At 70.7% G+C, this 56,196-nt stretch carries 51 protein-coding genes, 5 tRNA genes and 2 pseudogenes (2 of these 58 only partly in view); 20 read left to right on the top strand and 38 right to left on the bottom strand.

The features are described 5' to 3' along the window. Positions 1–1,323 carry the 5' portion of a DAK2 domain-containing protein gene (locus tag IF67_RS0104405; RefSeq protein ID WP_037838775.1) on the bottom strand. 339 nt of this gene lie to the left of the window's left edge, so 1,323 of the gene's 1,662 nt are visible here — the first part of the coding sequence; it begins with the start codon at positions 1,321–1,323; its stop codon lies beyond the left edge, outside the window. 214 nt (positions 1,324–1,537) lie between these two features. On the opposite strand from IF67_RS0104405, the gene rpmB reads away from it, so the two are divergent. Next, positions 1,538–1,723 (top strand): 50S ribosomal protein L28, encoded by a 186-nt coding sequence (gene rpmB / locus IF67_RS0104400; protein ID WP_018087178.1) that lies wholly within the window; start codon positions 1,538–1,540, stop codon positions 1,721–1,723. A 127-nt stretch (positions 1,724–1,850) separates the two neighbouring features. Here the strand turns inward: rpmB and thiD are convergent, their stop codons facing one another. Both thiD and IF67_RS0104390 read right to left on the bottom strand, forming a co-directional pair. Then, positions 1,851–2,666 (bottom strand): bifunctional hydroxymethylpyrimidine kinase/phosphomethylpyrimidine kinase, encoded by an 816-nt coding sequence (gene thiD, locus IF67_RS0104395; protein WP_030982263.1) that lies wholly within the window; start codon positions 2,664–2,666, stop codon positions 1,851–1,853. A gap of 91 nt (positions 2,667–2,757) precedes the next feature. After that, a complete protein-coding gene (locus IF67_RS0104390; protein ID WP_030982262.1) occupies positions 2,758–3,726 on the bottom strand; it encodes a thiamine-phosphate kinase in 969 nt (322 codons plus the stop codon). A gap of 158 nt (positions 3,727–3,884) precedes the next feature. On the opposite strand from IF67_RS0104390, the gene IF67_RS0104385 reads away from it, so the two are divergent. Continuing rightward, complete coding sequence (locus IF67_RS0104385) at positions 3,885–4,118, top strand: Lrp/AsnC ligand binding domain-containing protein (RefSeq protein ID WP_030982260.1); 234 nt, start codon at positions 3,885–3,887, stop codon at positions 4,116–4,118. Between the two features lie 21 nt (positions 4,119–4,139). Continuing rightward, the gene (locus IF67_RS0104380; RefSeq protein WP_037838658.1) at positions 4,140–4,619 is read left to right on the top strand and encodes a DUF3515 domain-containing protein; all 480 of its coding nucleotides are present in this window, start codon (positions 4,140–4,142) and stop codon (positions 4,617–4,619) included. Between the two features lie 59 nt (positions 4,620–4,678). Here the strand turns inward: IF67_RS0104380 and IF67_RS0104375 are convergent, their stop codons facing one another. The 3 genes from IF67_RS0104375 to IF67_RS0104365 all read right to left on the bottom strand — a co-directional run bounded on the left by IF67_RS0104375 (position 4,679) and on the right by IF67_RS0104365 (position 7,724). After that, positions 4,679–5,815 (bottom strand): D-alanine--D-alanine ligase family protein, encoded by a 1,137-nt coding sequence (locus IF67_RS0104375; RefSeq protein WP_030982255.1) that lies wholly within the window; start codon positions 5,813–5,815, stop codon positions 4,679–4,681. Positions 5,816–5,883: 68 nt separating this feature from the next. Beyond that, entirely contained in the window at positions 5,884–6,885 is a 1,002-nt protein-coding gene (locus tag IF67_RS0104370) for an NAD(P)H-dependent glycerol-3-phosphate dehydrogenase (protein WP_030982253.1), read from the bottom strand. Further along, positions 6,882–7,724 (bottom strand): lysophospholipid acyltransferase family protein, encoded by an 843-nt coding sequence (locus IF67_RS0104365; RefSeq protein ID WP_030982251.1) that lies wholly within the window; start codon positions 7,722–7,724, stop codon positions 6,882–6,884. Before IF67_RS0104365 ends, IF67_RS0104370 begins: the two co-directional genes overlap by 4 nt. A gap of 140 nt (positions 7,725–7,864) precedes the next feature. Between IF67_RS0104365 and cofC the strand changes: the two genes are divergently transcribed. Beyond that, the gene (cofC, locus tag IF67_RS0104360; RefSeq protein WP_030982250.1) at positions 7,865–8,590 is read left to right on the top strand and encodes a 2-phospho-L-lactate guanylyltransferase; all 726 of its coding nucleotides are present in this window, start codon (positions 7,865–7,867) and stop codon (positions 8,588–8,590) included. On the opposite strand, the gene IF67_RS0104355 is transcribed toward cofC, so the two are convergent. The 5 genes from IF67_RS0104355 to leuC all read right to left on the bottom strand — a co-directional run bounded on the left by IF67_RS0104355 (position 8,571) and on the right by leuC (position 12,048). Continuing rightward, positions 8,571–8,774: a hypothetical protein gene (locus IF67_RS0104355; RefSeq protein ID WP_030087845.1), complete on the bottom strand. Its 204-nt coding sequence runs from the start codon at positions 8,772–8,774 to the stop codon at positions 8,571–8,573. The two genes, cofC and IF67_RS0104355, sit on opposite strands and share 20 nt — an antisense overlap. 89 nt (positions 8,775–8,863) lie before the next feature. Further along, positions 8,864–9,511: an HU family DNA-binding protein gene (locus tag IF67_RS0104350; protein WP_030982247.1), complete on the bottom strand. Its 648-nt coding sequence runs from the start codon at positions 9,509–9,511 to the stop codon at positions 8,864–8,866. A 125-nt stretch (positions 9,512–9,636) separates the two neighbouring features. Then, the gene (locus IF67_RS0104345; RefSeq protein ID WP_030982245.1) at positions 9,637–9,882 is read right to left on the bottom strand and encodes a hypothetical protein; all 246 of its coding nucleotides are present in this window, start codon (positions 9,880–9,882) and stop codon (positions 9,637–9,639) included. A gap of 136 nt (positions 9,883–10,018) precedes the next feature. Beyond that, positions 10,019–10,612, bottom strand: a complete 594-nt coding sequence (leuD, locus tag IF67_RS0104340) for a 3-isopropylmalate dehydratase small subunit (RefSeq protein ID WP_030982243.1) — start codon at positions 10,610–10,612, stop codon at positions 10,019–10,021. 5 nt (positions 10,613–10,617) lie between these two features. Beyond that, positions 10,618–12,048, bottom strand: coding sequence for a 3-isopropylmalate dehydratase large subunit (gene leuC, locus IF67_RS0104335; RefSeq protein WP_030982241.1), 1,431 nt, complete (start codon positions 12,046–12,048; stop codon positions 10,618–10,620). Between the two features lie 174 nt (positions 12,049–12,222). On the opposite strand from leuC, the gene ndgR reads away from it, so the two are divergent. Next, a complete protein-coding gene (gene ndgR / locus IF67_RS0104330; protein WP_030982239.1) occupies positions 12,223–12,939 on the top strand; it encodes an IclR family transcriptional regulator NdgR in 717 nt (238 codons plus the stop codon). Positions 12,940–13,003: 64 nt separating this feature from the next. On the opposite strand, the gene IF67_RS0104325 is transcribed toward ndgR, so the two are convergent. Beyond that, the gene (locus IF67_RS0104325; RefSeq protein ID WP_030982238.1) at positions 13,004–13,486 is read right to left on the bottom strand and encodes a DUF4188 domain-containing protein; all 483 of its coding nucleotides are present in this window, start codon (positions 13,484–13,486) and stop codon (positions 13,004–13,006) included. A gap of 79 nt (positions 13,487–13,565) precedes the next feature. On the opposite strand from IF67_RS0104325, the gene IF67_RS0104320 reads away from it, so the two are divergent. Next, on the top strand, positions 13,566–14,213 hold the full coding sequence (locus IF67_RS0104320; RefSeq protein WP_030982236.1) for a MerR family transcriptional regulator: 648 nt from the start codon (positions 13,566–13,568) through the stop codon (positions 14,211–14,213). Positions 14,214–14,257: 44 nt separating this feature from the next. On the opposite strand, the gene IF67_RS0104315 is transcribed toward IF67_RS0104320, so the two are convergent. The 9 genes from IF67_RS0104315 to IF67_RS0104275 form a co-directional block, all read right to left on the bottom strand. Then, positions 14,258–14,330, bottom strand: a tRNA-Glu gene (locus IF67_RS0104315). Positions 14,331–14,370: 40 nt separating this feature from the next. Then, a tRNA-Gln gene (locus IF67_RS0104310) sits at positions 14,371–14,442 on the bottom strand. 16 nt (positions 14,443–14,458) lie between these two features. Continuing rightward, positions 14,459–14,531 (bottom strand) — tRNA-Glu (locus IF67_RS0104305). A gap of 89 nt (positions 14,532–14,620) precedes the next feature. Beyond that, a tRNA-Glu gene (locus IF67_RS0104300) sits at positions 14,621–14,693 on the bottom strand. A gap of 57 nt (positions 14,694–14,750) precedes the next feature. Next, positions 14,751–14,822 (bottom strand) — tRNA-Gln (locus IF67_RS0104295). An 87-nt stretch (positions 14,823–14,909) separates the two neighbouring features. Then, positions 14,910–15,650 carry an HAD family hydrolase gene (locus IF67_RS0104290; RefSeq protein WP_030982235.1) on the bottom strand — a complete coding sequence of 247 codons (741 nt, stop codon included), beginning with the start codon at positions 15,648–15,650 and terminating at the stop codon, positions 14,910–14,912. Between the two features lie 83 nt (positions 15,651–15,733). Further along, positions 15,734–17,215, bottom strand: coding sequence for a glutamate--tRNA ligase (gltX, locus tag IF67_RS0104285; protein WP_030982233.1), 1,482 nt, complete (start codon positions 17,213–17,215; stop codon positions 15,734–15,736). Next, positions 17,208–17,981, bottom strand: a complete 774-nt coding sequence (locus IF67_RS0104280) for a fumarylacetoacetate hydrolase family protein (protein ID WP_030982232.1) — start codon at positions 17,979–17,981, stop codon at positions 17,208–17,210. Before IF67_RS0104280 ends, gltX begins: the two co-directional genes overlap by 8 nt. Before the next feature lie 82 nt (positions 17,982–18,063). Then, complete coding sequence (locus IF67_RS0104275; protein WP_030982230.1) at positions 18,064–18,255, bottom strand: hypothetical protein; 192 nt, start codon at positions 18,253–18,255, stop codon at positions 18,064–18,066. A gap of 591 nt (positions 18,256–18,846) precedes the next feature. Here IF67_RS0104275 and IF67_RS0104270 point away from each other — a divergent pair. From IF67_RS0104270 to IF67_RS0104235, 8 genes and pseudogenes are all read left to right on the top strand, one after another. Further along, a complete protein-coding gene (locus IF67_RS0104270) occupies positions 18,847–22,632 on the top strand; it encodes a nitrate- and nitrite sensing domain-containing protein (RefSeq protein WP_030982228.1) in 3,786 nt (1,261 codons plus the stop codon). Positions 22,633–22,641: 9 nt separating this feature from the next. Then, complete coding sequence (locus tag IF67_RS0104265; RefSeq protein ID WP_018087200.1) at positions 22,642–23,055, top strand: roadblock/LC7 domain-containing protein; 414 nt, start codon at positions 22,642–22,644, stop codon at positions 23,053–23,055. Positions 23,056–23,158: 103 nt separating this feature from the next. Then, complete coding sequence (locus tag IF67_RS0104260) at positions 23,159–23,569, top strand: DUF742 domain-containing protein (RefSeq protein ID WP_030087818.1); 411 nt, start codon at positions 23,159–23,161, stop codon at positions 23,567–23,569. Beyond that, on the top strand, positions 23,550–24,047 hold the full coding sequence (locus tag IF67_RS0104255) for a GTP-binding protein (protein WP_078889247.1): 498 nt from the start codon (positions 23,550–23,552) through the stop codon (positions 24,045–24,047). The genes IF67_RS0104260 and IF67_RS0104255 overlap by 20 nt, the downstream gene beginning before the upstream one ends. Before the next feature lie 400 nt (positions 24,048–24,447). Further along, positions 24,448–27,528: a nitrate- and nitrite sensing domain-containing protein gene (locus IF67_RS0104250; protein ID WP_030982224.1), complete on the top strand. Its 3,081-nt coding sequence runs from the start codon at positions 24,448–24,450 to the stop codon at positions 27,526–27,528. A 10-nt stretch (positions 27,529–27,538) separates the two neighbouring features. Further along, entirely contained in the window at positions 27,539–27,952 is a 414-nt protein-coding gene (locus IF67_RS0104245; RefSeq protein ID WP_018087204.1) for a roadblock/LC7 domain-containing protein, read from the top strand. Between the two features lie 84 nt (positions 27,953–28,036). Next, positions 28,037–28,627 carry a DUF742 domain-containing protein gene (locus IF67_RS0104240; RefSeq protein ID WP_030982222.1) on the top strand — a complete coding sequence of 197 codons (591 nt, stop codon included), beginning with the start codon at positions 28,037–28,039 and terminating at the stop codon, positions 28,625–28,627. After that, a pseudogene (locus tag IF67_RS0104235) lies at positions 28,608–29,031 on the top strand (GTP-binding protein). The gene IF67_RS0104240 and the pseudogene IF67_RS0104235 overlap by 20 nt, the downstream one beginning before the upstream one ends. Before the next feature lie 108 nt (positions 29,032–29,139). Here the strand turns inward: IF67_RS0104235 and IF67_RS0104230 are convergent. Continuing rightward, positions 29,140–29,586 (bottom strand): annotated as a pseudogene (locus tag IF67_RS0104230) (DAK2 domain-containing protein); the annotation flags it as partial. A gap of 12 nt (positions 29,587–29,598) precedes the next feature. Between IF67_RS0104230 and IF67_RS0104225 the strand changes: the two are divergent. Further along, positions 29,599–30,213, top strand: coding sequence for an MFS transporter (locus IF67_RS0104225; protein WP_324608865.1), 615 nt, complete (start codon positions 29,599–29,601; stop codon positions 30,211–30,213). Between the two features lie 49 nt (positions 30,214–30,262). On the opposite strand, the gene IF67_RS0104220 is transcribed toward IF67_RS0104225, so the two are convergent. From IF67_RS0104220 to IF67_RS0104205, 4 genes are all read right to left on the bottom strand, one after another. Next, on the bottom strand, positions 30,263–30,916 hold the full coding sequence (locus tag IF67_RS0104220; RefSeq protein ID WP_030982215.1) for a DUF4360 domain-containing protein: 654 nt from the start codon (positions 30,914–30,916) through the stop codon (positions 30,263–30,265). A gap of 339 nt (positions 30,917–31,255) precedes the next feature. Beyond that, complete coding sequence (locus IF67_RS0104215; protein WP_030982214.1) at positions 31,256–31,462, bottom strand: acyl-CoA carboxylase epsilon subunit; 207 nt, start codon at positions 31,460–31,462, stop codon at positions 31,256–31,258. A gap of 55 nt (positions 31,463–31,517) precedes the next feature. Further along, positions 31,518–33,101: an acyl-CoA carboxylase subunit beta gene (locus tag IF67_RS0104210; RefSeq protein WP_030982213.1), complete on the bottom strand. Its 1,584-nt coding sequence runs from the start codon at positions 33,099–33,101 to the stop codon at positions 31,518–31,520. A gap of 215 nt (positions 33,102–33,316) precedes the next feature. Next, the gene (locus tag IF67_RS0104205; RefSeq protein WP_030982212.1) at positions 33,317–35,770 is read right to left on the bottom strand and encodes a polysaccharide lyase 8 family protein; all 2,454 of its coding nucleotides are present in this window, start codon (positions 35,768–35,770) and stop codon (positions 33,317–33,319) included. A 242-nt stretch (positions 35,771–36,012) separates the two neighbouring features. On the opposite strand from IF67_RS0104205, the gene IF67_RS0104200 reads away from it, so the two are divergent. Continuing rightward, positions 36,013–36,651: a YceI family protein gene (locus tag IF67_RS0104200; protein WP_030982211.1), complete on the top strand. Its 639-nt coding sequence runs from the start codon at positions 36,013–36,015 to the stop codon at positions 36,649–36,651. Positions 36,652–36,740: 89 nt separating this feature from the next. On the opposite strand, the gene cimA is transcribed toward IF67_RS0104200, so the two are convergent. From cimA to IF67_RS0104185, 3 genes are all read right to left on the bottom strand, one after another. Then, positions 36,741–38,381 carry a citramalate synthase gene (gene cimA, locus IF67_RS0104195; protein WP_030982210.1) on the bottom strand — a complete coding sequence of 547 codons (1,641 nt, stop codon included), beginning with the start codon at positions 38,379–38,381 and terminating at the stop codon, positions 36,741–36,743. Between the two features lie 282 nt (positions 38,382–38,663). Next, entirely contained in the window at positions 38,664–40,061 is a 1,398-nt protein-coding gene (locus IF67_RS0104190) for a S28 family serine protease (protein WP_030982208.1), read from the bottom strand. 99 nt (positions 40,062–40,160) lie between these two features. Then, positions 40,161–41,492, bottom strand: a complete 1,332-nt coding sequence (locus tag IF67_RS0104185) for an MFS transporter (RefSeq protein ID WP_030982207.1) — start codon at positions 41,490–41,492, stop codon at positions 40,161–40,163. Positions 41,493–41,685: 193 nt separating this feature from the next. Here IF67_RS0104185 and IF67_RS0104180 point away from each other — a divergent pair, with 193 nt between their 5' ends. Further along, complete coding sequence (locus IF67_RS0104180) at positions 41,686–42,009, top strand: hypothetical protein (protein ID WP_063754292.1); 324 nt, start codon at positions 41,686–41,688, stop codon at positions 42,007–42,009. A gap of 63 nt (positions 42,010–42,072) precedes the next feature. On the opposite strand, the gene IF67_RS0104175 is transcribed toward IF67_RS0104180, so the two are convergent. The 4 genes from IF67_RS0104175 to ureA form a co-directional block, all read right to left on the bottom strand. Then, entirely contained in the window at positions 42,073–42,690 is a 618-nt protein-coding gene (locus IF67_RS0104175) for a TetR/AcrR family transcriptional regulator (RefSeq protein ID WP_030982203.1), read from the bottom strand. Between the two features lie 35 nt (positions 42,691–42,725). After that, positions 42,726–43,766, bottom strand: coding sequence for an agmatine deiminase family protein (locus tag IF67_RS0104170; protein ID WP_030982201.1), 1,041 nt, complete (start codon positions 43,764–43,766; stop codon positions 42,726–42,728). A gap of 91 nt (positions 43,767–43,857) precedes the next feature. Next, positions 43,858–45,552: an urease subunit alpha gene (locus IF67_RS0104165; RefSeq protein WP_030982200.1), complete on the bottom strand. Its 1,695-nt coding sequence runs from the start codon at positions 45,550–45,552 to the stop codon at positions 43,858–43,860. Continuing rightward, positions 45,549–46,253: an urease subunit gamma gene (gene ureA, locus IF67_RS0104160; protein WP_030982199.1), complete on the bottom strand. Its 705-nt coding sequence runs from the start codon at positions 46,251–46,253 to the stop codon at positions 45,549–45,551. Before ureA ends, IF67_RS0104165 begins: the two co-directional genes overlap by 4 nt. Positions 46,254–46,507: 254 nt before the next feature. Here ureA and IF67_RS0104155 point away from each other — a divergent pair, with 254 nt between their 5' ends. Beyond that, positions 46,508–47,962 carry a cytosine permease gene (locus tag IF67_RS0104155; protein WP_030982197.1) on the top strand — a complete coding sequence of 485 codons (1,455 nt, stop codon included), beginning with the start codon at positions 46,508–46,510 and terminating at the stop codon, positions 47,960–47,962. Positions 47,963–48,036: 74 nt separating this feature from the next. Here the strand turns inward: IF67_RS0104155 and IF67_RS0104150 are convergent, their stop codons facing one another. Both IF67_RS0104150 and IF67_RS0104145 read right to left on the bottom strand, forming a co-directional pair. Continuing rightward, positions 48,037–49,125 (bottom strand): branched-chain amino acid aminotransferase, encoded by a 1,089-nt coding sequence (locus IF67_RS0104150; protein ID WP_030982194.1) that lies wholly within the window; start codon positions 49,123–49,125, stop codon positions 48,037–48,039. Positions 49,126–49,499: 374 nt separating this feature from the next. Further along, positions 49,500–50,540, bottom strand: coding sequence for a 3-isopropylmalate dehydrogenase (locus IF67_RS0104145; RefSeq protein ID WP_030982192.1), 1,041 nt, complete (start codon positions 50,538–50,540; stop codon positions 49,500–49,502). 129 nt (positions 50,541–50,669) lie between these two features. Here IF67_RS0104145 and IF67_RS0104140 point away from each other — a divergent pair, with 129 nt between their 5' ends. Further along, a complete protein-coding gene (locus IF67_RS0104140; RefSeq protein ID WP_051817522.1) occupies positions 50,670–52,277 on the top strand; it encodes a purple acid phosphatase family protein in 1,608 nt (535 codons plus the stop codon). Between the two features lie 160 nt (positions 52,278–52,437). On the opposite strand, the gene IF67_RS45675 is transcribed toward IF67_RS0104140, so the two are convergent. The 3 genes from IF67_RS45675 to IF67_RS0104125 form a co-directional block, all read right to left on the bottom strand. Further along, positions 52,438–52,569 carry a hypothetical protein gene (locus tag IF67_RS45675; RefSeq protein ID WP_088800221.1) on the bottom strand — a complete coding sequence of 44 codons (132 nt, stop codon included), beginning with the start codon at positions 52,567–52,569 and terminating at the stop codon, positions 52,438–52,440. A gap of 410 nt (positions 52,570–52,979) precedes the next feature. Further along, positions 52,980–54,611, bottom strand: coding sequence for an L-glutamate gamma-semialdehyde dehydrogenase (gene pruA, locus IF67_RS0104130; RefSeq protein WP_030982188.1), 1,632 nt, complete (start codon positions 54,609–54,611; stop codon positions 52,980–52,982). Positions 54,612–54,859: 248 nt separating this feature from the next. Then, positions 54,860–55,786 (bottom strand): proline dehydrogenase family protein, encoded by a 927-nt coding sequence (locus tag IF67_RS0104125; RefSeq protein ID WP_030982187.1) that lies wholly within the window; start codon positions 55,784–55,786, stop codon positions 54,860–54,862. 262 nt (positions 55,787–56,048) lie between these two features. Here IF67_RS0104125 and IF67_RS0104120 point away from each other — a divergent pair, with 262 nt between their 5' ends. Next, positions 56,049–56,196, top strand: partial view of a PucR family transcriptional regulator gene (locus tag IF67_RS0104120; RefSeq protein WP_030982185.1) — the 5' portion only. It continues 1,202 nt past the right edge of the window; the window shows 148 of its 1,350 coding nt (coding positions 1–148); it begins with the start codon at positions 56,049–56,051; its stop codon lies off the right edge, out of view.

Here is a 56,196-nt window from a genome sequence, read left to right as displayed (position 1 = left end):
CGCGACCACGTCCTCGTCGAAGCTGCGGCCCGGTTCGTGCACCGCCAGCGCCGCGATGCCCTGGACGGCGGAGCGGGTGGGGATCAGGGCGACCCGTACGCCTTCGGTGCGGGCCTGTTCGGCGGCGGCCGCAGCGGTGTGCCGCAGGTCGTGGTCGTTCGGCAGCAGCATCACCTCACGGGCGTGCGCCTGCCGGATCGCCTGCACCAGTTCGCCGCTGGCGGGCGGCTCTCCGGGGCGTACGGAGACAGGGGTCGCGCCGGCCTCCGCGCACAGTGCGGCGAGCCCGGCGCCGGGCACCACCGCGACCACGGCACGCGCCGTCATCTCCGGCTCCTTGGCGCGGGCACCGCCGAAGTGCTGGATACGGATCCGGTAGGGGCGGCCCGCCTCGATACCGGCCTCCACGGCGGCGCCCGCGTCGTCGACATGGACATGGACGTTCCACAGACCGTCCCCGCCGCCCACCACCAGCGAGTCACCGAGCCCGTCGAGCCGGGCCCGCAGCCGCGCCACAGCGGTGTCGTCGGCCTCCAGCAGATAGATCACCTCGAAGGCGGGCCCGTCCGGCTCCGCGCAGCCGGCCGCCGCCACCCGGCCCGCGGCCTCGCAGCCGGCCGCCTCGGGAAGCGGGGCGTCGGCCCGTACGGCGACCGGCGCCGCCGAGACCTCACCGGAGAGCACATCGGCGAGCGCGCCCAGCAGCGCGACGAGCCCGCAGCCGCCGGCGTCCACGACACCGGCCCGACCCAGAACCGCGAGCTGCCCGGGGGTCGCCCGGAGGGCGGTCCGTGCCCCCTCATGGGCGGCGCGGGCGACCTCGGCGGCTCCGGCGGCTTCGCCCGCGGCCCGCTCCGCGGCGTCGGCGGCGGCGGTCGCCACCGTCAGCACGGTGCCTTCCACGGGGTGCGCGACGGCCTCGTACGTCGATGCGGCGGCCCGGCGCAGCGCCCGGCACAGCGCGTCCGCGGAGCCGTCGGTGGCGGCCAGCACCTCGGTCATCCCGCGCAGCAGCTGCGCCACGATCGTGCCGGAGTTGCCGCGCGCCCCGATGAGGGCGCCGTGCGCCATGGCCCCGATGGCGTCCGCGAGGCGGGGCGCGGTGCCGGCCGAGGCGTGCCCGTCGAAGGCGGCCTCGACCGCGCGGGCGGCCGATTCGAGTGTCAGATAGAGGTTGGTGCCGGTGTCGCCGTCGGCCACCGGGTAGACGTTGATCGCGTCGATCCGCTCGCGTTCCCGGCCGAGCGCCTCCAGCGCGAGCCCGCACCAGGAGCGGACCGCGGCGGCGTCGAGCGGGTACGGCACGTCGTCCTCCTGGGTCACGGGATGCACCGCACAGTAGCCGCGCTCCGGCAGGAGGGCCGGGGCGGGGGCCCGGGGGCGCGTGGTAGTTTCGTTCTACGGGAGCGGTCGTTGTATGCTGCTCCGGTTGCCCGATGAGAATCGGGCCATTCCTCTCCTGACGGTGCCGTTCGGGCAATGCACTCGGCTCGTCGGGATTTCACCGTAAGTGCATCTGAAGTCTTTGGAGTGACCCGTGGCTGCCAACTGCGACGTCTGCGGCAAGGGGCCGGGCTTCGGCAAGAGTGTCTCGCACTCGCATCGCCGTACCAACCGTCGTTGGAACCCCAACATCCAGACGGTGCGTGCAGTGATCGGGCGCACGCCGAAGCGGCTGAACGCCTGCACCTCGTGCATCAAGGCCGGCAAGGTCTCGCGCTGACGCCTAAGCCGTAGCGCAGCCCAACCGGTTGCTTGCGAAGCCGGTCCACCTTCGGGTGGACCGGCTTCTGCCTTTCCCGGGGCCGGGCGCCGCAGACGCTGCGCCCGTGGGGCCCCGGTGCCTGCGGTCAGTGCGCGTCGCGCCAGCGCCAGCCGTGGTCCACGGGCCCGATGCCCGCGCCCAGCCGGAAGCCGGCCGCTAGGGCGCCGGTGACATAGTCCTTCGCCGCCGCGGCGGCCTGCGGGACGGTGTCCCCCTTGGCGAGCTGCGCGGCGAGCGCGCTGGCGAGGGTGCAGCCGGTGCCGTGGGTGTGCCGGTTGTCGTGGCGGGGGGCGCGCAGCCAGTGCTCCTCGGTGCCGTCGGTGAGCAGATCGACGGCGCTGCCGCCGTCCCCGTGCCCGGCCGTCAGATGGCCGCCCTTGATGAGCGCCCAGCGTGGCCCGAAGTCGAGGACCGCGGCGGCAGCCCGGCGCATATCGGCCTCCTCCTCGACGCGGATCCCGGTCAGCTGCGCGACCTCGTCCAGGTTGGGGGTGGCAACGGTGGCGGTCGGCAGCAGCGCGGTGCGGACCGCGTCCAGGGCGGTGGCGGCGAGCAGTGCGTCGCCGTGCTTGGAGACCCCTACGGGGTCGACGACCACCGGTACCCGCAGTTCGGCGAGCAGTTCGGCGACGGTCTCGACGAGTTCGGCCGAGGAGAGCATCCCGGTCTTCACCGCCTGCACGCCGATGTCGTCGACGACGCTGCGGAACTGGGCCCGTACGGCCTCGGCCGGCAGCTCCCACGCGCCCTGTACGCCCAGGGAGTTCTGAGCGGTGACGGCGGTGAGCACGCTCATGCCGTGGGTGCCGAGCGCCAGCATCGTCTTCAGGTCGGCCTGGATGCCCGCGCCGCCGCCGGAGTCGGACCCGGCGACGGTCAGGACGCGTGGAGGTATGTGCATACCGCCGAATCTACTCGGCGGCACCCCGCGGACCTGCGGGCGCCCGTACCGGCTTCGCCCGTACCCGCGTCGTCCGTGGTCCGTACGGGACCTATTCGGCGTCCCCGTTGTCCCCGAAGTGGTCCCAGCCGGCCTTGGCCCACGGGGCGCCGTCCACCGTCACCTGGGGCAGCGCGGAGGGGTTGAGCACCTCGCCGATGACCTTCCACCGGGCGGGCAGCTTCACATCGGGCGGGAAAGTGGCCACGATCGCATGATCCTCGCCGCCGTTGAGCACCCACTGCATCGGGTCCACACCCACGGCCGTGCCGATGTCGGACATCTGCGAGGGGATGTCGATACCGGCGGAGCGCAGATCGATCCGGACCTTGCTGGCCTCGGCGATGTGCCCGAGGTCGGCGACCAGTCCGTCGCTGACGTCGGTCATGGCGGTGGCGCCGAGTCCGGCGGCCGCCGGGCCCGCGTGGTACGGCGGCTCGGGGCGGCGGTGGGCCTCCACGAAGGCGCGCGGCGAGCGGAAGCCGCGGGAGAGGACGGCGTGCCCGGCGGCGGACCAGCCGAGCCAGCCGGTCACCGCGACCACATCGCCGGGCTGGGCACCGGCGCGGGTGACCGGCTCCTGGTTGCGCAGATCGCCGAGCGCGGTGATCGCGACGGTGATGGTGTCACCGCGTACGACGTCCCCGCCGACGACCGCGGCGCCGGCCACCTGGCATTCGTCGCGCAGCCCGTCCATCAGCTCGGTCGGCCAGGTCGCGGGGAGCTCCGCGGGCACGACCAGGCCGAGCAGGATCGCGGTGGGCACCGCGCCCATCGCCGCGATGTCGGCGAGGTTCTGGGCGGCGGCCTTGCGGCCGACGTCGTAGGCGGTGGACCAGTCGCGCCTGAAGTGCCGGCCCTCCAGGAGGATGTCGGTGCTGGCGACCACCCTCCGGTCCGGCGCGGTGACCACCGCGGCATCGTCACCCGGCCCGATCCGTACGGCCGGAGTGGTGGTGAGCCGGGAGGTGAGCTCCCTGATCAGCCCGAACTCCCCCAGCTCGCCCACGGTGCCCTTCATGCTGTTGCCCTTCCCATGTGTACGGACGGTCCGTACGTGGCTGACGACTGTGCCGCACTTGCCGAGTTCACCGCGCGGGTCTCCCCGCTCCGCTCGGTGACGCGGTACCGTGGCGTCCCTTCTTCCCACATGATCCTCGTGGCCGCCCTGGAGGTTCCGTGGTACAGGCCTACATCCTGATCCAGACCGAGGTCGGCAAGGCCTCGGCGGTAGCTGAGACGATCTCCACGATCCATGGTGTGCTTCAGGCCGAGGACGTGACCGGGCCCTATGACGTCATCGTGCGCGCACAAGCCGAAACCGTCGATGAGCTGGGCCGCATGGTGGTCGCGAAGGTCCAGCAAGTGGAAGGCATCACGCGCACCCTTACCTGCCCGGTCGTCCATATTTAGCTCCCCCGTATCCTCGGCCGGGTGATCTCTACGCGCCGCCGGTACCTGGCCCTCCCCCTGCTCACGGTCCTGTTCGCCGCGGTGAGCTGCTCCGCTTCCGAAGACGTGGCCGTACCCTCCCCCAAGGGTGAGGCGGCGCGGCACTGCCGGGCGCTCCACAAGGAGTTGCCGCAGACCGTGGACGGGCTGAAGCGGGGTACTCCCGAGCCCGTCTCCGACTTCACTGCCATATGGGGCGATCCTGCCGTGAAACTGCGCTGCGGGGTGCCGAAGCCCGACGTCCTGACGTACGGGAGTGAACATTACAACCCCAAGGCCGACGCGGCGGAAGTCAATGGCGTCGAATGGCTCTTCGAGAAGCAGGAGGACGGCTATCGCTTCACGACGGTGCTCCGGAAGGCCTTCGTCGAGGTGACCGTTCCCCGGAAGTACGCGCCCGAGGTCGATGTGCTCACCGATCTCGGGCGCGCCGTGGAGAAGACCGTTCCCGTGGGGGTCTAGGGCTTCTCTCCCGGATCAGCCCGGTGCCATACGGCGACGGGCCGGGGGCCGGAACCGGCTCAGCGCAGTCCCGTGGAGCGCTCCAGCGCGGCCTGGAGGAGCCGGTCGATCAGCTCCGGGTAGCTCACGCCGCTCTCCTGCCACATCCGCGGGTACATCGAGATGGGCGTGAATCCCGGGAGCGTGTTGATCTCGTTGATCACGAACTCGCCGTTGTCCTGAAGGAAGAAGTCCGCGCGCACCAGGCCCTCGCAGGACGCCGCCTCGAAGGCCGCGACGGCCAGCTTCTGGACCTCGGCGGTCTGCTCGGCGGTCAGCGGAGCAGGCACGATCCCGTCGGCCGAGTCGATGTACTTGGCCTCGAAGTCGTAGAAGTCGTGCGCAGTGACCGGCGGGATCTCGGCCGGCACGCTGGCCCGCGGGCCGTCCTCGAACTCCAGCACCCCGCACTCGATCTCGCGGCCGCTCAGCAGCGACTCCACGAGGATCTTGGGGTCGTGCCGACGGGCCTCCTCGACCGCCTCGTCCAGGCCCGCGAGGTCGTCGACCTTGGTGATGCCCATGGACGAGCCGGCCCGGGCGGGCTTCACGAAGAGCGGCCAGCCGTGCTCGCCGGCGAAGTCCACGATCTTCCTGCGGGCGGCTGCCGGATCCTTTTCCCACTCGCGCGGGCGGATGACCTCGTACGGGCCGACCGGCAGCCCGAAGGAGGCGAACACCCGCTTCATGTAGTCCTTGTCCTGGCCGACGGCGGAGGAGAGGACGCCCGAGCCGACGTAGGGCACACCGGAGAGCTCCAGCAGGCCTTGCAGGGTGCCGTCCTCGCCGTAGGGGCCGTGCAGCACCGGGAAGACCACATCGACCTCGCCCAGCGCCTTGGGCACCGAGCCCGGTTCGCTGTAGACGACCTCGCGGTTGGTGGGGTCGACGGGGAGCACCACGCCGCCCTCGGTGGACTCGGCGAGCTCGGCAACGCTGGGCAGCCGCCGGTCCGCGATGGCCATCCGCTCGGGGTCGTCGGCGGTGAGCGCCCATCGGCCGTCGGTGGTGATGCCGATGGGCAGCACGTCGTACTTGTCACGGTCGATGGCGCGCAGCACGGCGCCGGCCGTGAGCACGGAGATCGCGTGCTCGGAGCTGCGGCCGCCGAACACGACGGCGACGCGGGGCTTGTGTGGGGAGGTCTCGCTGCTCATATCGGGTTGAGGGTACCTGCTGGTAGCCGTGGAGTCAGCGCTGCGGCGGCCGATAGTGGCGTGGTGCCTCAGTGCCGTTCGGACTTGGCGCTGCGCGACATCAGCTCCTTGAGGGCGACCATCGGCGGCTTGCCCTCGTGGACGATCTCCACGACCGTCTCGGTGAGCGGCATGTCGACGCCGTGCCTGCGGGCCAGATCCAGTACGGATTCGCAGGACTTGACACCCTCGGCGGTCTGCTTGGTGACCGCGATGGTCTCCTGGAGCGTCATTCCGCGGCCGAGGTTGGTGCCGAAGGTGTTGTTGCGCGACAGCGGCGAGGAGCAGGTGGCGACGAGGTCGCCCATGCCGGCCAGACCCGCGAAGGTGTGCGCGTCGGCGCCCATGGCGAGGCCGAGCCGGGTGGTCTCGGCCAGACCGCGGGTGATCAGGGACGCCTTGGCGTTGTCGCCCAGGCCCATGCCGGTGGCGATGCCGACGGCGAGAGCGATGACGTTCTTGACCGCGCCGCCCAGTTCACAGCCCACCACGTCGGTGTTGGTGTACGGGCGGAAGTAGGAGGTGTGGCAGGCGGTCTGGAACCGCTGGGCGACCGCCTCGTCGGCGCACGCGACGACCGCGGCGGCCGGCTGCCGGGCGGCGATCTCCTTGGCGAGGTTGGGGCCGGTCAGCACGGCGACCTGCTCCGCCGGCACCTTGGCGACCTCCTCGATGACCTCGCTCATGCGCTTGGCGGTGCCCAGTTCGACGCCCTTCATCAGGGAGACCAGGACCGTGCCGTCGGGCAGCAGGGGCGCCCATTCGGCGAGATTGCCGCGCAGCGTCTGGGCGGGCACGGCCAGCACGGCGAACTCCGCGCCGCGTGCTGCCTGTGCCGGGTCGGTGGTGGCCCGTACGGACGCGGGGAGCTCGATCCCCGGCAGATAGTCAGGGTTCGTACGGCCGTTGTTGATGGCGTCGACCAGGGCCGTCCGGCGCCCCCACAGGGTCACCTCGCATCCCGCGTCGGCGAGCACCATCGCGAAGGCGGTACCCCAGGACCCCGTGCCGTAGACGGCGCAGCGCGTCACTTGCTTTCATCCTCCTGTGCCTGCTGGGTGCTTCGGGCCTGCTGCGGGCCGACGGCCGGTTCGGTGGCGGCGGCCGCGGCCGCTGTGGCGGCCTTGGCGGCCTCCCGGGCGGCGCGGCGCTCCCGGGCGATCGCCTTGCGCCAGTCGTACGGTTCGGCCGGCGCGGGCTCGCCGCGGAGGCCGGCCAGCTGCTCGGAGATCGCGGCCATGATGACGTCGGTGGCGGCGCGCAGCACCTCGGCGGTCGGCTCCCGGTCGTAGAACGCGCTCAGGTCGACCGGCGGCCCCGCCTTCACCCGCAGCGTCTTGCGCGGCAGGAGGCGGAGCTTCTTCTCCTTGGCGTACGGCGGCATCGCGTCATTGGCGCCCCACTGCGCGACGGGGATGACCGGCGCCTTGGTCAGCAACGCCACCCGGGCGGCACCGGTCTTGCCCTGCATGGGCCACAGCTCGGGGTCGCGGGTGAGGGTGCCCTCGGGGTAGAAGGCGACGCATTCGCCCTTGTCGATGACGTCGACGGCGGCGCGGAACGCGGTCGCGGCGTCGGTGGTTTCCCGGTACACGGGGATCTGTCCGGTGCCGCGCATCATCAGGCCCACAAAGCCGCTCTTGAAGAGTCCGGCCTTGGCGAGGAATCGGGGGACCCGCCCGGTGTTGTACTGATAGTGCGCATACGAGAGCGGATCAAGATACGAGTTGTGGTTGACCGCGGTGATAAATCCGCCGTCGGCCGGAATGTGCTCCATTCCCTGCCAGTCCCGCTTGAACAGAACCAAGAGCGGCGGTTTGCAGATGACCGCGGCCAAGCGGTACCAGAAGCCGATTCTGCGGCGGGACACTGGGACACCCTCCTTGTGGGACCTGCAAAGCTGCTGCGGGCCGGCAGCCGCACAAGTGTCGCCCCAGGTACCCGCTATGTCGAGGACACCGTAACCCCGACGCTCCCGCGGAGCGGCGGCAGCAGGTGAGAATGGCGCCGATGCGAAGAGACGGAGCAGAGGCGGCCTGGAGCCTGGTCGTGCCGCTGAAACCGCTGGTGCGGGCCAAGAGCAGGCTCTCCGGGGCCGCCGGTGAGGAGTTCCGGCCCCGACTGGCCCTCGCGTTCGCCCTGGATACCGTGGCAGCGGCTCTGGCCTGCAAGGACGTCCGGGATGTGGCGGTTGTCACGGACGACCGGACGGCCGGCGAGCGCCTGGCGGCGCTGGGAGCGCGCATCGTGCCCGACACACCGGCCCGCGGGCTCAACGCCGCACTGGCCCATGGAGCGCGCGCCGTCCGGGCGCGGCGCCCGGACGCGGCGGTCGCCGCGCTGAACGCCGACCTTCCCGCGCTGCGGCCCGCCGAGCTGGAACTGGTGCTCCATTCCGCTTCGCAATTTCCCCGTGCATTTCTCGCGGATGCGGCGGATATCGGGACAACACTTCTGACCGCGACTTCCGGAGTGGAATTGGAACCGGCATTCGGAAGTGCGTCACGGGCCCGCCACCTGGCATCCGGGGCGCGCGAGATCACCGCGCCCGGGGTGCCCTCGGTACGGCGGGACGTGGACACCGGCGAGGATCTGCTGGCCGCGCTGGCACTGGGCGTGGGCCCGCACACGGCGCTCCAGGCGCCGCATCTGGCGGGCGGCGCGGCAACCGGGGCCAGCGCGCCGGACGGACCGCAGCGGCTGCTGCCGCCGCAGGTCAGAGCGTCTGGAGCGTGATCAGGGCGATATGCCGGTCGTCTCCTTCGCCGGTGACGTCGATACGGACCCGCTGGCCGGGCCGCAGCAGCAACAGGCCGCCGGCGTCGAAGGCCGCCGCATCGAAGGGCAGCGGGGTGCCGTCGTCCAGCAGCACGCTGCCGGAGCGGGTCTCGGAGTCGTACGTATACGCGGTGGCCTGCATGGAAGAGAGCCTAGACGGCCCCCGGACGCACCGCGGGCCGGGCTCCCCGAAGGGAGACCGGCCCGACGCGTGGCGTCGCCGCTGCTGAATTAACGCTTGCGCGCGGTGGTCTTCTTGGCGGTGGTCTTGCGTGCGGTGGCCTTCTTGGCGGGGGCCTTCTTCGCCGTCGCCTTCTTGGCCGGGGCGGTCTTCTTCGCCGTCGCCTTCTTGGCGGTGGTCTTGGCCGGGGCCGCCTTCTTGGCGGTGGCCTTCGTGGCGGTCTTCTTCGCCGTTGTCTTCTTGGCGGTGGTCTTCTTCGCCGGCGTGGCCTTCTTCGCCGCGACCTTCTTCGCCGTCGCCTTCTTCGCCGTCGCCTTCTTGGCGGTGGCCTTCTTGGCGGCGGCCTTCTTGATGGCGGTGCCACCGGAGAGGCTGCCCTTGGGTGCCTTCTTGACGGCGACCTCTCCGCCCTTGGGGAGCTTCTTCGAGCCGCTCACCAGGTCCTTGAACCCCTGACCGGCGCGGAAGCGCGGCACCGAGGTCTTCTTGACCCGTACGCGCTCACCCGTCTGCGGGTTGCGGGCGTAGCGGGCCGGGCGGTCGACCTTCTCGAACGAGCCGAATCCGGTGACCGAAACGCGGTCGCCGGTGACAACTGAACGGACGATTGCGTCCAGTACGGCGTCCACCGCGTCCGCGGCGTTCTGGCGGCCGCCGAGCTTGTCGGCAATGGCTTCTACGAGCTGCGCCTTGTTCACGTCTTCCCCTTCGGAGACATTGCTGGAACGAAAGATTCCAAGCTTTTTCGCACGTTAGGCAGATATATACCGCAAATCAAACACGAAACGGGCTAATCACCCTTGTGCCGCAACGAAGTCGACCTTCACGGACTTCCGTCGGCGCGCACATCTTCGGGATAGCGACCTTCGTCGAGGTCTTCCATGAAGCACTCCAGACGCCTTGCCGCGTCCGCAAGATCGTGTTTAGCCGCGGCCGTGATGACGAGCAGCTTCCGGGTCAGCGCCATCCGTACGCCCTCCGGGACTTGCAGTGTGCGCACTCTTGTATGTGCGTTCTTGAGCCGGTCGGCGACGAGACCGTAGAGCTCGAGTTGGTCGTCGCGTTCCATGCGCTAATTGTGCCATCTGCGGCGAGTTGTCGCTTCACGGGGCCTCAACAGCTGCCTGAACAAGCAGATGCGCCCCCTGCCAACTGCACAGGGGGCGCATCGTACGCAATATAGCTTTGAGCCATAAAACCCGAGGTCAGGCCTCGATAGTACGCGGCTTGAACGACGGCCTGTTCGCCTCGTAATCCACGATGGACGACTCCTCCCGAAGGGTGAGGCTGATGTCGTCCAGCCCCTCCAGCAGACGCCAACGGGCGTTCTCGTCCAGCTCGAAGTCGGCGGTGACGCCCTCGGCGCGCACCTGCCTGCCGACCAGGTCAACCGTCACCTCGGCGGCCGGGTCGGCCTCCAGCAGCTGCTGGAGCCGGTCGACGGTCTCCTGCGGCAGGACCACTGTCAGCAGCCCGTTCTTGAGGGAGTTGCCGCGGAAGATGTCGGCGAACCGCGAGGAGATGACGGCCTTGAAGCCGTAGTTCTGAAGCGCCCAGACGGCGTGTTCCCGCGAGGAGCCGGTACCGAAGTCGGGGCCCGCGACCAGCACCGTGGCGCCCTTGTACCGCTCCTGGTTGAGGACGAACTGCGGGTCCTTGCGCCAGGCCTCGAAAAGCCCGTCCTCGAAGCCGTCGCGGGTGACCTTCTTGAGCCAGTGAGCAGGGATGATCTGGTCGGTGTCGACATTGCTGCGGCGCAGCGGGACGGCCCGGCCTGTGTGGGTGGTGAAAGCTTCCATCATTCTCAGACTCCCGCGGGCGTGGCGACGGCTGCGTCGGACAGATCGGCCGGAGAGGCCAGATGGCCGAGAACCGCCGTTGCGGCGGCGACCTGCGGCGAGACCAGGTGCGTACGACCGCCCTTGCCCTGCCGGCCCTCGAAGTTGCGGTTGGAGGTGGACGCGGAGCGCTCACCGGGTGCCAGCTGGTCGGGGTTCATGCCCAGGCACATCGAGCAGCCCGCGTGCCGCCATTCGGCCCCCGCCGCGGTGAAGACCTTGTCCAGGCCCTCGGCCACGGCCTCCAGGGAGACCCGGACCGAGCCCGGGACGATCAGCATCCGCACGCCGTCGGCGACCTTGCGGCCCTCCAGGATGTCGGCCGCGGAGCGCAGGTCCTCGATACGGCCGTTGGTGCACGAACCTACGAAGACCGTGTCCACGTTGATCTCGCGCAGCGGCTGACCCGCCGTCAACCCCATGTACTCCAGGGCCTTTTCGGCGGCGTAGCGCTCCGAGGCGTCCTCGTACGAAGCCGGGTCGGGGACGTTCGCCGAAAGCGGTGCACCCTGGCCGGGGTTGGTGCCCCAGGTGACGAACGGGGCCAGCGCGGAGGCGTCGATGTGCACCTCGGCGTCGAAGACCGCGTCGTCATCGGTGCGCAGCGTCTTCCAGTACGCGACCGCGGCGTCCCAGTCCTCGCCCCGGGGGGCGTGGTCACGGCCCTCCAGGTAGTCGAAGGTGGTCGCGTCGGGGGCGATCATGCCGGCCCGCGCGCCCGCCTCGATCGACATGTTGCAGACGGTCATCCGGGCTTCCATCGACAGCTTCTCGATGGCCGAGCCGCGGTATTCCAGGACGTAGCCCTGGCCGCCGCCGGTGCCGATCCTGGCGATGATCGCCAGGATGAGGTCCTTGGCCGTCACACCATCGGGCAGCTCGCCGTCCACGGTGATCGCCATGGTCTTGAAGGGCGCCAGGGGCAGCGTCTGGGTGGCCAGGACGTGCTCGACCTGGCTGGTGCCGATGCCGAACGCCAGCGCGCCGAAGGCTCCGTGGGTGGAGGTGTGGCTGTCACCGCAGACCACGGTGGTGCCGGGCTGGGTCAGTCCCAACTGCGGTCCCACGACGTGGACAACGCCCTGCTCGACATCGCCCAGCGGGTGCAGCCGGACGCCGAACTCGGCACAGTTCTTGCGCAGCGTCTCCAGCTGGGTGCGCGAGACCGGGTCGGCGATCGGCTTGTCGATGTCGAGGGTCGGGGTGTTGTGATCCTCGGTGGCGATGGTCAGATCCGTACGACGGACCTGGCGGCCGGCCTTGCGGAGGCCGTCGAAGGCCTGCGGGCTGGTGACCTCGTGCAGCAGGTGGAGATCGATGAAGAGAAGGTCGGGCTCGCCTTCCGCGCGCCGGACGACATGGTCGTCCCAGACCTTCTCCGCGAGTGTCCGTCCCATCGCTTTCCCTCCGGCCGGCCGCAGTGCCGGCCTTTCTCGTCTGTGCGTGATGCCCGCAGAAATCCCCTTGCCGGGCCTTACGCCGGGCCCTGGTCCAGGGCCACACCTACAGATTGACGACTTTCCTGGAAAACTGAACTTGCGTTTCACAGTGTGAGACGCGAGTATCGTTGCATGGACAACTCTAGCGGCGTCGGCGTTCTCGACAAGGCAGCTCTGGTTTTGAGTGCCCTGGAGTCCGGTCCGGCCACCCTCGCCGGGCTGGTCGCGGCGACAGGGCTTGCACGACCCACGGCCCACCGGCTGGCCGTGGCACTGGAACACCACCGGATGGTGGCGAGGGACATGCAGGGCCGGTTCATCCTGGGCCCGCGCCTGTCCGAGCTGGCCGCGGCGGCCGGCGAGGACCGCCTGCTGGCCACGGCCGGCCCGGTGCTCACGCATCTGCGCGATGTGACGGGCGAGAGCGCCCAGCTCTATCGCCGGCAGGGCGATATGCGGATCTGTGTGGCGGCGGCGGAACGGCTGTCCGGACTGCGGGACACCGTCCCGGTCGGCTCCACGCTCCCCATGAAGGCGGGCTCGGCCGCCCAGATCCTGATGGCCTGGGAGGAGCCCGAGCGGCTGCACCGCGGCCTTCAGGGTGCGCGCTTCACGGCCACCGCCCTGTCCGGCGTACGGCGCCGCGGCTGGGCCCAGTCGATCGGCGAGCGCGAGCCGGGCGTGGCCTCGGTCTCCGCGCCCGTACGGGGCCCCTCCAACCGCGTGGTGGCCTCTGTATCGGTCTCCGGCCCGATCGAGCGGCTGACCCGTCACCCCGGCCGGATGCACGCCCAGGCGGTCATCGACGCGGCGGCCCGCCTCTCCGAGGGCCTGCGGCGCACCGGCTGACACGGCGCGGCCCCGCCCTGCGTCCCCTCGGGGCCGGCAGGGCGGGGCCGCGTGCCTTTGCGGCTCAGGCCGCCATCCGGTCCGCGGCCCGCTCCCCGCGCCGCCCCACCGGCACCGTCCCCAGGGCCTCCCCCAGCCCGAACGACGGCATATTGATATAGATGCTCTCGTACGAGCCCGCCGGGACGACGTAGGTCTCGTGCCAGAAGCCGACCTTGTCCCGCCCCTCCCGTGCCCGCCGGTTGAACGCCGCCCAGGCCGGCCGGTGCTCGCCGCCCTGGTCCGTGGCGTACGCGAACAGCTTCTCCTTCGAGTCCCAGTACTGGAGGACGGCGAAGTGCCTCGGCAGCCCGGGAAGCAGCCGGTAGCCGATCATCCCGCTGTCCGGATCCCGGGCCAGCTCCTTGATCATGCGCGGCATGGCCAGGAACACCGGAAGCCAACTGCGCACCGCGCGCCAGCTGTTGAAGCGCATCCCGATGAGGAAGACCACCACCTCCCGCTCACCGTTCGTCGTCATCCGCCCTTGCACCGGCTTACCGCTCATGACGCCCCCTTCGACGTATTGGATAGCATCGCTATCCATGATTGGATAGTGACACTCTCCAAGGGAAGGTGCAAGGGGTATGCGACTGGCGGAGCTGAGTGAGCGCAGCGGGGTATCGACCGCCACGATCAAGTACTACCTGCGCGAGCGGCTGCTGCCTCCGGGCCGCCGGATCACCGCGACCCGGTCCGAGTACGACGAGGAGCATCTGCGGCGGCTGCGACTGGTCCGGGCGCTGATCCAGGTCGGCCGGATCCCCGTGGGCACCGCCCGGGAGGTCCTGGCCGCCGTCGAGGACGACTCCCGGGACCAGCTCTCCCGCCTGGGGACGGCCGTCGAGGCCCTCCCCCACGGCCCGGAGCCCGACGAGAGCGATCCCTCCACGGCCGTGGGCCGACGCACCGCCACCGCGCTGATGCGGCAGGCCGGCTGGCAGTTCAGCCTCGGTATCGCGGACGAATTCCCCGCTTTCCGCATGCTCGTGGGAGCCATCGCCGCACTGCACCGCCTCGGCTATGCCTGCGACATCCCGCATCTGCTGCCCTACGCGCGGCAGGCGGCGCAGCTCGCCGTCGCCGACCTGGATCTGGTCGAGGAGTTCACGACTCCGGCGGAGCAGGTGGAGGCGGCGGTGGCCCTGACCGTGCTCTACGAGCCGGTGCTGCTGAGCCTGCGCCGGCTGGCGGAGGCGGAGGAGTCCAACAAGCGCTTCGGCAGCGGCAGTTGACACGAAAAAGCCCCCCGCATGATGCGGGGGGCTTTTCCCTCTTGTACCCCCGACCGGATTCGAACCGGCGCTACCGCCTTGAGAGGGCGGCGTGCTAGGCCGCTACACAACGGGGGCAAGTTTTCTTGCAGTTGACGTGTCCCGAGGACACACTGCGCTGGGCTACCAGGACTCGAACCTAGACTAAATGAACCAGAATCACTCGTGCTGCCAATTACACCATAGCCCATGGTGGTTTAGACCAGTACCCCCGACCGGATTCGAACCGGCGCTACCGCCTTGAGAGGGCGGCGTGCTAGGCCGCTACACAACGGGGGCCCTAGCGATCCTCCACGCGACCGGAGTCGCGTGGGCTCTGCATCGTCGCATCCGGGAGCGACCCGAAGGAGACGGAGAGGAAGGATCTGTACCCCCGACCGGATTCGAACCGGCGCTACCGCCTTGAGAGGGCGGCGTGCTAGGCCGCTACACAACGGGGGCCTGGTACTGCGATCAAGAAACCTTCAGCACGGTCACGGTGGACCGAAAGATCTCTTGCTGGGCTACCAGGACTCGAACCTAGACTAACGGAACCAGAAACCGTCGTGCTGCCAATTACACCATAGCCCACCAAAACTCAACCCCCCGTAGGGGGTTTGTTTGGTTTGCGCTTTCCGGCCGGGCCTTTCGGCCCTCTCGGGCGGCGCAGGAAGAACATTACCTGATCGTGGACGGCGCACCAAAACCGGTAACTCGGCGCAAGAGCTCGGGGAGCTCCGCCAGGCCCGCGATCCGCCGCACCCCCGGCGGCAGCTCCTCCCCGGCCTTCTCCCCAGTGCCCGTACGGTCCAGCCATACGGCCCGCAGCCCTGCGTCCCGGGCGCCGAGCGCGTCGATGTCGAGCTTGTCGCCGACGTAGACCACCTCGCCGGGCGTTAGGCCAAGCGCCTTACAGGCGCCGTGGAATGCCTCCGCGGCGGGCTTGGCGTACCCCAGATCATCGGCGCAGAACACCGCCTCGAAGGACCCGCGGATCCCGAGAACCGCCAGCTTGCGCTCCTGGTTGGCGGTGGTGGCGTTGGAGAGCACGGCCTGCCGTACGAGCGGCGCCAGCGCCGCCAGTGCAGGCGCGGAATCCGGGAAGAGCGTCCAGGACGCCTCGTAATGGGCGATGTACCGGGCGAACCAGGCATCCGCCTCGGCGTCGGGGAGGAGCGGGGTCCCCAGAAACGTCCTGGCCCGGGCCCTGCGGTGATCGAGGAAGCCCACCTCGCCGGCGAGGAAGCGGGCGAACTCGGTCTCCATGACTGTCCGCCAGCGCTCCAGTGCGCCCTCCTCACCGCCGTGTGCGGCAAGGAGGCCCTCGGCCCGGAGGTGGCACAGCGCGCCGGCCCGGTCCGATCCCGTGTAGTCGAAGAGGGTGTCGTCGAGGTCCCACAGGACGGCGCGCGGGGGCATGACAACAATGTAGCGGAGCGCGCCGGACAGGCCGCGGGCCCGGAAACCGTGCGGCTTCCGGGCCCGTGGGCACTGCTGCGAGGTCAGCCGGCCAGCTTGGCCAGGGCCGCGTCGATGCGCTGGAGGGTGCGCTCCTTGCCGAGGATCTCCAGGGACTCGAAGAGCGGCAGGCCGACCGTGCGGCCGGTGACCGCCACCCGGACGGGGGCCTGTGCCTTGCCGAGCTTGAGGCCGTGCTCCTCGCCGGCGGCCAGGACCGCCTCCTTGAGGGGCTCGGGGCCGGACGTCCAGTCGGCGGCTTCGAGCGTGGCGCGGGCGGTGGTGAGCAGGGCGACCGGGTCGCCCTTCATCGCCTTCGTCCAGGACGCCTCGTCCTCGACCGGCTCCTTGCGGAACAGGAAGTCGACATTGGCGGTGATGTCGGAGAGGACGGTGAGGCGGGTCTGGGCGTGCGGGGCGATGGCCTGCCAGGCGGCCTCGTCGAAGTCCGCGGGCTCCCAGTTGGCGTGCGGGGCCTTCAGCCAGGGCTCACAGGCCGTGATGAAGTCCTTCACGTCCAGCTGCCTGATGTGGTCGGCGTTGATCGCCTCGGCCTTCTTCAGGTCGAAGCGGGCCGGGTTGGCGTTGACGTCCGCGATGTCGAACTTCTCGATCAGCTCGGGGATGGAGAAGATGTCCTGGTCCGCCGAGAAGGACCAGCCGAGCAGCGCAAGGTAGTTGAGCAGGCCCTCGGGGAGGAAGCCGCGCTCGCGGTAGAGGTTGAGGTTCGCCTGCGGGTCACGCTTGGAGAGCTTCTTGTTGCCCTCGCCCATGACGTAGGGCAGATGGCCGAAGGCCGGGACCGACGTGGCGACGCCCAGCTCGATCAGCGCCTTGTACAGGGCGATCTGGCGGGGGGTGGAGGAGAGCAGGTCCTCACCGCGCAGGACGTGGGTGATCTCCATCAGGGCGTCGTCGACGGGGTTGACGAGGGTGTAGAGGGGCGCACCGTTGGCGCGGACGATGCCGTAGTCCGGAACGTTCTCCGGGGTGAAGGTCAGCTCACCGCGCACCAGGTCGTGGAAGGTGATCGGCTCGTCGGGCATCCGGAAGCGGACGATGGAGGCACGGCCCTCGGCCTCGTACGCGGCCTTCTGCTCGTCGGTCAGCGTGCGGCAGGTGCCGTCGTAACCGGAGGGCCGGCCGGCCTTGCGGGCCGCGTCGCGGCGGGCGTCCAGCTCTTCGGTGGTGCAGTAGCAGTGGTACGCGTGGCCGGCGGCGAGGAGCTTGTCGGCGACGTCCTTGTAGATGTCCATGCGCTGCGACTGGCGGTACGGCACGTGCGGGCCGCCGACCTCGGGGCCCTCGTCCCAGTCGAAACCGAGCCAGTGGAAGGAGTCCAGCAGCTGGTTGTAGGACTCTTCGGAGTCGCGGGCCGCGTCGGTGTCCTCGATCCGGAAGACCAGGGAGCCCTTGTTGTGCCGCGCGTAGGCCCAGTTGAACAGGGCGGTACGGATCAGGCCGACGTGGGGGTTACCGGTCGGGGAGGGACAGAAACGGACGCGGACGGGGGTCGCGTTAGCCACGCTTGATCACCTTGTTGGTGAGAGTGCCGATGCCTTCGATGGTGACGGCGACCTCGTCGCCGACGTTGAGGGGGCCCACTCCGGCCGGGGTGCCCGTGAGGATGACGTCGCCGGGGAGCAGGGTCATGGCCTCGGTGATGTGGACGATCAGGTCCTCGACCGGGCGGACCATGTCGCTGGTGCGGCCCAGCTGCCGCTGTTCGCCGTTGACCGTGCACTGGACGGCGAGGCCCGCGGCGATGTCCTCGGGGGTGAGGCCGGTCTCGACCCAGGGGCCGAGCGGGCAGGAGCTGTCGAAGCCCTTGGCCCTGGCCCACTGCTTCTCGCGCTGCTGCACATCGCGTGCGGTGATGTCGTTGGCGCAGGTGTAGCCGAGGATGACGTCCTTGGCGCGCTCGCGGGGCACCTCACGGCACATGCGGCCGATGACGACGGCGAGCTCCGCCTCGTGGTGCACCTCCTGGGAGAAGGAGGGGTACGCGATGGGGTCGCCGGGGCCGATCACCGAGGTGGACGGCTTGAAGAAGGTGACCGGTACGTCCGGGACGGCGTTGCCCAGCTCGGCGGCGTGCTCGGCGTAGTTGCGGCCGATCGCCACCACCTTGTTGGGCAGGACTGGCGGCAGCAGCCGGACCTTGTCGAGGGGGACCTTCTGCCCCGAGCGCTCGAATTCTGCGAAGGGATGCCCCTTGATGACGTCGAGTTCGTCGCCTTCGAGGACGCCGAAGCCGACGTTGCCGTCGATGGAGAATCTGGCGATGCGCACGGGTTGCCGCTGCCCCTCATTGATCACTGGCCGGAGTTGACACTCCAGGCTATCGCGGGGCTGCTGCCGATCCGGCGACGTCCTACGCCGGGACGTTCTGCGCGGGGGCGTCCATCAGGACGGTGCGGCGGGGGTTGGCGGTCTGGGCCGGCAGGTCGATGGTGTGCTCCGGCGCCTGGATGACCTCGGTGCCGAGCTCGTCGGCGTCGTTGAGGTGGGCCAGGGTGGTGCGCCGCGGGTTGGCTATGTTGCGGAACATCATCGTCGTCTTCACTGCTGCATGCCTCGCGTCATCAAAGATCGGGAAAGGGCCTGAGGAAAGCTGCCTTGTCACATAGGGCAACTGTGTAAAGCGTCAGGCTATGCAGCCTATTCCCTGCGGCGTCCGGGGAATCTCCACGATCTTCTTGTGAGTTTGCTCACGAAGTGTGCGACAAATGCCGCATTTCCCATGATCAACATCCCTGGGCGAATCGGACAATGGCGGATTGAAGTGCACGTTCCACTCCCGATCACCGCACCTGGGGCAGCCTGCACAGGCGAACGACTCGCGGGTAAAAGTCCGTTATCGACGGGGGAACGTTCTACAAGTCGTGACGTGCTCCGTACATTGCGTCACCCAAGTCACAGTGCGCGCCTCCGCTCTTGTTGGAGATCCTGCACTGTGCTGGAATTCCACGGACCGCCGCACGTTTCAGCCGGCGCGCAGGGCGCAACGTAGCGCCGCGCGGTGGTGCCGTTCTCTCGGCCAGAGAGAGCAGCCCGCCGGTCATTTCACGACCGCCATGGGGGACTCAGCGGTCCCCCATAAGACTCGACACCGTCCCGCCGAGGTGGGACGCCTGGTCCAGAGGTTGCGACGCTAGTGCAGGGACGTTTCAAGAGGGATGGCAGCGCTGCGGCGGACCCGGAGCTGCGCGGCGGGACAGACCGCGCCTCCTCGCCCCAGCGCGCCCGGAGCAACGGTTCCGCCGGGGGCACTCTGCCCGTCGACGGAGGCGGTCAGGCGCCGGGCAATGACGCCGCGGACAGCAAGCCCAAGGCGTCGAAGGGCGCCAGTGGCCCCGGTTCGCGAATAGCGCTGCGCAACTGGCGCATCAGTACCCGCCTGGTCTCCCTGCTCGCGCTCCCCGTGGTCGCCGCGACCACGCTGGGCGGCATGCGCATCGGCACGTCGCTGGAGAACATCGACCAGCTCGACAAGATGCAGCTGCTCACCGAGATGACGCGGCAGGCGACCGAGCTCGCCGACGCGTTGCAGGTGGAGCGGGACAAGTCGGCCGGTCCGCTGGCCGGCAGCGGCAACTCCAAGGACGATGCGAACGTCGTCGCGCCCCGTGAGGCGACCGACCGCGCCAAGCTGTCGTTCAACCAGGCCACCGGCGACATCCAGGGCCAGGACGCCACGATGGCCGGTGTCCGGGCGACCGTCCTGGAGATCGGCCGCCAGCTCAACACCCTCAACGAGGTCCGCGGCAACGCCTACCAGGACGGCGACAACTCCGCGCGGACCGTCACCAGCTACAACCAGCTCATCAACTCGCTGCTGTCGCTGTCCCAGGACATGGCGCAGGCGACCAGCAACCCGGACATGATCCGCAGTACCCGTGCGCTGGCGGCGTTCTCGTCGGCCAAGGAGTACGCGTCGATCCAGCGGGCCCTGGTCAGTGCCGGCCTCGCCCACAAGGGCGGCCCGCAGCTGTCCTCCAACGACCGGCTGGCCGGCCGTAACGCCGAGGACAGCGAGAAGGCGGCCCGCGACCGCTTCTCGCAGATCTACACCAACAACGCCGGCGCGCTCACCCGCGGCCTGGACGGCAACAACGACGAGATCAAGGCCGCGGTCGCCTTCGCGCACCGGGCCTTCGCCAGCGGCTCCGGCATCCGCAGCCAGGACTACCGGTACCTCGACTGGTACGACTCCGACACCGTCAAGATCGACGAGATGTCGCGGATCGAGACCACGCTGCTCTCCGAGATGGAGCAGAAGTCCCGCGAGCTGCGCAACCAGGCCACGCAGGAGGCCATCCTCAGCGGTGCGCTGATCCTGCTCGTCCTCGGTGTCTCGCTGGTCGGCGCGTTCGTCGTGGCGCGGTCCATGGTCCGCTCGCTGCGCCGGCTCCAGGACACCGCGCAGAAGGTCGCCCAGGACCGCCTGCCCGAGCTGGTCAAGCAGCTGTCCGAGTCGGACCCGCAGGACGTGGACACCTCCGTCGAATCGGTCGGTGTGCACAGCCGGGACGAGATCGGCCGGGTGGCCGCGGCCTTCGACGACGTGCACCGTGAGGCGGTCCGCCTCGCCTCCGAGCAGGCGCTGCTGCGGGGCAACGTCAACGCGATGTTCACCAACCTCTCGCGCCGTTCGCAGGGCCTGATCCAGCGTCAGCTCTCGCTGATCTCCGAACTGGAGTCCCGCGAGGCCGACCCGGACCAGCTGTCCTCCCTCTTCAAGCTCGACCACCTCGCCACCCGTATGCGCCGTAACGGTGAGAACCTCCTGGTCCTCGCCGGTGAGGAGCCGGGGCGCCGGTGGACGCGGCCCGTCCCGCTGGTCGACGTGCTGCGTGCCGCCGCCTCCGAGGTGGAGCAGTACGAGCGGATCGAACTCAACGCCGTTCCGCAGACCGAGGTCGCCGGCCGGGTCGTCAACGACCTCGTGCACCTCCTCGCCGAGCTGCTGGAGAACGCCACCTCGTTCTCCTCGCCGCAGACCAAGGTCAAGGTCACCGGTCACGCGCTGCCCGACGGCCGGGTGCTGGTCGAGATCCACGACACCGGTATCGGTCTGTCGCCCGAGGACCTGTCGTCCATCAACGAGCGGCTCGCCAGCCCGCCGACCGTGGACGTCTCGGTGTCCCGGCGCATGGGTCTGTTCGTGGTCGGCCGCCTGTCGCTGCGGCACGGCATCCGTATCCAGCTGCGGCCCTCCGACTCCGGCGGCACCACCGCGCTGGTCATGCTGCCGGTGGACCTCGCCCAGGGCGGCAAGAAGCCGGTACCGAGCAACGCGAAGAGCGGCGGCGACGTCGGCGGCGCGCCCGCCAGCCGGCTCGCCGGGCTCCAGCCGCGCGGCCAGGTCGGTTCGGGCCCCTCGACCGGCGGGCGCCCCGCGCTGCCCGGCCGCGGCGGCCCCGGCGGCGGTGCCCCGAACGCCTTCGGTGCCTCGGCACCGGCCGGCCGTACGGCGCCTCCCGGCGCAGGCTCCTCCGGCGCCCCGGCGCAGGGCGGCGACGCCCGCCCGGCCGCCGGCCGCCCCACCGGCTCGCGTCCCTCGCTGCCCACCCGCGGCGCGGACAACGGCCCGGCGCCCACCGTGGCACCGCCCACCGGCGCACCGCGCCGCGAGGAGCGTCCGCAGCTGCCGGCGCGGGGTCCCGCGGCCGAGCTGCCCGGCGGTTCGCCCGCCGGCGGCCAGGGTGCTCAGCAGTCCGGCGGTACCAGCTGGGGCGCGCGCCGTGAGCGCGGCGGCTCCGACGACTGGCCGCTGACGCCCCGCGAGGCGCAGGACCAGCCGCGTGGCCACGAGGAGCCGGAGAGCACCGGCAGCTTCGAGCGGCCCGCGCCGAGCGGCGGCCCCGGTGACACCGCGGCGTTCGCCCGTCCCGACTTCAACGGTCCGCCGCCCGCCGCGGACGGCTCCCAGGGCGGGCGCGGCCCGCAGGGCGCGCGTCCGGCCGGCCGGAGTGCGGGCAACGGGCCCGGCGACACCGGGCAGTTCGCCCTGCCGGACAGCGACACGGGCCAGTACGACACCGGGCAGTACGAGACCGGGCAGTACGACCGGTACGACACCGGCCAGTACGAGACGCCCCGGTCCCCGCAGGCCGACAGCGACACCGGCCAGTACGAGCGGCCGAACAGCGAGACCGGCCAGTACGAGCGGCCGGGCAGCGACGCGGGCCCGTACCAGCGGCCCGGCAGCGAGACCGGTCAGTACCAGCGGCCGAACAGCGACACCGGCCAGTACGAGCGGCCCGGCAGCGACACCGGCCAGTACCAGCGGCCGAACAGCGACCGCGGCGCGTACGCCGATGAGTCGCAGGGCACCGGGCAGTTCCCGGTGCAGCAGCCGCAGGACAGCGGTGCGCCGTCCGCCGATGTGCTCGGCGGCGCGGACGCCGGTCCCGGGGACGGCCGTACGCCGATCTTCGACACCATCGAGTCCAACTGGTTCAACACCCCCGCGGCCGCCGCGGCCGGTGTGCCGCCGCAGGGTGCCGCCGAGCCCGAGGCCCCACGGCTGCCCCGCCGCGGGTCCGCTCAGGACGGCGACGCCCGCAGCGATGCACGCGGCGGCGCCCGCAACGACGCACCGGTCAACGGTGCACGCAACGCGGCGCCCGCCGAGTCCTCCCAGTGGCGCAGTTCGCCGAACGACGAGACCTGGCGGCAGGCGGAGCAGATCCGCCAGCCCGCCGCGGGTGGTATCACCACCTCCGGGCTGCCCCGCCGGGTCCCGCGCGCGAACCTCGTCGCGGGCACCGCGCAGCAGCAGTCCAACCAGAGCGGTCCGCAGGTCTCGCGTGCGCCCAATGAGGTGCGGGGGCGGCTGACCAATCTCCGTCGGGGTATCCAGCAAGGCCGGCAGGCCGGGTCGTCGTCCACCGGCACCCACGGCGTTGTCGATCCCACTCACCAGCAGGAGCGTTAGTTGAGTCCGATGAGCCAGGCGGCGCAGAATCTGAACTGGTTGATCACCAACTTCGTGGACAACACCCCTGGGGTGTCGCACACGGTGGTGGTCTCCGCGGACGGGCTGCTCCTCGCGATGTCCGAGGGCTTCCCTCGCGACCGTGCCGATCAGTTGGCGGCGGTGGCCTCCGGCCTGACCTCGCTGACCTCCGGCGCCTCCCGCATCTTCGAAGGGGGAACGGTCAACCAGACCGTCGTGGAGATGGAGCGGGGGTTCCTCTTCATCATGTCGGTCTCGGACGGATCGTCGCTGGCCGTGCTCGCACACCCCGAGTGCGACATCGGTCTGGTCGGCTACGAGATGGCGCTGCTGGTCGACCGCGCAGGCACGGTCCTGACGCCCGACCTCCGCGCCGAACTGCAAGGCAGTCTGCTGCACTGACGCGGCGCCCGCAGCGCCGCACAGTTCAGCACCACCACATCCATGAGCCGCACCCCCCACCGGCCCCACCCGACGACAGTCCGTTGTCCCGCCCGGAGGACCCATGACCCCGCCACCTGCCACTTCCGGCCCGTACGGCGCGTACAGCCAAGCGCCGTACGGGAGCGAAGGTGACCAGCCGCTGGTGCGCCCGTACGCCATGACCGGAGGCCGGACCAGGCCGCGCTACCAGCTCGCCATCGAGGCGCTGGTCAGCACGACCGCCGACCCCTCTCAGCTGCCCGGGCTGCTGCCCGAGCACCAGCGGATCTGCCACCTGTGCCGTGAGGTGAAGTCGGTTGCCGAGGTCTCCGCGCTGTTGCACATCCCGCTGGGGGTGGCGCGGATTCTGGTCGCGGACCTGGCAGAGGCCGGGATGGTGGCGATCCACCAGCCCGGTGGCAGTGGTGAGGCCGGCGGCACGCCGGATGTGACCTTGCTCGAGAGGGTGCTCAGTGGACTTCGCAAGCTCTGACAGCGGATCCGACGGGAACAGAGCCCCCGCCACGACCTCCGCCAAGATCGTGGTGGCGGGCGGTTTCGGCGTGGGCAAGACCACGTTCGTCGGAGCCGTCTCGGAGATCGATCCGCTGCGCACGGAGGCCGTGATGACCTCCGCCTCGGCGGGTATCGACGAGCCGGGCCAGGACCGTTTCTGGTTCATGTGGGACGACCTGGTCCGTGGCGCCATCGGCGCGGTGGTGCTGGTCGACACCCGCCGTCTCGCCGACTGCTTTGCGGCGGTCGACTACTTCGAGAACAGCGGTCTGCCGTTCGTCATCGCCCTCAACGGTTTCGAGGGCTACCAGCCCCATACACCGGACGAGGTGCGTGAGGCGCTTCAGATCGGCCCGGGGGCCCCGATCATCATGACCGACGCCCGCCACCGCGGCGAGGCCAAGAGCGCGCTCATCACGCTCGTGGAGCACGCGCTGATGGCGCGGCTCCAGTAAGCCCACCGACGGCCCGCCCCGCACCGGGTGCGGGCCGTACGGCAGTTGTCACCGGCGGGGGCGCACCCCCTGCCCTGGGCGGGTTCCCGGCATCCGTGAGTGGATCTGTGTCCTTCGACACGCCCACAAATTTGCTTCATAACGTTTCGACAGTGAATCAGCGGGCTTTCGACACCCCGTGCGCATGCCCGGCTTCGCTGCGCTCACAAATCTCTTGCACTTTGGCGCGGCTCGCCCTTAACGCCCCTTTTATCTAATGGCCTTTCGCCCCTGCTCCAGCTTTACCCAGTGTTTGGAACGCACCGCCCTGACGTGCTGAAATTCGCTGAACTCCGGAGTAGGAACGCCCAGAAGAAGCGGCACAGCAAATAAGTGCCGGCGCCGAGAGGTTGTTGGTCGAGTGAGGCGAAGCAAGGCGAGCCCCGAGCCGCAGGAAACGCGGCGGGGCAACTTCACCCCGCCACCCAGAGGTGGCCTACCGGCTTCCGACGCGCCCGAAAATACGGTCGCGAAGCCTCCGGTAAGTGGCGGCAAGTACTCCCCGCGCAACTGGCGCGTGGCGACCCGCCTGAACGCCATTCTGCTGATCCCCGTGCTGGTCGCCCTGGTCTTCGGCGGTCTGCGGGTGGACAGCTCGTTCGGCACCTGGCAGGAAGCGCAGGACGCGGAGAACACCGCGAAGCTGGTGCGCGCCGCGGCTTCCTACAGCACCGCCCTGATCGATGAGCGGGACCGCACCGCGGCACCGCTGCTGAAGGGCAAGAAGGACGACCCGGTCGTCCAGCAGGCGCGGGACGCCACCGACAGCGCCGCCGACACCTTCCACGAGGCCGCCAAGGCCATACCGGACAAGCCGGGCCTCAAGCGCCGTCTCGCCGTGTTCGAGAAGGTCGAGCCCAAGCTCCAGAAGCTGCGCCAGGCCGCCTACACCTCCAAGCTGCGCGGCGTGCAGACCGAAGAGGGCTATGTCGAGGTCCAGCACCCGCTGATGGAGTTCGCCAACGAGCTCGGCCTGGGCACCGGCAACATCACCTCGTACGGCCGTACGGTCTACGCCATCGCGCTGGCCAAGGCCGCCGAGTCGCTCCAGCGCTCCATCGGCACCCACCTCCTGGTCGACCCGGCGACCCCGCAGGGCGGCAAGGAGCACAAGCTCCAGCTGACCGCCTTCGCGTCGTACCGCTATCTGGAGGGCATCGCCATCGGCGAGTACACCTCCGGCGGCACGCCCGAGGACGTCGAGCGGCTGAACAAGGACGCCGGCGAGCTCAAGCAGGCCGCGCAGCAGAAGATCGCACGGGCGAAGTCGCAGGCGCAGGCCGCAGGACAGCCGTTCCGCACCCCGCCGTCGATCGACCAGATGGGCACCCTCATCGCCACCGGCGCGGCGCCGGAGACGCTGAGCGTGCGGGGCATCACCTCGGACACCTACTTCGCGGCTGCGACCGGCAAGTTCGACATGTACCGGTCCATCGAGAAGGACCTGGCGGACAAGGCCGTGAACGAAGCGGCCCAGATCTCCGAGGACGCCCGGCAGTCCACCTTCGTCGACTCCGGCATCGTGCTGGCCGCGCTGATCATCGCGTTCGTCGTGGCCGGTCTGATGGCCCGCCGGATGAGCCGCAACATGCGCCAGCTGCGTACCGCCGCCTTCGGCATCGCCGAGCAGCGGCTGCCGATGCTGGTCGACCAGCTCTCGCGGACCGACCCGGGCCGGGTCGACACCCGTGTGCAGCCCATCCCGATCTCCACCACCGACGAGATCGGCGAGGTCGCCCGCGCCTTCGACCAGGTGCACCGCGAGGCCGTCCGGCTCGCCGCCGAGCAGGCGCTGCTGCGGGGCAACGTCAACGCGATCTTCACCAACCTCTCGAGCCGTAACCAGGGCCTGATCGAGCGCCAGCTGGAGCTGATCACCGACCTGGAGAACAACGAGGCGGACCCGGACCAGCTGGAGAGCCTCTTCCGGCTCGACCACCTCGCCACGCGTATGCGGCGCAACGGCGAGAACCTCCTCATCCTCGCGGGCGAGGAGCCCGGCCGCCGCTGGAACCAGCCGGTGCCGCTGATCGACGTCGTGCGGGCGGCGACCTCCGAGGTCGAGTCGTACGAGCGGATCGAGCTCACCGGCGTCCCCGAGAGCGAGATCCACGGCACCGCCGTGACCGACCTCGTGCACCTGCTGTCCGAGCTGCTGGAGAACGCCACCACGTTCTCCTCCCCGCAGACCAAGGTGCGGGTGGCCGCGACCCGGCTGCCCGACGGCCGGGTCATGATCGAGATCCACGACAAGGGCATCGGGCTCACCCCCGAGGACTTCGCGGACATCAACCACAAGCTGGCCAACCCGCCGAGCGTGGATGCCGCGATCTCCCAGCGCATGGGCCTGTTCGTGGTCGGCCGGCTGGCCGACCGGCACGGGATCCGGGTGCAGCTGCGCCCCTCCGGCGAGCAGGCGGGCACCACGTCCCTGGTCATGCTGCCCGAGGCGATCACCCACGGTGGTGGCGGCGAGGAGCAGTACGAGGACGACTTCACGGTCTCCCGTATCGTTCCCGAGCACCAGCAGGCGTCGTACGAGAACCATCAGCGCACCGCCGCCGAGCTGGGCTTCGACGACACCCGCTACAGCCGCCCGGACACCGGGGACATGGACATGGTGGGCCGCTCGCTGCTCCGCGAGGAGCGCCGGGCCGCCCTGGAGGCGCAGACGGTCGGTGAGCAGGAAGCCGAGGGGGGCGAGCGTCCGCTCTTCCGGGACGAGGCGCCGTCCGGCGGCGCCTACCAGGACTACCCCTCCCAGGCATATGCGGAAGCCGATCAACCGCTCTACGACGACCGGTCGCACGGCAACCAGGCCTTCGGCCAGCCGGGCTTCGCGGAGACCACCGGCCAGCAGCCTTTCGTCTCCCACGAAGCGGCACAGCCGGACGAATGGCCCGAACGCCCCGCATTCGAGAGCTACTTCGGGACCGAAGCGGAATCTGACCGGAATACAACTGCCGCTCCCGCTGACGCGCCCGAGCGCGTACCATTCGAGCGTCCGGGCCCCACACCGAGCGACGCCCCGTCGCTGACGGACGCCGGCCTTCCGCGCCGCGGAGGCCGCGACCAGCAGGCACCGCAGGTGCAGCAGCAACGGAGCGCGCCGGAGACCGGCCAGGACGGCTCCGACTGGCGCAGCTCCAACGATGATCGCTGGGAGCGGGCGGAGCAGCTGCGCGAGCCGAAGGCGGGCGGAGTCACCTCTTCCGGCCTCCCGCGGCGGGTGCCCAAGGCCAACCTGGTCGAAGGCGCCGCGGAGCAGACGCCGCAGGGCGGCCCCCAGGTCTCCCGCGCCCCGGAGGACGTCCGCGGCAGGCTGAGTAACCTGCGCCGCGGAGTCCAGCAGGGACGCAACGTCGGAACGGACCCCAACGGGGTCCCCCAGAATGACCAACAGGGCTACGGCCCCGGCAGCACCTACGATCAGGAGCGTTAGTGTGAGCCCGATGAGCCAGGCGGCGCAGAATCTGAACTGGTTGATCACCAACTTCGTGGACAACACCCCTGGGGTGTCCCACACGGTCGTGGTCTCCGCGGACGGGCTGCTCCTCGCCATGTCCGAGGGTTTCCCTCGTGACAGAGCCGATCAGTTGGCGGCGGTGGCCTCCGGCCTCACCTCGCTGACCTCCGGCGCTTCCCGCATCTTCGAGGGCGGGAGCGTCAACCAGACCGTGGTGGAGATGGAGCGCGGTTTCCTCTTCATCATGTCCGTTTCGGACGGATCGTCGCTGGCCGTGCTCGCACACCCCGAGTGCGACATCGGCCTGGTCGGTTACGAGATGGCGCTGCTGGTCGACCGCGCGGGCACGGTGCTGACGCCGGATCTGCGCGCCGAACTCCAGGGCAGCCTTCTCAACTAACAAACAGGCAGTGCGTTTCCCGCCACCGCGCCTTATGGTTCGGTGGCGCGACCGGCGTCAGACAGGCAAGTTGAAGGAGGAGACGTGGCAACGCCCCCGAGCGGATACCCGTATGGTTCCGGACAGGAGTCCGGGCCTGTGGGCGAGACCCATAGCAACCGCTTCAACTTCCCGTCTGCGCCGAGCCGCCGGCCGCAGCGGCCCCCGCAGCAGCAGCCCCGGCCGTACGACTCCCAGCCGTACGAGCCGTCGGTGTACGACCAGCCGCAGGCACCGCGCATCCAGCCGGTACAGCCGCAGCGGCGCGCGCCCGAGCCCGCGCCCACGGGTGCGAACAACCCGCTCGTGCGCCCGTACGCCATGACCGGAGGCCGGACCAGGCCGCGCTACCAGCTCGCCATCGAGGCGCTGGTCAGCACGACCGCCGACCCCGCGAAGATGCAGGGCCAGCTGCCGGAGCACCAGCGCATCTGCCACCTCTGCCGTGAGATCAAGTCAGTTGCCGAGATCTCCGCGCTTCTCTCCATCCCCCTCGGCGTCGCCCGGATCCTCGTCGCCGACCTGGCGGAAGCCGGACTCGTCGCCATCCATCAGCCCGGCGGGGACGAGACCGCCGGCGGACAGCCAGATGTGACACTGCTCGAAAGGGTGCTCAGTGGACTTCGCAAGCTCTAGCGGTGCAGCCCGCTCCACCACCTCCGCGAAAATCGTGGTGGCGGGCGGCTTCGGCGTGGGCAAGACCACGTTCGTCGGGGCCGTCTCAGCCGGGCCAGGACCGTTTCTGGTTCATGTGGGACGACCTGGTCCGTGGCGCCATCGGCGCGGTGGTGCTGGTCGACACCCGCCGTCTCGCCGACTGCTTCCCCGCGGTCGACTACTTCGAGAACAGCGGTCTGCCGTTCGTCATCGCCCTCAACGGCTTCGACGGACACCAGCCCTACACGCCCGACGAGGTACGTGAGGCGCTTCAGATCGGCCCGGACGCGCCGATCATCGTGACGGACGCCCGGCACCGCAGCGAGGCCAAGAGCGCGCTCATCACGCTCGTGGAGCACGCGCTGATGGCGCGCCTGCGCTGAAGGCGCCGGACCGCGGACGGGCTCCCCGTGCCCGCACGCCGCGTATGACGAAAGGCCCCCACACCGGTCAGGTGCGGGGGCCTTCGTCGTGTCCGGCCGCCGGTGGGCTCAGCGGAGGGTGGTGCCGACGGCCGTGAGGATCAGCGCGAGGGAGACCGCCCCGGCGTCCGGGTGGCCGTGGCCGAGCCCACCCATCCGGGCGGCGCGGCCGCGGGCCGGGACGAGCTGTGCGGTGTCGGCGGCGGCCCGGGTGGCGGCCTCGGCGGCCGCCTGCCACGCCGTGGGCAGCGCCTGCCCCGCGCGGGCGCGCAGTGCGCGGCGGAAGGGGTCCAGGGCGTCCAGCATCGCCTTCTCCCCCACCGCGGCGCCGCCGAGTTCGCCGACGGCCCGCTGGGCGGCGTCCGCGGCGTCGGCGAACAGCGCGCTCGGGGAACCGCCGCGGCCCGCCGGGGCCTTGGTCAGTACGGCGCCGGTTTCGGCCGGCAGAGCGCCGTACAGGGCCCCGGACACGCCGCCCGAGGCGTCGGCCAGGGCGAGGCCGGCGGCGAGCAGCGCGGTGCCGGCCGAGTGCGGGTCGCCGTCGGCTGCGTCGTCCGCGTCATCAACACCGCGCCGGAGTTCGGCTTCCTGGTCTTTCTGCCCAGCTTCTTCTCCAAGGAGCTGGGCTTCGGCGAGGGCCGCTGGCTGACCCTGCTCGCCGTCATCTACGGCACCCATGTCCTGTGCAATCTGCTGTTCGGCGTCATCGGCGACACGATCGGCTGGCGCCGTACGATCGCCGCCTTCGGCGGCCTGGACTGCGCGGTGACGACCCTGGCCCTGTACTTCGTCCCCAAGGTCGTCGGCGGCCACTACTGGGTCGCGATCGTGGTCGGCATGCTCTACGGCATCACGCTGGCCGGGTTCGTCCCGATCTCCGCCCTGGTGCCCGCCCTGGCACCCGAGAACAAGGGCAGCGCGATGGCGCTCCTCAACCTCGGTGCGGGCGGCGCCGCCTTCGTCGGTCCGGCCGTCGTCAGCCTCTTCCTCGGCCCGCTGGGACCGGCCGGCGTGGTGCTGATCTTCGCCGGGCTGTATGTCGTGTCCGCGCTGCTGACCCTCTGCCTGACGCTGCCGGACGAGCCGGCGACGCCCGCTCCCCCGGCCGCGCCGCCGGTCGGACAGACGGCCCTGCGCGCCTGACCGGGGGCCCGTACGCCGGTGCGTACGGGCCCCCTTCACCGCCCGGGCCTCACTTGCGCGCGGGGCACTGCTTCCATGCGAAGTGGTACAGGGTGTTGATGCTGCCGTCGGTGGAGTCCATGGCCATGTAGCTGGTGGCCTTGGGGTCCGCCGACTTGGCGTCCACCCTCATTTCGGTGTTGATGTTGAAGTAGCGCTCCTCGCCGCAGGGTGCGTACACGAGCGCGTCGACGTCGGTCTCGTCCGAGGTCTGCCAGTTGGAGTCGTAGGGGCCGGTGAAGGTGTGGCTCTTGCGGGCCGTCTGCTGCTGGCCCTGGAAGTAGTAGCCCGCCTGCTCCAGCCCCCGCGCGCCCGGCGCCAGGGACGCGTAGCCCCGGTAGTCGGCCCGGGCGACCGCGTAGGTGAAGCCCTGCGGGACATGCACGTTCAGTGCGATCTGGCAGTTCTTGCGGGAGTCGGTCGGCTTGCTGCCGGCGCCCGCCTGGGCGAGGTACTCGCTGTAGGTGACGGTGAAGGCGGTGTTGTCGGGGGCGATGGCCACGGCGGCGCTGCCGGGTCTGCAACCCGATCCGTTGACCGTGGCGACGGTTATGGTGATCTTTCCGGGCGGCGGGTCGTCGCCGAACCGTGCGGTGGTGGGGGATGCCGATCCGGCGAGGAGCAACGATGCCACTGCGGCACCAGCACTGAGCGTGCTGAGCATGGGCTTTCCTTCCGGTCGTCCTAGGGCCCGCGGTGCGGGAACACCAGGAGTGGGATGACGAGCGCATGCCAGCACGGCGGTGGCGGCTTGAACAGCTCTGCTCCCCAGGGTTGGGGCGAATCTACGCCTTGATCCGGACACCACATGCCAAACCGGAACACCGCGTCCGAAAACCGATGAGGCCTCATATCCCGTTGCTTGTGCGGCTGTTGGGCGGTATATCCCTTACGTGCTGCCGCGGCCGGGGTGCCGGCCAACGTCGCCGTGCCCGAACCGGCTCTCCACCACAAAACGGCGAGGGGCCCGCATCTGCGGGCCCCTCGCCGTTCGGTAAGGCGTTCAGCGCTGCCAGCTGGTCGCTCCGTGGAAGCCGTTCTGGCGCTCGAGGCGGCGCCAGCGGGCGGCCGTGGCGTGCGGGCGGGACGGGGCGGCGGCCGGCTGGTGGGCGGCGCGGGCCAGCAGCACGGCGGTCAGGGCGGCGAGCTCTTCCTCGCTGGCCTGGCCCTTCTCCACGCGGATCGGGTCGGTTCGGTGGGCAGGATTCACGGTGTCTTCTCCGTCGTCGCGGTGGCGTCGTGCCGGGTGCGGGTGCGGGGCGTGGCTACTGGGGCGGGTTGCCGTGCTTACGGGCGGGCAGATCCGCGTGCTTGGTGCGCAGCATCTCCAGGGCACGGATGAGCGTGTGGCGGGTTTCGGCCGGGTCGATGACGTCGTCGACCAGGCCGCGCTCGGCCGCGTAATAGGGGTGCATCAGCTCGGACTTGTACTCCTTGACCATGCGCACCCGCATGGCCTCGGAGTCGTCCGCCTCGGCGATCTGCTTGCGGAAGATGACGTTGGCGGCACCCTCGGCGCCCATCACCGCGATCTCGTTGGTGGGCCAGGCGTAGGTCAGGTCGGCACCGATGGACTGCGAGTCCATGACGATGTAGGCGCCGCCGTACGCCTTGCGCAGCACGAGCGAGATCCGCGGGACGGTGGCGTTGCAGTAGGCGTAGAGCAGCTTGGCGCCGTGCCGGATGATGCCGCCGTGCTCCTGGGAGACGCCCGGCAGGAAGCCGGGGACGTCGAGCAGGGTGACGATCGGGATGTTGAAGGCGTCGCACATCTGGACGAAGCGGGCGGACTTCTCGGACGCCTCGATGTCCAGCACACCGGCCAGCGACTGCGGCTGGTTGGCGATGATGCCCACGACCCGCCCGTCGAGCCGGGACAGCGCGCAGATGATGTTGGTCGCCCAGCGCTCGTGGACCTCGAGGAACTCGCCGTCGTCGACGATCTCCTCGATGACCTTGCGCATGTCGTACGGGCGGTTGCCGTCGGCCGGGACCAGGTCCAGCAGGGCGTCACCGGAGCGGTCGGCGGGGTCCTCGCAGGGCACCGACGGCGGGTTCTCCCGGTTGTTCGCCGGCAGCAGGGAGAGGAGGTAGCGGACCTCCTCCAGGCAGGTGGCCTCGTCGTCGTACGCGAAGTGGGCCACGCCCGAGGTCTCGGCGTGCACATCGGCGCCGCCCAGGCCGTTCTGGGTGATCTCCTCGCCGGTCACCGCACGCACCACGTCGGGGCCGGTGATGAACATCTGCGAGGTCTCGCGGACCATGAAGACGAAGTCGGTCAGGGCCGGGGAGTAGGCGGCGCCGCCGGCGCAGGGGCCGAGCATGACGGAGATCTGCGGGATGACACCCGAGGCCTTGGTGTTGCGCTGGAAGATGCCGCCGTAGCCGGCGAGCGCGGAGACGCCCTCCTGGATACGGGCACCGGCGCCGTCGTTCAGCGACACCAGCGGGGCACCGGCCTGGATGGCCATGTCCATGATCTTGTGGATCTTGGTGGCGTGGGCCTCGCCCAGCGCGCCGCCGAAGATCCGGAAGTCGTGCGCGTAGGTGAACACGGTCCGGCCGTGCACGGTGCCCCAGCCGGTGATCACACCGTCCGTGTAGGGCTTCTTCGCCTCCAGGCCGAAGCCCGTCGCCCGGTGCCGCCGCAGCGGCTCGACCTCGTTGAACGAACCCTCGTCCAGCAGCAGCTCGATCCGCTCGCGGGCCGTCAGCTTGCCCTTGGCACGCTGCGCTTCGGTGGCACGCTCGCTGGGGCCTCGCCGGACCTGCTCACGGATGGCGTGCAGTTCGGCGACGCGCCCGCGGGCGTCGTTGGCGCCGGCGGGCACATCTTCGACAGTGGTCATGTATCGACGGTACGTGGGGGAGGCGCCGCACACCGATGTCGGTTTCGTACAACGTCGCATGCGATTTGGTGGGCAGGCAGTACAGAACCGTGCTGTACGGGCCCCGCGTCCCGGCGTCCGTTCGGGTGGCGGCGCCGCCCCGCCTCTGTATGAGGTCGACAAACAACGGCGGAGTGATGTTGTCGCGACCGGCTGATCGGGCCCGGTCGACCCGGTCAGCCCAGCCGCACCGTGCAGGTGTGGGTGGCGCAGCCGGTCCCCGGGGTCACGCGCAGCCGCAGGGCGCGCCCGGTGGCCAGCACCTCGATCGCCGGGTCCTGGGCGAGCACCGCGCGTACCGGCCGTGACCAGGAGATCTCCAGCGTATCGCCGGTGCGTTCCGGGGCGGCGACGCACAGCCGCGCCGTCCGGCCGCGCCCGTCCGGCCGCCGCCCGCGCCGCTCACGGACCAGCACGCTCGCCGGGCCGCTGCTGGTGAGCGGGCCCGCGCTGCCGGCCCGCCAGAAGTTGGCGGCCGTTACGCCGAGCGGGTCGACGGCGATCGCCTGCCGCCCGGAGTCGTTGGCGAGCCGGGTCAGCCAGCGCCGGTCGGCGGCGCGGGCGGCGAGGGCACGGGCGGTGGCGCCCGGCATGAGGAGGTAGGCGTAGCCGGCGTCGGCCGGGTCGGTGCCGTGGTCGTGCCAGAGCGTGAGGTAGCGGCGGGTGAAGGGCTGGGGGGAGGAAGTGGTGTTGATGTCGCGCCAGGAGCCGGTGCGGTCCTCGCGCAGCGCCTTCAGGGGGGCGCCGCCGGGGAAGACGTAGCCGCCGTGTCCGGCGAGGTGGGCCCAGTGGGCGCGGGGGAAGGAGGTGGTCGTGCCGGGTGTGCCGGGTTGTCGTACGCCGTCGACGGTGAGCTCCGCGGTGCCGGACCTGCCCAGGCGGCGGTTGTCGACGACCGTCTCGGCGGGCACCCCATCGCGGGAGGTGATACCGGCGCCCAGGCAGACGATGCAGTCCGCGAGGGCGAACCAGGATTTCCTGGCGGTGAGGGTCGAGGCGAGGCCGCGGAGGTCCTGGCCGATCGCGGCGAATTCGCCGTCGGTGGTGCCGCCGACCCAGCGCGCGGCAGGCTTGGGCTCGCCCCAGCCGCCGCCTTCGTTGTCGGCCAGCCGTTTGGTGGAGACGGTCGTGCCGGGGAGCCGGCAGGGGTCGACGGTGGGCCAGAAGGCGTCGGTGTACTGGTCGCCGCCGGAGTCGCCCCCGGAGTCGGCGCGCCACCAGTAGAGCATCCCGGCGCCGGTGTGCCAGCCGTGCGGGTTCTCGCCGTTGCCGTTCTCGTAGTACGTGATGCGGTCGGAGGCCATGGCCAGGCCGGCGGCCCAGCCGGGGCGGCGGTGCACGGCGCGGTCCATGGCCGGGAACAGCCGGTGGCCGACGGGTTCGGGGGCGGCGGCCGTGGGGCCGTCGGCGATCTTGCGGAGGCGGGCGAGGTCGGCGACCGTGTACTGCCGGTCGGTGAGGACCGGAAGCGTACGGTCGCGGGCGATCCAGCCCTTGACCATGGCGTGCCAGCGGTCCCGCTCGGCGTCGCTCGCGCCCTGGGCGAGGAGCGCGATGGCGGCGATCAGCGCATGGCCGTGGTAGTGGTCGCTGCGCAGGACGTGCCGTTCGTCGCTGCGCAGATAGCCGCGGCTGACGGCGCGGCCGTTGACGAGGTCCATCATCAGGCCGTTGTGGAGCAGCGGGGCGTAGGCCCGCTCGACGCTGTCGAGGACGATCTGCCGTGCCGGATCGGTGACCTGCCAGGACGAGCCGCCGAGCAGGGTGAACAGCCGGCCCAGACCGTCCAGCAGGACATAGCCGTAGGTGCCGGAGTAGGCGACCCAGGTGTGCTGGACGAAGGAGCCGTCGGCGTAGAGGCCGTCGCCCTTGGTGACGTAGGGGAAGACCGGTGAGAGGGCGTCGCGGGCCAGTGCGATCTTGGCGGGGGCGCGGCCGAGGATGCCGCGCAGTGCCACGACCCGGCACAGGTCGACGCGGTTGGCTCCGGTGCTGGTCCCGGTGTAGTCGCCGAGCATGGTGTCGGGGACGAAGTGGTCGACGGCGGCCAGGCAGCGGGCGCGCAGCTCGTCACCGGGACCCCCGTCGGGCAGGTACTCGTCGAGGAGGGCGAGGGTGTCGAGGAGGAGTCCGGGGCTGCCGATCTGCCACTCCCACCAGTTGCCGTAGCGGGTGGTGGCGGTGTTGTAGACGGTGTCGTCGAGGTGGCCGAGCCCCGTGACGAGGGCGGCGGCGAGGCCGGGGTCGCCGGTGCGGCCGGTGCCGGGCTGGACGTAGGCCTGGGCCATGGTGGCGAGCCGGCTGTAGCTCTGGGTGATGCCGGACGGCGGGTCGTAGCGGCAGTCCGGCCAGAGGGAGCCGGCGGCCGGGCGCATGCTCGCCTGGAAGGTGCTCGCGAGGGCGCCGGTCTCCTGGAGGGCGGCGGCGTACGGCGGGGCGGCGGGGTCGAAGCCGCTGCCGAGGGTGAGCTCGCACCAGCGGCCGCGGAGGGCGGCGAACTCGTCCGCGGCAGCGGTGGCCGGCCCGGGGGTGGCGTGGGCTGGGCGGGCGGCGAGGCCGAGCGCACTCGCGGTGGCGGTGGCGAGAAATCCTCGGCGTGACCAGACGGACGTGGCGGAGACAGGCGGCACGGTCGGTCCTCTCCATGGCGTCAACTGCGCTGTGGCGCTGCGCACTTGGGAGTTCCCGATGGTCTAGCACGAGCCGTCGTCCAGCGGCAATGACCGCGCCGGAACGCCGCCCGCCACCCGTCCGGCGGAGCTCACCCGCACAGAGAGGTTGAATGTTGAACCAGATGCCGTTACGGTGAATCTCGTTGAAGGTTAAACAAATCCTGCGCACCCACCCGGTGTGCCGTCTTCGAGGAGGAGCCATGGCTCTGTTCCACCGCAAGCGCACCGCCGACACCGGCGACACCACCGTCCCCGCCGCCAGTGCTGCCGTCCTCGACGCGGACCCCGCGCTCGCGGCGCTGACCGGCGACTACACCATCGACCCGGCACACAGCAGCATCGGCTTCACCGTCCGGCACGCCATGGTCACCAATGTCCGCGGCGCGTTCGGCGAGTACGAGGGCGCGCTCCACCTCGACGGCGCCGACCCGTCCCGCTCCACCGCGTCCCTCGGTGTCAAGATCGCCAGCGTCGACACCGGGATCGCGGACCGCGACGGCCATCTGCGCAGTGCCGACTTCTTCGACGCCGAGACGTTCCCGCTGATGACCTTCCGCAGCACCGCCGCCGAGCGGGTGTCGGACGACCGCTACCGGATCACCGGCGATCTGACCCTCCGCGACGTCACCAAGCCGCTCACCATCGACCTGGAGTTCCACGGCTCGGCCACCGACGTCTACGGCGCCGAGCGGGTCGGCTTCGAGGGCAGCGCCGAGATCCTGCGCTCCGACTGGGGCCTGACCTGGAACGCCGCGCTGGAGACCGGCGGGGTGATGGTCAGCGACAAGGTCAAGCTCACCTTCGACATCTCCGCCGTCAAGGCCGCCCCGCAGGCCTGACCCCGCACGGCCCCGCACATGACCGCGGCCCCGCAAGGCCCCCGGGGGAGGGGTCGTGCGGGGCCGCGGTCATGCCGCCGGCGCGGCGCTCACTCCTGCGGCTCGACCCCGGCCCGCAGCAGCCCGTACGCATAGGCGTCGTCCAGCGCCTGCCAGGACGCGGCGATGACGTTCTCCGCGACACCGACCGTCGACCACTCGCCCCGGCCGTCGCTGGTGGACACCAGGACCCGGGTGATGGAGCCGGTACCCAGGGCGCCCTCCAGGATGCGGACCTTGTAGTCCACCAGCTCCATATGGGCCAGCTGCGGATAGATCCGCTCCAGGCCCACCCGCAGCGCCCGGTCCAGCGCGTTGACCGGGCCGTTGCCCTCGGCGGTGGCGACGATCCGCTCGCCCTTGGCCCACAGCTTCACGGTCGCCTCGTTGGCGTGCGTACCGTCCGGGCGGTCCTCGACGATCGCCCGCCAGGACTCGACCCGGAAGTAGCTGCGCGGCCGGCCGCCCTCCGCCCGCCGGAGCTCCTCCCGCAGCAGCAGCTCGAAGGAGGCGTCGGCGGCCTCATAGGTGTAGCCCGCCAGCTCCCGCTCCTTGACCCGCGCGACGACCCGGCCGACCAGCTCGCGGTCGTCGCTGAGGTCGATGCCCAGCTCCTTGCCCTTGAGCTCGATGGAGGCCCGCCCGGCCATGTCGGAGACCAGCATCCGCATGGTGTTGCCGACCAGCGCCGGGTCGATGTGCTGGTAGAGGTCGGGGTCGACCTTGATCGCGGAGGCGTGCAGTCCGGCCTTGTGGGCGAAGGCGGAGACACCCACATAGGGCTGGTGGGTGGAGGGCGTGAGGTTGACGACCTCGGCGATGGCGTGCGAGATCCGGGTGGTCTCGGCGAGCTTGCCCTCGGGCAGCACCGGACGCCCGTACTTGAGCTCCAGGGCGGCGACGACCGGGAAGAGGTTGGAGTTGCCGACCCGCTCGCCGTAGCCGTTGGCGGTGCACTGGACGTGCGTGGCACCGGCGTCCACCGCGGCCAGGGTGTTGGCGACGGCGCAGCCCGTGTCGTCCTGGGCGTGGATGCCCAGCCGCGCGCCGGTGTCCGCGACGACGGTCCGTACGACGGCGGTGACCTGCGCCGGAAGCATGCCGCCGTTGGTGTCGCAGAGCACCACGACATCGGCGCCGGCCTCGCTCGCGGTGCGCACCACCTGCTTGGCGTAGACCGGGTCCAGTGCATAGCCGTCGAAGAAGTGCTCACAGTCCAGGAAGACCCGGCGGCCCTGGGCGCGCAGGTAGGCGACGGTGTCCCGCACCATCGCGAGGTTCTCCTCCGGCGTGGTCCGCAGCGCCAGCTCCACATGCCCGACATGCGACTTGGCGACCAGCGTGATGACCGGGGCCCGGGACTCCAGGAGCGCGGCGACCTGCTGATCGTCCTCGACCCGGACGCCGGCCTTGCGGGTGGCACCGAACGCGACCAGCTGGGCGTGCCGGAAGTCGATCTCCTCGCGGGCGCGCTGGAAGAACTCGGTGTCCCGCGGGTTGGCGCCGGGCCAGCCGCCCTCGATGAAGCCCACCCCGAACTCGTCGAGATGCCGCGCGATGGTCAGCTTGTCGGCGACGGTGAGGTTGATGCCCTCGCGCTGCGCACCGTCGCGGAGCGTGGTGTCGAAGACGTGGAAGTCGTCGGACACCGCGCCGACGGGCCGGGGGGCGGGTTCTTGTGCGTCCGTCATGCTGGTCTGGCTCCTGTCGGGATCTCGGTCTACCGGAATAACCGGTTCCACCGCCCCTCCATGATCCCTCGCGCTCCGCCTCCGGTGAGGTGTGGACCGGAAACGAAAAAACCTCTCGCGGGTGCGAGAGGTCTGCGCGCGGGTCTGGGACGACGGTGGCCACGCCGTACTCGGTTCGTACGGGGTGGTCACTGCGGACCGGCGCGCCTGCTGCCAATAATCATGGCGAACGAGAGCACGGTCCGGAGTGTGCCACACCGCCGGGCCGGACACACGGAAGTCTCACGATGCGGTCGGACTGTCCACCGCCGCCCAGCGGCGGAGCGCGGCGGTGGCCCGTGCGCGGTCCCGGGGCGCCAGCTTTTCGATGCTCGCGAGGTGGTTGGTGTGCGGGGCCAGGCAGACGTGCGCGTCCCGGCTGCCCCGGCCCGTACGGAAGGGCTCGGCCCGGGCGGGGTCGTTCTCGCCGTACACGAAGAGCAGCTCGCTGCCGTGCTGCCGTACCCAGCGGTCGATGTCGGGCATGGCGTCCGGCTGGAAGCGCAGCGGAATGCTGCGTGGCACATAGGTGCGCATCTCCTGGATTCCGGGGTAGCGCAGCATTCCGGCCAGGTGCGGGGCGGCAAGCGACACGAAGCCGAGCTGGGTGCCCAACTGGTAGTAGGACGCGGTGACCGGGGCCAGGTGACGGTCGGAGTAGGCCGGGAGCCGGGTCACGCCTTCGAACCAGGCGTACAGCGCGTCGCCGTCGGCCGACGGCCGGGGAATACCGCCGCAGCCGTCCGCCTCTTCCTTCTGCATCCAGAAGACCATGGGCAACTGGAGCGCGGTGAGCTCCAGTACCCGGTCGGCGCCGCCGATGGTGCGGAACGTGTAGCCCTGGCCTGCGGCCCAGCGGGTGAGGCGGCCCGCCATCTCCGCTCGCCGGGCCCCCAGCATCGCGCGCTGCACCGCCGTGAGCGCGCTCCGGCAGGCGGGAGAGCCCACCCGCCGGAGGAAGCGGTCCTCGGCGGTGTCGTCCCGGTCGTCGGTGTTGTCGGGTGCCGAGTACGCGACGGACCCGGCCACATCGTGCGGGTAGAAGCGCCGGTGGTAGACGGTGGCCATACCGCCCTTGCTGCCGCCGGTGGAGATCCATGCGGCGCGGTAGACCGTCTTCAGGGCCCGGATCAGCCGGTGGTGATCGCTCGCCGCCTGCCGGATGTCGAGTTTCGACCAGTCGGTGGGGTGGGGGCGGGACGTGCCGAAGTACCGCTGCTCGACGCTGAGCTGGTTGCCCACCAGGATCCGGGTCGGCTCGGCGCGGAAGGCGGGGCCCTGGTAGGTGAGGTCGTAACCGTTGGTGTGGAGCACCATCGGCCGGACGGTGGACCGGTGGAGCAGCGACAGCCGCTGCTCGAAGCTGCCCTTGCCGGGGTGCCGGTGGTCGACGGGCTGGCGGTAGGCCAGCGCGAAGGAGCGGTAGCCGGCCGGGGCCGGGTTCTCCTTGACGACCCGCATCCCCGGTACGGCCGCGATCCTGGCGCGGATGCCGTCGGCGGCCGGGCGGGACACGGCCGCCGACGGCATGGCCGGGGGCGCCCCACCGGTCGAGGCGGTCGCCACGGACGGCGCCGCGACGGCCGGGGCCAGCAGGCCCGTCAGCAGCAGCGGCAGGAGTAAGTGCCTGGTGTTCTTCATGCCGTCCAGCCAAGCCGCCCGGCGCCGGAAGCGGATCCCCCGGAAACGGCAAGCGGCCTCCCCCGCGCGGGGGAGGCCGCTCCCGGCCAGGGCGAACGCTCAGTCGGCGACGGGTTCCCCCACCCGCGCCTTGCCGGCTCCCGCGTCCTCGTCCTGCTTGCCGACCCGGTGCAGATCGATGGTGCGGGTCTCGCGCATCGTGATGTAGACGATCAGCGAGACGGCGGCGCAGCCGGCGACGTACCAGTAGTAGCCGGACTCGATGCCGCCCTTCTTGAACCACAGCGCGACATATTCCGCGGTCCCGCCGAACAGCGCGTTGGCGATGGCGTACGGCAGGGCCACGCCCAGCGCACGGATGCCGGTCGGGAACAGCTCGGCCTTCACACAGGCGTTGATCGAGGTGTAGCCGGTGACCACGACCAGCGCCAGCAGGGCGAGCCCGAGCGCAGGCCAGAAGCTGCCGGCGTGCTTGAGCATCGTCATGATCGGCACGGTCAGGAACGTCGAGCCGACCGCGAAGGTGATCAGCAGCGGACGCCGCCCGATCCGGTCGGACAGCTTTCCGGCGAGCGGCTGGATGCACATGAAGAGGAAGAGGGCGCAGAAGCTGACCAGGGAAGCGGTCGGCTTGGAGAGCCCGGCGCTGCCCGAGAGGTACTTGGTGAGGTAGGTCGTGTACGTGTAGTACGCGACCGTGCCGCCCATGGTGAGCGCCATGACCAGGAACGCCTCGCGCTTGTGGGCCAGCAGCGCCTTGATCGTGCCGCGCGAGGGATCGGCCTTGGCGCCCTCGTCCTCGGCGTAGACCTCGGTCTCCAGCATGTTGCGGCGCAGATAGAAGACGATGCCCGCGCCCAGCGCACCGACGATGAACGGGATCCGCCAGGCCCAGCTGTGCAGCGCGTCCTCGGACATGGTGCGCTGCAACAGGATTTGCAGGCCGAGGCCGAGCAGCTGGCCCGCGGTCATCGACACGTACTGGAAGCTGGAGGCGAAGCCACGCCGGCCGGGCGCCGATGCCTCGGTGAGGTAGGTGGCGCTGGCCGCGTACTCCCCGCCGACCGACAGCCCCTGGAGCATCCGGGCGAGGAGCAGCACGGCCACACCGCCGTAGCCCGCGACCGCGTAGGTGGGCGCGATGGCGATCAGGATCGCCGAGGCGGACATCAGCGTGACGGTCAGCGTCAGCGCGGCCTTCCGGCCCTTGCGGTCCCCGACCCGGCCGAGCACCCAGCCGCCCACCGGGCGCATGAAGAAGCCGACGGCGAAGATCCCCATGGTGTTCATGAGGTTCGCGGTGTCATTCCCCTTCGGGAAGAACGAATCCGCAAAATAAACCGCAAAACTGGCATAAACGAACCAGTCGAACCACTCGACCATGTTGCCGGCCGACCCGACCCAGATCTTCTTCCATTGCTCTCGTCCCATAGCCGGTTACGGTCTCGGACCCGAAGGCCCTGGGCAAGAGCACGGGCCGCAACGATCGCAGGTACTTACGTACGTTGTGGTCATGAGGAGACCGGGGTCCGGAACCCGGCCCCACCACTGAGACCGCCGGAGGCGCGCCCCCGCCCGAGTCCGTTTCCCGTCCGGGTGAGGCGAGAAGAGCGAAGGAAGCGACATGTCCGAACCACAACCGCAACCGCAGGGACGGCCACGCCCCGTTCCCGCCACCGCCGACGAGGCGCTGGAGATCGGGCGGGGTCATTTCCCGGGCGTCTGGCCGGGCGGGGAAGAACCGGCGCTGTATGTGCAGGAATTCGACATCGGGTATCTCATCTACCCCGTATTTCCTCCCAGGGAGGACCCCACCGCCTATCCGCGGGACCCGGGAGGCTCCCACATCGTGATCTCCAAGGCGGACGGCGAGGTCAGCGCGCTGCCCAACTACCCGCCGGAGCAGGCGGTCGAGCTGTACCGCCGCCACTTCCGCCGGGAGGCGTGACGCCCCGCGCGGGGCAGCGGTGGTTCCGGTGGGGGACGGTTCGGCCCGAGGGCAGCGCCCGCGTCAGCTCTCCCGGGGGGCCAGCGACTCGTCCAGGAATTCCCGTATATGGCCGCGTACTTGTTCCCGGTCCGTGCCCGGGAGGCCGACAACGAGCTGGGAGCCGAAGCCGTCGAGGAGGGCGCGGGTGCGGGTGGCGAAGCGTTCGGCGTCGACGGGGCGGAACTCGCCCTTCGAGATGCCTTCGACGAGGAGGGCCACCAGGTCGCGGTGCCAGGCGAGTTCGAGGTCGAGCTGGCGTTCGCGGGTCTCGTCGTCGGCGTTCTGGGAACGGTTCCACACCTCCAGCCACAGCGTCCAGCGCGGGTCGCGGTGGCCTTCGGGGAGGTACAGGTCGACCAGCACGTCCAGCCGTTCGCGGGCGGTGACGCGGCGGGAGAGGGCGGCCCGGCGTTCGACGCCGAGCTGCTCCTCGCTCCACTGGAGGGTCTGGAGCAGCAGCTCGTCCTTCGTGCCGAAGTAGTAGAGGATGTGGCCGCTGCTCATGCCGACCTCGCGGCCCAGGCCGGCCATGGTCAGCCGGTCCAGGCCCTCCGCGGCGATGGTCGTCATCGCCGCGGCGAGGACCTGCTCGCGGGGCTGGCTGAGCCGGCGCCGGGGGCGGCGCACGGGACCGGGCACGGGGACCTCCGGGTCGGCCGGCCGGGGTCTGCGGATCAGACCTCGGGCTGCTGCTGGGTGATGCAGTGGATACCGCCACCCGCTGCGAAGATCGTACGGGCGTCCACCAGGGTCACCGTCCGCTCGGGGAAGAGCCGGCGGAAGATCGCGGCCGCCTCCTCGTCGCGCGGGTCGCCGAAGCCGCACAGCACCACACCATCGTTGCAGAGGTAGTGGTTGATGTAGGAGTAGTCGACCGGCTCGCCGTCCTCCTCGATGACGGTCGGCGCGGGCACCTCGATGACCTCCAGCTGCCGCCCCCTGGCGTCCGTCGAGGAGCGCAGCAGCTTGCCGATCTCGTTGCAGATCGCGTGGTCGGGGTGGTCGGGGTCGGGCTGGGTGTGGAGGAGGACGACGCCGGGGCGGGCGAAGGCGGCGACGATGTCGACATGGCCGCGGGTGCCGAACCGGCCGTAGTCGGCGGCGAGTCCGCGCGGCAGCCAGATCGCCTTGGTGGTGCCGAGGTGAGCGTGGATCTCGGCCTCGACCTCCTCCTGCGTACGGCCGCGGTTGCGGCCCGGGTCGAGCTGCACGGTCTCGGTGAGCAGGACGGTGCCCTCGCCGTCGACGTGGATGCCGCCGCCCTCGTTGACCAGGGGGGTGGCGTAGCGGTGGGCGCCGGCCAGCGTCGAGACCTGCTCGGCGATCTTCTCGTCGAGGTCCCAGCGGGCCCAGTCCTGGGCGCCCCAGCCGTTGAACACCCAGTCGGCGGCGGCGAGCCGGCCCGTGCCGTCGGTGAGGAAGGTGGGGCCGATGTCGCGCATCCAGGCGTCGTTCAGGGGCCGTTCGACGAGGTCGATGTCGTCGCCGAGGAGGGCGCGGGCGCCCTCGGACTGTCCCGGTCCCGCGACGACGGTGACCGGCTCGAAGCGGCGGACCGCGCGGGCGACGGCGGCCCAGGCGCGGCGGGCTTCGGCCAGTGTCTCGCCGCCCTCCTGGCCGAAGGTGAAGTTGGGGCCGGGCCAGGCCATCCAGGTGCGCTCGTGACGGGCCCACTCCGGGGGCATGCGGAAGCCGTCGGCGGCTGGGGTGTTCATGCGGGGGTCCTCGGGGTTCGCGGTGACGGTGGTGGGCCGTCACGGGGTGGCGGGGCGCAGTGCGGTGCGGTGCGAAGCAGTGCGGTGCGGGCTACAGGAAGTAGAGGCGGGACAGCGAGACGGTGTCGGCCGGTTCCGAGCGCATCGGGTCGCCGTCGAGGGTGACCAGACCGCTGCTCCCGTCGACCTGCACCTGTCCGACCCGGGAGTTGTGGACGAGGTTGCCGGGGCCGATGCCGCGGGTGCCGCGGACGGCGACCCGGCGGCGGCGGGTGGGCATCCCGTCCCCGCCCGCTTCGGCCGCGGCGCGCGCGACGAAGGCGACGGAGATCTCGGCGGGGGTCGCCCCGTGGGCCCCGAACTGCGGTCCGAGCACCAGGGGTTCGCAGGTGTCGGTGGCGGCGTTCGGGTCGCCGGTGACGCCGTAGGCGGGAAAGCCTGACTTCAGCACCAGCTGCGGCTTGGCGCCGAAGTACTGCGGCTTCCACAGCACGATGTCGGCCATCTTGCCGACCTCGATCGACCCGATCTCGTGCGAGAGACCGTGGGCGATGGCGGGGTTGATGGTGAGCTTGGCGACGTAGCGCAGCACCCGCGCGTTGTCGTCGTGAGCCCCGTCGCCTTCCATGGGGCCCAGCTCGGCCTTCATCTTGCCCGCCATCGCGAAGGTACGGCGTACGGTCTCGCCCGCGCGGCCCATGCCCTGGGCGTCGGACGAGGTGATGCCGATCGCCCCGAGGTCATGCAGCACGTCCTCGGCGCCCATCGTGCCGGCCCGGATGCGGTCACGGGCCATGGCGGCGTCGCCCGGCAGATCGGTCTTGAGGTCGTGGACCGAGACGATCATGCCGTAGTGCTCGGCGACCGCGTCCCGCCCGAAGGGGAGGGTGGGGTTGGTGGAGGAGCCGATGACGTTGGGGACACCGGCCATCTTGAGGACGTTGGGGACGTGGCCGCCGCCGCAGCCCTCGATGTGGAAGGCGTGGATGGTCCGGCCGTCCAGGACGCGCAGGGTGTCCTCGACACTGAGGCATTCGTTGAGGCCGTCGCTGTGCAGCGCCACCTGGACGTCGTGGTCCTCGGCGACCCGCAGCGCGGTGTCCAGGGCGCGGGCGTGCGCGCCCATGTCCTCGTGCACCTTGAAGCCGCAGGCGCCGCCCTCGGCGAGCGCCTCCACCAGCGGGGCGTCGCCCGACGAGGAGCCGCGGCCCAGGAAACCGATGTTGACCGGCCAGGCGTCGAAGGCGCTGAAGGCATGCCCCAGTGCCCAGGGGGAGTTGACGCCGACGCCCCAGACCGGCCCGAATTCCTGGCCGATGATCGTGGTGACGCCGGAGGCCAGCGAGGCCTCCATGACACGCGGTGAGAGCAGATGGACATGGGTGTCGACGGCGCCCGCGGTGGCGATCATGCCCTCGCCGGAGACGATCGACGTCCCGGTGCCGACGACGACATCGACGCCGTCGAGGGTGTCGGGGTTGCCGGCCCGCCCTATGGCGTGGATACGGCCCTCCCGGATGCCGACGGACACCTTGCGGATGCCCTGGACGGCGTCGATGACCAGGACGTTGCTGATCACCACGTCGCAGGTCTCCCGGACCGCGGCGGCCTTGAGGTGCAGCCCGTCCCGGGCGGTCTTGCCGAAGCCGGCCAGGAACTCGTCGCCGGGCTTCTGGGCGTCGGACTCGACCCGGACGACCAGGCCCGAGTCGCCGAGGACGACCCGGTCGCCGGCCCGCGGGCCGTGCACCGACGCGTACTCGTGAGGGTCGATGGTCCCTGTCATGCCTGTTCCTCCGCTCCCAGGTAGCCGCAGGCGGCGGCCCGCCGCAGCGCTTCGGTCTTCGCGCCCGGTGCGTCCAGCGGGCCGTCCACCAGACCGGCGAAGCCGATCGCGATCCGGTCGCCGCCGATCGGGACCAGTCCGATCTCCGAGGCGCCGCCGGGGTCGAACCGCACCGACGAGCCGGCCGGGACGCACAGCCGCATGCCGTACGCGGCGGCGCGGTCGAAGTCCAGCCGGGGGTTGGCCTCGAAGAAGTGGAAGTGCGAGGTGACGCTGACCGGCACCGTCGCGGTGTTGCGCACGGTCAGGCGGACCGTGGGCGCGGGCTCCGGGTCGGCCGGGCCCGGGAGCACCGCGCCGGGCGCGGGTGTCGCGTCGTCCCCGGCGGCCGACGGGCCGGCGCCGATCGGGTCGGTGACCACCGCGAGCCGGGAGCCGTCGTCGAAGACGGCTTCCACGTGCACCTCGGTCACGACCTCGGCCACGCCCGGCAGCACATCGTCCGGGCCGAGCACACCGCGTGCCGCCTCGATGGCCTGAGCGAGGCGGCGCCCGTCCCGCGCCGCCTCGCAGACTGTGTCCGCGATCAACGCGGTCGCCTCGGGCACATTCAGCTTCAGTCCGCGGGCCCGGCGCGTCCGCGCCAGCTCGGCCGCGCCGAACAGCAGCAGCCGGTCGCGTTCCGTCGGGGTCAACCGCATCCGGCCACTCCTCCAGGTCGATTAGAGCGACACTCTAACCATGAAATCGGTCGACAGGAAAGTATTGACCAGGGCCAGGGGGATGAGCGACATTGAGCGCTGCTCTAAATGTGCGGCCAATAGAGCGCCGCTCTAAATGATCTCGCCGCGCGAACACCTCGCGAGCACCACGCGAAGCGCACCCACCACAGCACGGAGCACTGCACACGGAGCGCTGCTCACACACTGTTGTCCGGCCTCTCAGGGGAGCCCTCATGCCGATCGAACAACGCGGAGTCGACACCATCCCGGACGAGGAACGCACCAGCGGCCCTCGCGACCTGATCTCGATCCTGCTCGGGTCGAACCTCGCCCTCGGCGTGGTGATCTTCGGCTGGCTCCCGGTCTCCTTCGGGCTCGGCTTCTGGCCCTCGGTGACCTCCCTGGTGGCGGGCACCGCCGTCGGCACGCTGCTGACCGCGCCGCTCGCGCTGGTCTCGCTGCGCAGCGCCACCAACCTCTCCACCAGCAGCGGCGCCCACTTCGGCGTGCGCGGCCGGCTGATCGGCTCGGTCATCGGCCTGCTGCTGTCGCTGGGGTACACCGCGCTGACCCTGTGGGTCGGCGGCGACGCGGTCGTCGGCGCTCTGCACCGCCTGACCGGACTGCCGTCGAGCGGTGCGACGTACGCGCTGGTCTACGCCCTGCTGGCGGGCACCACCGCCCTCGGCGCGGTCTACGGCTACCGGGTGCTGCTGCGGCTGAGCAAAGTGCTCGCCGTCGGCCTGACCCTCCTGCTGGCCGTCGGCATCGTCGCGTACGCGGGCACCTTCACCACGGCCCCGCCGCACGGCAGCAGCTATCTGCTCGGCGGCTTCTGGCAGACCTGGCTGCTGGCCGCCGTCTCCGCGGGCCTCAGCGGCCCCATCGCGTTCATCACCCTGCTCGGCGACTACAGCCGCTACATCTCCCCGCACCGGCACAGCTCCAGGAAGGTCTTCGGCGCGACCTGCCTGGGCCTGGTGGTCGGCCTCCTGGTGCCGCAGCTCTTCGGCACGTTCACCGCGCTCGCCGTCGGTGCCGGCGAGGACTACGCGGGCCCGCTGGTGGCCGGCGCCCCGTTCTGGTACCTGGCGCTGCTGCTGCTCAACGCCTCGGCCGGCTCGGTCGGCAACGCCGGCCTGATGCTCTACAGCATGGGCCTCGACCTGGACGCGATCCTGCCGCGCGCCACCCGTACCCAGGCCACCTACGTCGTCGCCGGACTCGCGACCACGCTGGTCTACGCCGGCCACTTCCTGTGGGCCGCGCAGGACGCGATGACCTCGTTCGTCCTGCTGATGACGGCCGTCGGCACACCCTGGGCAGTGATCACCGTGATCGGCTTCACCCGCTGCCGCGGCGCGTACGACCCGGAGTCCCTTCAGGTCTACAACCGCGGCACCCGCGGCGGCGTGTACTGGTACCGGTCGGGCTGGAACGTCCAGGCCGCCGTCGCCTGGGCGCTGGGTTCGGTGGTCGGCCTGCTGGGCGTGGACACGCCCTTCTACCGGGGGCCGCTGCTCCCTGTGACCGGCGGGATCGACGTCAGCTTCCTGCTCGCGGCGGCCGTCGGCGGTATCACCTACCTGGCCCTCACCGCCCGGGACCCGCGCCCGGTCGCGGCCCTGCGTGCCGCACCGCCCGCTCCCCCGGCGGCCGCGGTGGAGGCTCCCGCGGAGGTCGGCTGAGCCGGCCCGGACACGGCCGAGGCCGCCCCGACAGCGCGTCGGTGGCGGCCTCGGTCAGATACCGGGAGCCCGGGTCAGCCCAGGGGGTGCATCCAGCCGTGCCGGTCCTCGGCGATACCGCGCTGGATGTCGAGGAGCGCGTCCCGCAGCTTCAGCGTGACCTTGCCGGGCTCACCGCCGGACTGGGCCCACTCGCCGCCCGCGCTCTTGACCGTGCCGACCGGGGTGATCACGGCGGCCGTGCCGCAGGCGAAGACCTCGGTGAGCGTGCCGTTCTCCGTGTCGGTCTTCCACTGGTCGATGGAGACCCGGGCCTCCTCGGACTCGTAGCCCAGGTCGCGGGCGACCGACAGCAGGGAGTCACGGGTGACGCCGGCGAGCAGCGAGCCGGTCAGCGTGGGGGTGACGATCTTGTCCCCGTACACGAAGTACAGGTTCATGCCACCGAGCTCCTCGACCCACTTGTGCTCCACGGCGTCGAGGTAGGCGACCTGGTCACAGCCGTGTGCGGCTGCCTCGGCCTGCGCGAGCAGCGACGCGGCGTAGTTGCCGCCGGTCTTGGCGTCGCCCATACCGCCGGGGACGGCGCGCACCCGGTCCTCGGACAGCCAGATGGAGACGGGCTTGACGCCACCGGCGAAGTACGCGCCGGCGGGCGAGGCGATGACCACGAAGAGGTACTCGTTGGCGGGCTTCACGCCCAGGCCGACCTCGGTCGCGATCATGAACGGGCGCAGGTAGAGCGACTCCTCGCCGCCGTGCGCGGGCACCCAGCCCTTGTCCTGCTGGACCAGCAGATCGCACGCCTCGATGAAGGTCTCGACGGGCAGCTCCGGCATGGCCAGCCGGCGGGCGGAGGCCTGGAAGCGCCGGGCGTTGGCGTCGGGGCGGAACGTGGCGACGGAGCCGTCGGGCTGCCGGTAGGCCTTGAGGCCCTCGAAGATCTCCTGCGCGTAGTGCAGGACATTGGTCGCCGGGTCGAGGGAGAGCGGCCCGTACGGCACGAGCTGGCCGTCGTGCCAGCCGCGGCCCTCCGTCCACTTGACCGTCACCATGTGGTCGGTGAAGTGGCGGCCGAAGCCGGGGGCGGCCAGGATCTGCTCCCGCTCCGCGTCGGAGAGCGGATGCGAGGAGGGCTTGAGCTCGATCGTTGGCGTCGTCATGAATGCGTGTCCTTCACTGCGTGTTCCGAGACCTGGGGCACCCTCCCAGCACTTGCTGGGAGAGCATTCACCGGCCCAGCCCTCCGGCCGGGGGTACGGGGTCGGCCCCCACCATGCGGCACCGGTGCGGTTTGTGGCGACCGCGCACGATTTCTTGAACGTACCGGTCGTTACTGGGACGTCCGAGTTTCCTCGCGGGCGGCGATGCCACGTCCGATTATCGCCCGTGGCCCTCCACTGCCGGAAACCGCGTACGCGGTCCGTGCCCGATGGTCGCACCTCACCGGGTGCCGAGCCCAGAGCGGACCGACAAGGACAGCGCCGGGCCTGGAGTGGCCCGGCGCTGTCCGTGGTGTGGGTGCGACTGCTGGGCGTCAGCCCGCTACGCGTGCGGCGAGCGCGTCGCCGATCTCGTCCGTGCTGCGCGCCGAGCCGTCCCTGGCCTCCAGGTCGGCGGCGGCGGCCTCCTCGATACGGGCGGCCTGCTGCTCGAAGCCGAGGTGGCGCAGCAGCAGGGCCACGGAGAGGATCGTCGCCGTCGGGTCGGCCTTGCCGGTGCCCGCGATGTCCGGTGCGGAGCCGTGCACCGGCTCGAACATCGAGGGGAACGCGCCGGTCGGGTTGATGTTCCCGGAGGCGGCCAGGCCGATACCACCGGTGACGGCCGCGGCGAGGTCGGTGAGGATGTCGCCGAAGAGGTTGTCGGTGACGATCACGTCGAACCGCTCGGGCTGGGTGACGAAGAAGATCGTCGCGGCGTCGACGTGCAGGTAGTCGGTGGTGACCTCGGGGTACTCCTGGCCGACCTTGTCGAAGATGTTCTTCCACATGTGGCCCGCGTACACCAGCACATTGTTCTTGTGCACCAGCGTCAGCTTCTTGCGCGGGCGGGCGTTGGCCCGCTCGTACGCGTCCCGGACCACGCGCTCGACGCCGTAGGCGGTGTTGAGGCTGACCTCGGTGGCGACCTCGGCGGGGGTGCCGGTGCGCAGGCTGCCGCCGTTGCCCGTGTACGGGCCCTCGGTGCCCTCGCGGACGACGAGGAAGTCGATGTCCGGACGGCCGGCGAGCGGCGTGGCGGTGTTCGGGAAGAGCTTCGACGGGCGAAGGTTCACGAAGTGGTCGAAGGCGAAGCGGAGCTTGAGCAGCAGACCGCGCTCCAGCACACCGGAGGGTACGGACGGGTCGCCGATCGCGCCGAGCAGGATCGCGTCGTGCTGCTTGAGCGACTCCAGCTCCTCGTCGGGCAGGGTCTCACCGGTCGCATGCCATCGCCGGGCACCGAGGTCGTACTCCTTGGTTTCCAGCTTGACGTCCTGCGGGAGGACCGCGGTCAGGACCTTGAGGCCCTGGGCCACGACTTCCTGGCCGATACCGTCACCGGGGATCACTGCGAGGCGAATGCTGCGAGACATGGTTGGACCCTACTCTCCGTCCCATTGATTGACACGTATCGTCCGCCATACGGACACATGGGGAGCCGGTCAGCTGCCGTTCACCCTGTGTCCCCGTCGCGGTCGGGTGGTGCTGCGACATTCGGCGGCATGACTGGAAACAGCCGGGGGGACGTCCCCCAGTCCTCCCACACCCCGCGCGTCGGCATACCGGAGCAGCTGGCGGCCCGGATGAGCATGCCCGAGCAGCATGACTACCTCCGTACGAAGCTGAGCCGCCGCGGTCTGCTGCGCACCTCGGCCGCGACCGCGGGCGTCGTCGCGGGCTCCGGACTGCTGGCCGGTTCGGGCCAGGCCGCCTCCCCCACCCTGCTGGCCTCGCCCGCCGCTGCCACCGTCGACGGTGCGCTGGTCGCTCCGTTCGGCCGCCATCTGGCCTTCGGCGCCGACCCCAGGAGCCAGATGCGGGTGAGCTGGCAGGTGCCGCTCGCGGTCGGGCGGCCGTATCTGCGGGTGGGCCTCAAGCCGTGGGACCTGGGGCGCAGGATCGAGGCCGAGGTCCGTGATCTGCACACGCCGTCGCTGTCCGCGAAGCTGCCGGCCGTGCAGCAGTACTACCTGCACGCCGCGCTGGACGGACTGCGCCCGGGGACGACGTACTACTACGGCGTCGGCCACGACGGCTTCGACCCGGCCGACCCGCGCCACTTCTCCACCCTCGGCACCTTCCGTACCGCCCCGGCCCGTGCCGAGAAGTTCGTCTTCACCGCCTTCGGCGACCAGGGCGTGAGCTACCACGCCCTGGCCAACGACCAGTTGATCCTGGGCCAGAACCCGTCGTTCCACCTGCACGCGGGCGACATCTGCTACGCGGACACCGACGGCGACGGCTCCGAGCACGACGCCTACGACGCCCGCGTCTGGGACCAGTTCCTCGCGCAGACCGAGTCGGTGGCCAAGTCCGTGCCGTGGATGGTGACCACCGGCAACCACGACATGGAGGCCTGGTACTCCCCCAACGGCTACGGCGGCCAGAACGCCCGCTGGACGCTGCCCGGGAACGGCCCGGACGCCCAGAACGCCCCCGGCGTCTACTCGTTCACCTACGGCAATGTCGCGGTCGTCGCGCTGGATGCCAACGACGTCTCGTACGAGATCCCCGCCAACCAGGGCTACACGGGCGGCAAGCAGACCCGTTGGCTGGACCGCAGGCTGGCGGAGCTGCGCGCCGCCGAGGGCATCGACTTCCTCGTCGTCTTCTTCCACCACTGCGCCTTCTCCACCACCAACTCGCACGCTTCCGACGGCGGGGTGCGCGACGCCTGGCTGCCGCTGTTCGAGAAGCACCAGGTCGATCTGGTCATCAACGGCCACAACCACGTCTACGAGCGGACCGACGCCCTCAAGAGCGGGCGGGTCAGCAAGAAGATGCCGATCGGCGAGAGCGTCGACACCACGCGCGAGGGCATCGTGTACGTGACCGCCGGCGGCGCGGGCCGGGCCCTCTACGACTTCCCCGTCCCCGACAGCTACGAGGGCCACGTCAAGGACCTCGACCATGTCGAGACCTACCACTGGACCAAGGGCAAGGCGAAGGCCAAGGACACCGTGGAGTGGTCCCGGGTCCGCTACACCGGCTACTCGTTCATCGCCGTCGAGGTCGCGCCGGGCCACCGCCCGCGGATGAAGGTCACCGCCCTCGCCGAGTCCGGTGAGCGCATCGACCACTTCGAGGTGACCCGCTCACCCGAGCAGTGAGCCTGCGGACGGACTGACAGGGGCGCCCGGACTCCGGGCGCCCCTGGACGCTTACGGGAGATAGATCCACCGGGCCACGGACAGCCGGATCCGCCAGCAGCAGCGGCAGGACATGGACACCGGCCGCGACGGCACCGACCCGGCTCGCGCGCGCATCATCTCAGTGCCCGGTGGAGCCGCCGTTGTCACGGCGGTCGAGGGCGCGCTGGAGGGCGGCGGCGGCGTTCCTGCGGTCGGCGTCGCTGGTCGTACGGGCGGAGTGACGGGTCCTGCGGACGGCAGTCTCAGCCATGATTCACGTCTCCTATGCCAGAGCCCCGAGAAGAAATGGGATGCGTCGATCCAGAAGCGGCCGGAAAGGGCGGGGGCCTCGGCACGGCAGGGGTCACCTGCGCTTGCGCACCGGGCCGCGTCCGCAATCGCTCGATGGAGCGTTACGTTCGGCTCCTACAACGCTAGGACAGCTCGGCCGTGATGTCTGCACAATTACTTGGGCTTCCTACTATCTGAGACGGCGAGCAGGCGGCGGGCGCGTACTCGAACGAGTGTTCCCCGGAAATATGCCGGTCATGGGCCCCTCGGCGCTCCCTGGCGCGGCGGTGTCGCTCGTGCCGCGAGGCCAGGCCCGCCCAATGACGCAACGCCGACGGCCCGGCGCCCCTGGGGAGAGGGGAGCCGGGCCATCGGTGTACGCGCGGGCCGTCAGCCCATGTGCGGGTAGCGGTAGTCCGTCGGCGGGACCAGGGTCTCCTTGATGGAGCGGGTGGAGGTCCAGCGCATCAGGTTCTGCTTGGCGCCGGCCTTGTCGTTGGTGCCGGACGCACGGCCGCCGCCGAAGGGCTGCTGGCCGACGACGGCGCCGGTCGGCTTGTCGTTGATGTAGAAGTTGCCGGCCGCGAAGCGCAGCAGCTCGCAGGTGCGCGCCGCCTCGGCACGGTCCTGGGCGATGACGCAGCCGGTCAGGCCGTACGCCGAGGCGGACTCCATCTGGGTGAGCATCGCGTCGTAGTCGGCGTCGTCGTAGACGTAGACGCCGAGGATCGGGCCGAAGTACTCGTCCTTGAAGATCTCGTTCTCCGGGTCGGTGGAGACCAGGACCGTCGGGCGGACGAAGTAGCCCTCGCTGTCGTCGTACGTGCCGCCGGCCACGACCTCGACGGTCGGGTCGGCCTTGGCGCGGTCGATCGCCGCCTTGTTCTTGGCGAAGGAGCGCTCGTCGATGACGGCGGACATGAAGTTCGACAGGTCCGAGACATCGCCCACGGACAGGGAGTCGACCTCGGCGGCGAACTCCTCCTTGAGGCCGCTGTTCCACAGCGAGGCCGGGACGTACGCGCGGGAGGCCGCGGAGCACTTCTGGCCCTGGAACTCGAAGGCGCCACGGGTCATGGCGGTCTTCAGCACGGCGCGGTCGGCCGAGGGGTGGGCGACGATGAAGTCCTTGCCACCGGTCTCGCCGACGAGCCGGGGGTAGGTCTTGTAGTTCTCGATGTTGATGCCGACCGTCTTCCACAGGTGCTGGAAGGTCTTGGTCGAACCGGTGAAGTGGATGCCCGCCAGGTCGGGGTGGGTCAGTGCCACCTCGGAGACGTCCTTGCCGTCACCGGTGACCAGGTTGATGACGCCCTTGGGCAGCCCGGCCTCCTCCAGCAGCTCCATCAGCAGCACGGCGGCGAGGGTCTGCGTCGGGGACGGCTTCCAGACGACCACGTTGCCCATGAGGGCGGGGGCGGTCGGGAGGTTGCCGGCGATCGCGGTGAAGTTGAAGGGCGTGATCGCGTAGACGAAGCCTTCGAGGGGGCGGTGGTCCGAGCGGTTCCAGACGCCCGGGGAGTTCGCCGGGGGCTGCTCGGCGAGGATCTGGCGTGCGAAGTGCACATTGAAGCGCCAGAAGTCGATGAGCTCACAGGGAGTGTCGATCTCGGCCTGCTGGGCGGTCTTGGACTGGCCGAGCATGGTGGCGGCGGCCAGCGTCTCGCGCCAGGGGCCGGAGAGCAGGTCGGCGGCCTTGAGGATGATCGCGGCGCGGTCGTCGAAGGACAGCGCGCGCCAGGCCGGGGCGGCGGCCAGCGCGGCGTCGACCGCGTCCTGGCCGTCCTTGACCGTGGCGTTGGCGTACGTACCGAGCCGGGAGGCGTGGTTGTGCGGCTGCACGACGTCGAAACGCTCGCCGCCGCCCATCCGGCGCTCGCCGCCGATGGTCATCGGCAGCTCGATCGGGTTGCCGGCCAGCTCCTTGAGCTTGGCCTCCAGGCGGGAACGCTCCGGGCTGCCGGGGGCGTAGGTGTGGACCGGCTCGTTCACCGGCACGGGGACCTGGGTCACAGCGTCCATAGCGGCCGTGTCTCCTTCGATCTCGATCGTCGTTTTCGTACGTCGGTGGTGCGGCCGCGGCCGCGTCGGGTGGGCGGCTGCGGGCGGTGCCGTCCGGGATGCGTCCCGGGCTTCCAGCATCCACCCGTGCCCGCCCCCACGGGGCGATCGGCCCGCGGCGGTCGGCCGCGGGTCGCCGGCGACCTCGGACTGCGGTCTCCCGGGGAAGAACCCCGGGCCCCAGCCGGAAGGCCGCGCGCCCTCCTGCGTCAGCCGCGGGTCGCCAGCGACCTCAGGAAGAACCCGAGGTTCGCGGGGCGCTCGGCGAGCCGGCGCATGAAGTATCCGTACCAGTCGGTGCCATAGGGGATGTACACCCGCATACGGTGCCCATCGGCCACCAGGCGCGCCTGCTCGGCCTCCCGGATGCCGTACAGCATCTGGAATTCGTAGTCGGCCGGCTTGCGCCCGTTGCGGTGCGCCAGCTCCTGGGCGATGGCCACCATCCGCGGGTCGTGCGACCCGATCATGGGGTAGCCCTCGCCGCCCATCAGGATCTTCAGGCAGCGCACATAGGCCTTGTCGACCTCCTGCTTGTCCTGGAAGGCGACGGTCGCGGGCTCCTTGTACGCACCCTTGACCAGCCGCACCCGGGAGCCTTCCCCGGCGAGCGCACGGCAGTCGTCCTCGGTACGGAAGAGATAGGACTGGAGCACCGCACCCGTCTGGGGGAAACGCTCCCGCAGGTCGGCGAGGATCGCGAGAGTGGAGTCGACCGTGGTGTGGTCCTCCATGTCGAGGGTCACGGTCGTACCGGCCTCGGCGGCGGCTTCGACCACCGGAGTGACGTTCTTCAGCGCCAGCTCGTGGCCGCCGGCCAGTGCCTGCCCGAAAGCGGACAGCTTGACCGACATCTCGGCCTTGACGCCGAGCCCGTGCTCCTTGAGTGCCGCGGCCAGCTGGAGATAGGCGTCGCGGTTGCGCAGCGCTTCGGCCGGGTCGGTGATGTCCTCGCCGAGATGGTCGAGGGTGACCTCCAGGCCACGCGCGGCAAGGGACCGCACGGCCGCCATGGACTCGTCCAGGCGCTCGCCGGCGACGAACCGGTCCACCACGGGGCGGGTGACCGGCGCGGCCGCGACGAGGCGGCGGATGCTGTCGCTGCGCGCTGCGGCGAGAAGCACGGGACCCAGCATGGGCACCTCCACGATTCAGGGTGACAAGTACCGGGCGGACGCCGGACGGGGCGAACGCGTCGGCAATATTGAGCCACCTGAAACTTAAGGATCGCGCCACTTCCCGGCCATCGACAGCTGTCACGCCTTCGTGGTCGGGATCTCAGACAGATGTATGAGAATGAGGGAGCGACGACCGTGCCAGTGGTGACAGTGGTGTGAGAGGTGCCCGAGGTGCCGACGGTGCCAGTGGTGTGACGACAGGAGAGGAGCCGGGCGGCGGATGCGGGGCGATTACCAACAGCTCGTGGACGAGATCTCGGCGGCGCTCGGCGCACCGGCGACGCTGGAGGACCGGGATTTCGGGCTGATTGCCTTCGGCGCGCACGAGGGCGACGACGACGAGGTCATGGACCCGGTGCGGACCCGCT

It is taken from the genome of Streptomyces sp. NRRL S-1813 (genome assembly GCF_000719605.1).
Lineage (GTDB): Bacteria > Actinomycetota > Actinomycetes > Streptomycetales > Streptomycetaceae > Streptomyces > Streptomyces decoyicus.
Note: the sequence above shows the minus strand (reverse complement) of the source record. Positions and strands in the feature narration are given on the sequence as shown.

What these genes read in the sequence shown, in the direction of transcription:
- thiD (WP_030982263.1), bottom strand. Translation starts at nt 2,666, where the DNA reads ATGCACATACCTCCACGCGTCCTGACCGTCGCCGGGTCCGACTCCGGC.
- IF67_RS0104390 (WP_030982262.1), bottom strand. Translation starts at nt 3,726, where the DNA reads ATGAAGGGCACCGTGGGCGAGCTGGGGGAGTTCGGGCTGATCAGGGAG.
- IF67_RS0104375 (WP_030982255.1), bottom strand. Translation starts at nt 5,815, where the DNA reads ATGAGCAGCGAGACCTCCCCACACAAGCCCCGCGTCGCCGTCGTGTTC.
- cofC (WP_030982250.1), top strand. Translation starts at nt 7,865, where the DNA reads ATGCGAAGAGACGGAGCAGAGGCGGCCTGGAGCCTGGTCGTGCCGCTG.
- IF67_RS0104355 (WP_030087845.1), bottom strand. Translation starts at nt 8,774, where the DNA reads ATGCAGGCCACCGCGTATACGTACGACTCCGAGACCCGCTCCGGCAGC.
- IF67_RS0104345 (WP_030982245.1), bottom strand. Translation starts at nt 9,882, where the DNA reads ATGGAACGCGACGACCAACTCGAGCTCTACGGTCTCGTCGCCGACCGG.
- leuD (WP_030982243.1), bottom strand. Translation starts at nt 10,612, where the DNA reads ATGGAAGCTTTCACCACCCACACAGGCCGGGCCGTCCCGCTGCGCCGC.
- leuC (WP_030982241.1), bottom strand. Translation starts at nt 12,048, where the DNA reads ATGGGACGGACACTCGCGGAGAAGGTCTGGGACGACCATGTCGTCCGG.
- ndgR (WP_030982239.1), top strand. Translation starts at nt 12,223, where the DNA reads ATGGACAACTCTAGCGGCGTCGGCGTTCTCGACAAGGCAGCTCTGGTT.
- IF67_RS0104325 (WP_030982238.1), bottom strand. Translation starts at nt 13,486, where the DNA reads ATGAGCGGTAAGCCGGTGCAAGGGCGGATGACGACGAACGGTGAGCGG.
- IF67_RS0104320 (WP_030982236.1), top strand. Translation starts at nt 13,566, where the DNA reads ATGCGACTGGCGGAGCTGAGTGAGCGCAGCGGGGTATCGACCGCCACG.
- IF67_RS0104290 (WP_030982235.1), bottom strand. Translation starts at nt 15,650, where the DNA reads ATGCCCCCGCGCGCCGTCCTGTGGGACCTCGACGACACCCTCTTCGAC.
- IF67_RS0104265 (WP_018087200.1), top strand. Translation starts at nt 22,642, where the DNA reads ATGAGCCAGGCGGCGCAGAATCTGAACTGGTTGATCACCAACTTCGTG.
- IF67_RS0104260 (WP_030087818.1), top strand. Translation starts at nt 23,159, where the DNA reads ATGACCCCGCCACCTGCCACTTCCGGCCCGTACGGCGCGTACAGCCAA.
- IF67_RS0104245 (WP_018087204.1), top strand. Translation starts at nt 27,539, where the DNA reads ATGAGCCAGGCGGCGCAGAATCTGAACTGGTTGATCACCAACTTCGTG.
- IF67_RS0104220 (WP_030982215.1), bottom strand. Translation starts at nt 30,916, where the DNA reads ATGCTCAGCACGCTCAGTGCTGGTGCCGCAGTGGCATCGTTGCTCCTC.
- IF67_RS0104210 (WP_030982213.1), bottom strand. Translation starts at nt 33,101, where the DNA reads ATGACCACTGTCGAAGATGTGCCCGCCGGCGCCAACGACGCCCGCGGG.
- IF67_RS0104200 (WP_030982211.1), top strand. Translation starts at nt 36,013, where the DNA reads ATGGCTCTGTTCCACCGCAAGCGCACCGCCGACACCGGCGACACCACC.
- cimA (WP_030982210.1), bottom strand. Translation starts at nt 38,381, where the DNA reads ATGACGGACGCACAAGAACCCGCCCCCCGGCCCGTCGGCGCGGTGTCC.
- IF67_RS0104190 (WP_030982208.1), bottom strand. Translation starts at nt 40,061, where the DNA reads ATGAAGAACACCAGGCACTTACTCCTGCCGCTGCTGCTGACGGGCCTG.
- IF67_RS0104185 (WP_030982207.1), bottom strand. Translation starts at nt 41,492, where the DNA reads ATGGGACGAGAGCAATGGAAGAAGATCTGGGTCGGGTCGGCCGGCAAC.
- IF67_RS0104180 (WP_063754292.1), top strand. Translation starts at nt 41,686, where the DNA reads ATGTCCGAACCACAACCGCAACCGCAGGGACGGCCACGCCCCGTTCCC.
- IF67_RS0104170 (WP_030982201.1), bottom strand. Translation starts at nt 43,766, where the DNA reads ATGAACACCCCAGCCGCCGACGGCTTCCGCATGCCCCCGGAGTGGGCC.
- IF67_RS0104165 (WP_030982200.1), bottom strand. Translation starts at nt 45,552, where the DNA reads ATGACAGGGACCATCGACCCTCACGAGTACGCGTCGGTGCACGGCCCG.
- ureA (WP_030982199.1), bottom strand. Translation starts at nt 46,253, where the DNA reads ATGCGGTTGACCCCGACGGAACGCGACCGGCTGCTGCTGTTCGGCGCG.
- IF67_RS0104155 (WP_030982197.1), top strand. Translation starts at nt 46,508, where the DNA reads ATGCCGATCGAACAACGCGGAGTCGACACCATCCCGGACGAGGAACGC.
- IF67_RS0104150 (WP_030982194.1), bottom strand. Translation starts at nt 49,125, where the DNA reads ATGACGACGCCAACGATCGAGCTCAAGCCCTCCTCGCATCCGCTCTCC.
- IF67_RS0104145 (WP_030982192.1), bottom strand. Translation starts at nt 50,540, where the DNA reads ATGTCTCGCAGCATTCGCCTCGCAGTGATCCCCGGTGACGGTATCGGC.
- IF67_RS0104140 (WP_051817522.1), top strand. Translation starts at nt 50,670, where the DNA reads ATGACTGGAAACAGCCGGGGGGACGTCCCCCAGTCCTCCCACACCCCG.
- IF67_RS45675 (WP_088800221.1), bottom strand. Translation starts at nt 52,569, where the DNA reads ATGGCTGAGACTGCCGTCCGCAGGACCCGTCACTCCGCCCGTACGACC.
- pruA (WP_030982188.1), bottom strand. Translation starts at nt 54,611, where the DNA reads ATGGACGCTGTGACCCAGGTCCCCGTGCCGGTGAACGAGCCGGTCCAC.
- IF67_RS0104125 (WP_030982187.1), bottom strand. Translation starts at nt 55,786, where the DNA reads ATGCTGGGTCCCGTGCTTCTCGCCGCAGCGCGCAGCGACAGCATCCGC.